General features: G+C 51.4%; 55 protein-coding genes, 2 pseudogenes and 1 riboswitch (1 of these 58 only partly in view). Of the genes and pseudogenes, 17 read left to right on the top strand and 40 right to left on the bottom strand.

Features of this window, described 5'->3' with window-relative positions; genetic code table 11:
• From BLQ82_RS03745 to BLQ82_RS03730, 4 genes are all read right to left on the bottom strand, one after another.
• On the bottom strand, positions 1–807 hold the 5' portion of the coding sequence (locus BLQ82_RS03745) for a LacI family DNA-binding transcriptional regulator (protein ID WP_062521671.1). 186 nt of this gene lie to the left of the window's left edge; only the first 807 of its 993 coding nucleotides appear in the window; its start codon is at positions 805–807; its stop codon lies off the left edge, out of view.
• Positions 808–850: 43 nt separating this feature from the next.
• Positions 851–1675 carry a carbohydrate ABC transporter permease gene (locus BLQ82_RS03740; RefSeq protein WP_062521669.1) on the bottom strand — a complete coding sequence of 275 codons (825 nt, stop codon included), beginning with the start codon at positions 1673–1675 and terminating at the stop codon, positions 851–853.
• A 42-nt stretch (positions 1676–1717) separates the two neighbouring features.
• A complete protein-coding gene (locus tag BLQ82_RS03735) occupies positions 1718–2572 on the bottom strand; it encodes a carbohydrate ABC transporter permease (protein ID WP_062521718.1) in 855 nt (284 codons plus the stop codon).
• A gap of 170 nt (positions 2573–2742) precedes the next feature.
• Entirely contained in the window at positions 2743–3987 is a 1245-nt protein-coding gene (locus BLQ82_RS03730; protein ID WP_062521668.1) for a sugar ABC transporter substrate-binding protein, read from the bottom strand.
• 702 nt (positions 3988–4689) lie between these two features.
• On the opposite strand from BLQ82_RS03730, the gene BLQ82_RS03725 reads away from it, so the two are divergent.
• Positions 4690–5244, top strand: a complete 555-nt coding sequence (locus BLQ82_RS03725; RefSeq protein ID WP_062521666.1) for a GNAT family N-acetyltransferase — start codon at positions 4690–4692, stop codon at positions 5242–5244.
• 63 nt (positions 5245–5307) lie between these two features.
• Here the strand turns inward: BLQ82_RS03725 and BLQ82_RS03720 are convergent, their stop codons facing one another.
• Both BLQ82_RS03720 and BLQ82_RS03715 read right to left on the bottom strand, forming a co-directional pair.
• Positions 5308–6444 carry a DUF4179 domain-containing protein gene (locus BLQ82_RS03720; protein ID WP_062521664.1) on the bottom strand — a complete coding sequence of 379 codons (1137 nt, stop codon included), beginning with the start codon at positions 6442–6444 and terminating at the stop codon, positions 5308–5310.
• Complete coding sequence (locus BLQ82_RS03715; protein ID WP_062521662.1) at positions 6434–6970, bottom strand: sigma-70 family RNA polymerase sigma factor; 537 nt, start codon at positions 6968–6970, stop codon at positions 6434–6436. Before BLQ82_RS03715 ends, BLQ82_RS03720 begins: the two co-directional genes overlap by 11 nt.
• A 219-nt stretch (positions 6971–7189) precedes the next feature.
• Between BLQ82_RS03715 and BLQ82_RS03710 the strand changes: the two genes are divergently transcribed.
• Positions 7190–8227 (top strand): helix-turn-helix transcriptional regulator, encoded by a 1038-nt coding sequence (locus BLQ82_RS03710; RefSeq protein WP_062521660.1) that lies wholly within the window; start codon positions 7190–7192, stop codon positions 8225–8227.
• 191 nt (positions 8228–8418) lie between these two features.
• Here BLQ82_RS03710 and BLQ82_RS03705 read toward each other — a convergent pair whose 3' ends face one another.
• From BLQ82_RS03705 to BLQ82_RS03690, 4 genes are all read right to left on the bottom strand, one after another.
• Positions 8419–9651, bottom strand: a complete 1233-nt coding sequence (locus BLQ82_RS03705; protein ID WP_062521658.1) for an aminopeptidase — start codon at positions 9649–9651, stop codon at positions 8419–8421.
• A 136-nt stretch (positions 9652–9787) separates the two neighbouring features.
• A complete protein-coding gene (locus tag BLQ82_RS03700) occupies positions 9788–10006 on the bottom strand; it encodes a sensor histidine kinase (protein WP_280117278.1) in 219 nt (72 codons plus the stop codon).
• Positions 10002–10274 carry a hypothetical protein gene (locus tag BLQ82_RS32940; protein ID WP_062521656.1) on the bottom strand — a complete coding sequence of 91 codons (273 nt, stop codon included), beginning with the start codon at positions 10272–10274 and terminating at the stop codon, positions 10002–10004. The genes BLQ82_RS03700 and BLQ82_RS32940 overlap by 5 nt, the downstream gene beginning before the upstream one ends.
• Positions 10275–10390: 116 nt before the next feature.
• Positions 10391–10738 carry a hypothetical protein gene (locus BLQ82_RS03690; protein WP_062521654.1) on the bottom strand — a complete coding sequence of 116 codons (348 nt, stop codon included), beginning with the start codon at positions 10736–10738 and terminating at the stop codon, positions 10391–10393.
• A gap of 218 nt (positions 10739–10956) precedes the next feature.
• On the opposite strand from BLQ82_RS03690, the gene BLQ82_RS03685 reads away from it, so the two are divergent.
• Together BLQ82_RS03685 and BLQ82_RS03680 are read left to right on the top strand one after the other, a co-directional pair.
• Entirely contained in the window at positions 10957–12090 is a 1134-nt protein-coding gene (locus tag BLQ82_RS03685) for a VanZ family protein (protein ID WP_062521652.1), read from the top strand.
• A gap of 100 nt (positions 12091–12190) precedes the next feature.
• Positions 12191–13657: a serine hydrolase domain-containing protein gene (locus BLQ82_RS03680; protein WP_244280683.1), complete on the top strand. Its 1467-nt coding sequence runs from the start codon at positions 12191–12193 to the stop codon at positions 13655–13657.
• A gap of 89 nt (positions 13658–13746) precedes the next feature.
• Here BLQ82_RS03680 and BLQ82_RS03675 read toward each other — a convergent pair whose 3' ends face one another.
• Positions 13747–14505 carry an exodeoxyribonuclease III gene (locus BLQ82_RS03675; RefSeq protein WP_062521648.1) on the bottom strand — a complete coding sequence of 253 codons (759 nt, stop codon included), beginning with the start codon at positions 14503–14505 and terminating at the stop codon, positions 13747–13749.
• A 168-nt stretch (positions 14506–14673) separates the two neighbouring features.
• Here BLQ82_RS03675 and BLQ82_RS03670 point away from each other — a divergent pair, with 168 nt between their 5' ends.
• A complete protein-coding gene (locus tag BLQ82_RS03670; RefSeq protein WP_062521646.1) occupies positions 14674–14961 on the top strand; it encodes a hypothetical protein in 288 nt (95 codons plus the stop codon).
• A gap of 108 nt (positions 14962–15069) precedes the next feature.
• Here the strand turns inward: BLQ82_RS03670 and BLQ82_RS03665 are convergent, their stop codons facing one another.
• Both BLQ82_RS03665 and BLQ82_RS03660 read right to left on the bottom strand, forming a co-directional pair.
• On the bottom strand, positions 15070–16173 hold the full coding sequence (locus tag BLQ82_RS03665) for a citrate synthase/methylcitrate synthase (protein ID WP_082722578.1): 1104 nt from the start codon (positions 16171–16173) through the stop codon (positions 15070–15072).
• A gap of 119 nt (positions 16174–16292) precedes the next feature.
• Positions 16293–17141: a helix-turn-helix transcriptional regulator gene (locus BLQ82_RS03660; RefSeq protein ID WP_062521642.1), complete on the bottom strand. Its 849-nt coding sequence runs from the start codon at positions 17139–17141 to the stop codon at positions 16293–16295.
• A gap of 163 nt (positions 17142–17304) precedes the next feature.
• Here BLQ82_RS03660 and fabF point away from each other — a divergent pair, with 163 nt between their 5' ends.
• Complete coding sequence (gene fabF / locus BLQ82_RS03655; protein ID WP_062521641.1) at positions 17305–18546, top strand: beta-ketoacyl-ACP synthase II; 1242 nt, start codon at positions 17305–17307, stop codon at positions 18544–18546.
• A gap of 212 nt (positions 18547–18758) precedes the next feature.
• On the opposite strand, the pseudogene BLQ82_RS33135 reads toward fabF, so the two are convergent.
• The 8 genes and pseudogenes from BLQ82_RS33135 to BLQ82_RS03615 all read right to left on the bottom strand — a co-directional run.
• Positions 18759–18905, bottom strand: a pseudogene (locus BLQ82_RS33135) (endo-alpha-(1->5)-L-arabinanase); the annotation flags it as partial.
• A gap of 81 nt (positions 18906–18986) precedes the next feature.
• Complete coding sequence (locus tag BLQ82_RS03645; protein WP_062521637.1) at positions 18987–20057, bottom strand: ABC transporter ATP-binding protein; 1071 nt, start codon at positions 20055–20057, stop codon at positions 18987–18989.
• 142 nt (positions 20058–20199) lie between these two features.
• Positions 20200–20739, bottom strand: a complete 540-nt coding sequence (locus tag BLQ82_RS03640) for an HXXEE domain-containing protein (RefSeq protein ID WP_062521635.1) — start codon at positions 20737–20739, stop codon at positions 20200–20202.
• A gap of 108 nt (positions 20740–20847) precedes the next feature.
• Positions 20848–21834, bottom strand: a complete 987-nt coding sequence (locus tag BLQ82_RS03635; RefSeq protein WP_062521633.1) for a phosphotransferase family protein — start codon at positions 21832–21834, stop codon at positions 20848–20850.
• A gap of 5 nt (positions 21835–21839) precedes the next feature.
• Positions 21840–22808: a sugar phosphate isomerase/epimerase family protein gene (locus BLQ82_RS03630; RefSeq protein WP_062521631.1), complete on the bottom strand. Its 969-nt coding sequence runs from the start codon at positions 22806–22808 to the stop codon at positions 21840–21842.
• Positions 22809–22845: 37 nt separating this feature from the next.
• On the bottom strand, positions 22846–23910 hold the full coding sequence (locus BLQ82_RS03625; protein ID WP_062521629.1) for a Gfo/Idh/MocA family protein: 1065 nt from the start codon (positions 23908–23910) through the stop codon (positions 22846–22848).
• 87 nt (positions 23911–23997) lie between these two features.
• The gene (locus BLQ82_RS03620; protein WP_062521627.1) at positions 23998–25095 is read right to left on the bottom strand and encodes a Gfo/Idh/MocA family protein; all 1098 of its coding nucleotides are present in this window, start codon (positions 25093–25095) and stop codon (positions 23998–24000) included.
• Positions 25088–25855 (bottom strand): sugar phosphate isomerase/epimerase family protein, encoded by a 768-nt coding sequence (locus BLQ82_RS03615; protein WP_062521625.1) that lies wholly within the window; start codon positions 25853–25855, stop codon positions 25088–25090. The genes BLQ82_RS03620 and BLQ82_RS03615 overlap by 8 nt, the downstream gene beginning before the upstream one ends.
• 329 nt (positions 25856–26184) lie before the next feature.
• On the opposite strand from BLQ82_RS03615, the gene BLQ82_RS03610 reads away from it, so the two are divergent.
• Positions 26185–27018, top strand: a complete 834-nt coding sequence (locus tag BLQ82_RS03610; RefSeq protein WP_062521622.1) for an AraC family transcriptional regulator — start codon at positions 26185–26187, stop codon at positions 27016–27018.
• Positions 27019–27160: 142 nt separating this feature from the next.
• On the opposite strand, the gene BLQ82_RS03605 is transcribed toward BLQ82_RS03610, so the two are convergent.
• Positions 27161–27388, bottom strand: coding sequence for a hypothetical protein (locus BLQ82_RS03605; RefSeq protein ID WP_062521620.1), 228 nt, complete (start codon positions 27386–27388; stop codon positions 27161–27163).
• Between the two features lie 407 nt (positions 27389–27795).
• Between BLQ82_RS03605 and BLQ82_RS03600 the strand changes: the two genes are divergently transcribed.
• Positions 27796–28476, top strand: a complete 681-nt coding sequence (locus BLQ82_RS03600) for a TIGR00266 family protein (protein WP_025703298.1) — start codon at positions 27796–27798, stop codon at positions 28474–28476.
• A gap of 121 nt (positions 28477–28597) precedes the next feature.
• Here BLQ82_RS03600 and BLQ82_RS03595 read toward each other — a convergent pair whose 3' ends face one another.
• Positions 28598–29071 carry a Fur family transcriptional regulator gene (locus BLQ82_RS03595; protein WP_062521618.1) on the bottom strand — a complete coding sequence of 158 codons (474 nt, stop codon included), beginning with the start codon at positions 29069–29071 and terminating at the stop codon, positions 28598–28600.
• A gap of 318 nt (positions 29072–29389) precedes the next feature.
• On the opposite strand from BLQ82_RS03595, the gene BLQ82_RS03590 reads away from it, so the two are divergent.
• Positions 29390–30064 carry an S-layer homology domain-containing protein gene (locus BLQ82_RS03590; RefSeq protein ID WP_062521616.1) on the top strand — a complete coding sequence of 225 codons (675 nt, stop codon included), beginning with the start codon at positions 29390–29392 and terminating at the stop codon, positions 30062–30064.
• Positions 30065–30180: 116 nt separating this feature from the next.
• On the opposite strand, the gene BLQ82_RS03585 is transcribed toward BLQ82_RS03590, so the two are convergent.
• The 3 genes from BLQ82_RS03585 to BLQ82_RS03575 are packed head-to-tail and all read right to left on the bottom strand — an operon-like array spanning position 30181 to position 32525.
• A complete protein-coding gene (locus BLQ82_RS03585; protein ID WP_062521614.1) occupies positions 30181–30933 on the bottom strand; it encodes an amino acid ABC transporter ATP-binding protein in 753 nt (250 codons plus the stop codon).
• Positions 30934–30945: 12 nt separating this feature from the next.
• Positions 30946–31614 (bottom strand): amino acid ABC transporter permease, encoded by a 669-nt coding sequence (locus BLQ82_RS03580; RefSeq protein WP_062521612.1) that lies wholly within the window; start codon positions 31612–31614, stop codon positions 30946–30948.
• Positions 31615–31673: 59 nt separating this feature from the next.
• On the bottom strand, positions 31674–32525 hold the full coding sequence (locus BLQ82_RS03575) for an amino acid ABC transporter substrate-binding protein (protein ID WP_062521610.1): 852 nt from the start codon (positions 32523–32525) through the stop codon (positions 31674–31676).
• A gap of 248 nt (positions 32526–32773) precedes the next feature.
• A riboswitch (TPP riboswitch) is annotated at positions 32774–32877 on the top strand.
• 92 nt (positions 32878–32969) lie between these two features.
• On the opposite strand from BLQ82_RS03575, the gene BLQ82_RS03570 reads away from it, so the two are divergent.
• The 8 genes from BLQ82_RS03570 (at position 32970) to BLQ82_RS03535 (ending at position 40484) form a co-directional block, all read left to right on the top strand.
• The gene (locus tag BLQ82_RS03570) at positions 32970–33764 is read left to right on the top strand and encodes an ABC transporter ATP-binding protein (protein WP_244280682.1); all 795 of its coding nucleotides are present in this window, start codon (positions 32970–32972) and stop codon (positions 33762–33764) included.
• Positions 33745–34521, top strand: a complete 777-nt coding sequence (locus BLQ82_RS03565) for an ABC transporter permease (RefSeq protein ID WP_062521605.1) — start codon at positions 33745–33747, stop codon at positions 34519–34521. Before BLQ82_RS03570 ends, BLQ82_RS03565 begins: the two co-directional genes overlap by 20 nt.
• Positions 34518–35570, top strand: a complete 1053-nt coding sequence (locus tag BLQ82_RS03560; protein WP_062521603.1) for an ABC transporter substrate-binding protein — start codon at positions 34518–34520, stop codon at positions 35568–35570. The genes BLQ82_RS03565 and BLQ82_RS03560 overlap by 4 nt, the downstream gene beginning before the upstream one ends.
• Before the next feature lie 128 nt (positions 35571–35698).
• Positions 35699–36496: a hydroxyethylthiazole kinase gene (thiM, locus tag BLQ82_RS03555; RefSeq protein ID WP_062521601.1), complete on the top strand. Its 798-nt coding sequence runs from the start codon at positions 35699–35701 to the stop codon at positions 36494–36496.
• 31 nt (positions 36497–36527) lie between these two features.
• Positions 36528–37358 (top strand): bifunctional hydroxymethylpyrimidine kinase/phosphomethylpyrimidine kinase, encoded by an 831-nt coding sequence (gene thiD, locus BLQ82_RS03550; RefSeq protein WP_062521600.1) that lies wholly within the window; start codon positions 36528–36530, stop codon positions 37356–37358.
• Positions 37358–38014, top strand: coding sequence for a thiamine phosphate synthase (gene thiE / locus BLQ82_RS03545; protein WP_062521597.1), 657 nt, complete (start codon positions 37358–37360; stop codon positions 38012–38014). The genes thiD and thiE overlap by 1 nt, the downstream gene beginning before the upstream one ends.
• Positions 38015–38230: 216 nt before the next feature.
• Positions 38231–38668: a MarR family winged helix-turn-helix transcriptional regulator gene (locus tag BLQ82_RS03540; protein WP_062521595.1), complete on the top strand. Its 438-nt coding sequence runs from the start codon at positions 38231–38233 to the stop codon at positions 38666–38668.
• Positions 38669–38705: 37 nt separating this feature from the next.
• Positions 38706–40484, top strand: a complete 1779-nt coding sequence (locus BLQ82_RS03535; protein WP_244280681.1) for an ABC transporter ATP-binding protein — start codon at positions 38706–38708, stop codon at positions 40482–40484.
• A 338-nt stretch (positions 40485–40822) separates the two neighbouring features.
• On the opposite strand, the gene BLQ82_RS03530 is transcribed toward BLQ82_RS03535, so the two are convergent.
• The 14 genes and pseudogenes from BLQ82_RS03530 to BLQ82_RS32330 all read right to left on the bottom strand — a co-directional run.
• A complete protein-coding gene (locus tag BLQ82_RS03530; RefSeq protein WP_062521592.1) occupies positions 40823–41782 on the bottom strand; it encodes a hypothetical protein in 960 nt (319 codons plus the stop codon).
• A 31-nt stretch (positions 41783–41813) separates the two neighbouring features.
• Positions 41814–42521 carry a pseudouridine synthase gene (locus BLQ82_RS03525; protein ID WP_062521590.1) on the bottom strand — a complete coding sequence of 236 codons (708 nt, stop codon included), beginning with the start codon at positions 42519–42521 and terminating at the stop codon, positions 41814–41816.
• Between the two features lie 108 nt (positions 42522–42629).
• Positions 42630–42848: a DUF3934 family protein gene (locus BLQ82_RS03520; protein WP_062521716.1), complete on the bottom strand. Its 219-nt coding sequence runs from the start codon at positions 42846–42848 to the stop codon at positions 42630–42632.
• A gap of 101 nt (positions 42849–42949) precedes the next feature.
• Entirely contained in the window at positions 42950–44035 is a 1086-nt protein-coding gene (gene asd / locus BLQ82_RS03515; protein ID WP_074647715.1) for an aspartate-semialdehyde dehydrogenase, read from the bottom strand.
• Between the two features lie 127 nt (positions 44036–44162).
• Complete coding sequence (locus BLQ82_RS03510; protein WP_425281067.1) at positions 44163–45374, bottom strand: VWA domain-containing protein; 1212 nt, start codon at positions 45372–45374, stop codon at positions 44163–44165.
• The gene (locus BLQ82_RS03505) at positions 45375–47723 is read right to left on the bottom strand and encodes a DUF5682 family protein (protein ID WP_074647712.1); all 2349 of its coding nucleotides are present in this window, start codon (positions 47721–47723) and stop codon (positions 45375–45377) included.
• A complete protein-coding gene (locus tag BLQ82_RS03500) occupies positions 47720–48823 on the bottom strand; it encodes an AAA family ATPase (protein ID WP_062521712.1) in 1104 nt (367 codons plus the stop codon). Before BLQ82_RS03500 ends, BLQ82_RS03505 begins: the two co-directional genes overlap by 4 nt.
• A gap of 39 nt (positions 48824–48862) precedes the next feature.
• Positions 48863–50716, bottom strand: coding sequence for a HEAT repeat domain-containing protein (locus tag BLQ82_RS03495; protein ID WP_062521586.1), 1854 nt, complete (start codon positions 50714–50716; stop codon positions 48863–48865).
• A gap of 48 nt (positions 50717–50764) precedes the next feature.
• Positions 50765–52204 carry an SWIM zinc finger family protein gene (locus tag BLQ82_RS03490; RefSeq protein WP_062521585.1) on the bottom strand — a complete coding sequence of 480 codons (1440 nt, stop codon included), beginning with the start codon at positions 52202–52204 and terminating at the stop codon, positions 50765–50767.
• A gap of 258 nt (positions 52205–52462) precedes the next feature.
• Positions 52463–53065 (bottom strand): response regulator transcription factor, encoded by a 603-nt coding sequence (locus tag BLQ82_RS03485; RefSeq protein ID WP_062521583.1) that lies wholly within the window; start codon positions 53063–53065, stop codon positions 52463–52465.
• Positions 53062–54210 (bottom strand): sensor histidine kinase, encoded by a 1149-nt coding sequence (locus BLQ82_RS03480; RefSeq protein WP_062521710.1) that lies wholly within the window; start codon positions 54208–54210, stop codon positions 53062–53064. The genes BLQ82_RS03485 and BLQ82_RS03480 overlap by 4 nt, the downstream gene beginning before the upstream one ends.
• A gap of 139 nt (positions 54211–54349) precedes the next feature.
• Complete coding sequence (desA, locus tag BLQ82_RS03475; RefSeq protein ID WP_062521581.1) at positions 54350–55414, bottom strand: Delta(5) desaturase DesA; 1065 nt, start codon at positions 55412–55414, stop codon at positions 54350–54352.
• Positions 55415–55536: 122 nt separating this feature from the next.
• Positions 55537–56748 carry an MFS transporter gene (locus tag BLQ82_RS03470; RefSeq protein ID WP_074647709.1) on the bottom strand — a complete coding sequence of 404 codons (1212 nt, stop codon included), beginning with the start codon at positions 56746–56748 and terminating at the stop codon, positions 55537–55539.
• A gap of 717 nt (positions 56749–57465) precedes the next feature.
• Positions 57466–57671, bottom strand: a pseudogene (locus BLQ82_RS32330) (hypothetical protein); the annotation flags it as partial.

The following is a 57671-nucleotide window of genomic DNA, read 5'->3' as shown; positions in this document are numbered from 1 at the left end:
ACCGATCACCGAAATATCATCCGGCACGGAAATTCCGCCTTCCTCCAGGGCTTTCATTCCTCCCACAGCCATTTCATCATTTGCATAAAAGACGGCTGAAGGCAGTTCCCCTTGCATCAGCATCATCTTAGTGGACTTATATCCGCCTTCACGGATAAATCCGCCGTTCAGCTTCCACTTGGTTTTCTCCTCAAGGCCGGCTTCGCGCATCGCACGCACGAACCCCTTGTACCGCAGCGCATTGTCATAGGAATTGGCCGGACCGCTGATATAGGCGATATGCTGATGGCCTTTATCGATCAGATAACGGGTAGCACTATAACCGCCCAGCTCTCCGTCGACCACCACATTGATAAGCCCTTCACCGGCAATCAGCCTGTCCATCACAACAATCGGAAACCTAGAGCTTCCAGCAGCCTGAAGAATTTCATCGGTAATATTATGAGCCAGCACTATAGCTCCATCCACTCTTTTTTCCAGAAGGAACCTTACTGCCGTAGAGTCTTTACCGCCCATAGAGCTGCAAGCTATAAGATCATAGGAATTAGATAGAGCCACATCCTGAATGCTGCGGATAAGTTCTGAATAATACGGCCCGGATAAATCTGTCAATATGAGGGCAATGGTATTCGTGCGGCTTCTTTTCAAATCCATGGCAAAGCCATTTTTCTGATAATTCAGCTGCCTTGCGGCCTCAAGCACCTTTTCTCTTGTCTTGGCACTCACCTTGCTGTCGCCGCTCATAGCATATGAAGCGGTTGACAAGGCCACCCCTGCCAGCTTGGCCACATCCTTGATCGTTGCCATTTCATTCAATCCTTCCCTAGACATGCAAATATGCTTCTCTATATTATTTTATGCCGGAGATGGTATATCCTTCTATGATATGCTTCTGGAAGAAGATAAATATAATAATAATCGGCACGACCATGAACGCGGCTCCGGCCATCTGCAGTCCGAACTCGGTTCCGTATTGGCCTTTGAGCAGCGACAGCCCTACGGATAAGGTATACAGTCTCTCATCATTGGCAATAATCAGCGGCCAGAGGAAACTGTTCCATGCCCCAATAAAGGTCAGGATACCCTGTACGGCAAAAACCGGCTTCACGATCGGCACCATCAGCTGGAAGAAAATCCGCAGCTCGCCCGCCCCGTCCAATCTTGCCGCCTCCAATAAATCGATAGGAATCGTCGTCATGAACTGACGGAACAGGAAAATTGCGAACGCCCCCACCAGACCAGGCAATACGATCCCCGCCATCGTATTCACCAAATGCAGCTGGTTAATGATCAGATAGGTTGGAATCATCGTCACCTGTCCAGGGATCATCATCGTCGCCAGAATGATATAGAAAAACTTGTTTTTACCGGGAAAATCAAATTTAGCAAAAGCATAACCGGCCATCGCGTTCAGAAACAGCCCCACAAAAGAGCAGAGCACGATAATCAGTGTATTTTTCAAATAGATCATAAAATCCATTTTCAAGAACAAATCCCGGTAGTTGGAGAATGTCGGGTGGCTCGGAAAAAGTGTTGGCGGAATTACAGTAAATTCATTCTCAGGTTTAAAGGACGAGCCGATCATCCAGATGAACGGCACCATCATCAGCAGTCCTCCGATAATGAGCAGCGCGATCATCAGGCCCTTTTCGATATGTTTCATTTTTAATGCCATGCCTGTTCCCTCCTTATAAGCTGGCAGCCCGCAAGCTGATGCTTAATATTCCACTTCTTTCTTTTTGACCGCGAATTGAATGAGCGTCACAATAATGATGATGATGAACAGCACAAACGATCCGGCAGCCGCATAACCAAACTTGCTGAGCTGGAAGCCGTTGTTGTAAATGAAAAGTGCCATCGACATCGTTGCATTCAGCGGTCCGCCCTTGGTCATAACCAGCGGTTCTTCGAAGAACTGAATCCAGCCAATCAAGGTCGTAATAGTCACAAAGAAAGTAGCAAATCCCAGCAGAGGAACGGTGATATAGCGCAGCTTCTTCCAGCCGGTCGCTCCGTCAATCTCAGCCGCTTCATAGTATGAGCGGGGAATGCCCTGCAGTGCCGCCAGGAAAATAATCATATTAAGCCCGATGGATTTCCAGAACGCCAGCAGGATCAATGATAATTTCGCCAGTGTCGGGTCTTGAAGCCATTGCTGAGCAGGAAGTCCAAATATCGACAGAATATAGTTGAAAAGCCCATAACTGCCGTTATACAGGTATCCCCAAACCACGGCCACGGCCACAATGTTGGTGATGGACGGCATGTAGTAGATGACACGGAAGCTTTTGAACAACCAGCTCGTTCCGTAATTGAGCAGCAGGGCAACCCCCATGGAGGCGAGCACCACGAGCGGTACCCCAATAACTACATAAATCAACGTATTGTACATGGACTTCAAGAAAATCGGGTCTTTGAAAATATTGATATAATTCGCAAAACCCGCACTGCTGATATTCGAATAATCCGCAAGTCCGACCAGATCCATATCGGTAAAGCTGATGACCAGCGCGATAATGATCGGAATAATGGAAAATAAGGTCAGCAGGATTACGGCAGGTGCGATAAACATATACGGGTATTTATTTTTATGCCATTGCTTTACAAATGAACTCACAATTGCTCACATCCCTTCGCTTTCTTGCATTTCTTCCCCGGATAAGTATGAACACACACACTGCCGGGACCTCTTATCGGGAGATTCCGGCAGTATGCCTGGCAAGGTTAATGCTATACGGTCACTTACTTGTTGCCGAGTAGTTCATTAGCCTTAGCGTTCAACTTATCGAGTTCCGTCTGCGTATCGGCACCGCCCACCGTGATCTGTTCGAATGAAGCCATAGCAGCCTTTGCAATTTCTTCATATTCAGTAACCATTGGAGCAGGACGGCTATTCTCAAGCTGTTTCCCGAAAGCTTGGATCATTGGGTCCTTCAGAGCATCGTTAGTCCAAGCTGCCTTAAGTGCAGGCATGGAGTTGGAGGTTTCATAGAATTTCAGCTGTGCATCCTGTTCAGCCATGAAGGCAATGAACTTTGCAGCTTCATCCGGATTCTTGCTGTAGTTGAAAATGGACAGGTCCGCACCGCCAATAGAGGAGGTGTTGGTTTTCTTCGCAGGCAATGTGGTTACAGCCCATTTGCCGTCAATTTCCGGCGCTTTTTCTTTTACAGTCTGAATCATCCAAGGACCGCTGATGAACATCCCCATGGTGCCATCCTTAAATGCGGCAACGGTATCCAGGTCCGTACCTTTAGGGGACAGCCCTTCATCGTAGAAGCTCTTCAGAAAATTAATAGTTTCCACATATGCCGGCTGATTGAACTGCGGCTTACGGTTGCTGTCAATCAGTTCGCTTCCGTTCTGCCAGGCAAAGATTGCGGTGTAGATCGAATCCTTCGCTTCGATTGGAAGTGCATAATGTCCGGCTCCGCCTTTGGCTACCAGCTTCTTGCTCGCATCCTTCAGCTCATCCCAAGTCTTAGGACCTTCAGGATAGCCAACGTCACCCAGCAAATCTGTGCGGTAGAACATTGCCCGAGTTTCAACATAGAAAGGAATAGCTACCGTCTTGTCTTGATATTTGGTCGTTTGAACAGCACCGTCGAAAAAGTTTTCCGCTTTCATGCTTGGGTATTTATCGATATAAGGTGCCATATCCTTCAGCGCACCGGCAGCCGCAAATTCAGGAATCCAGGTTGTACCCATTTGAACTACGTCCGGACCGTTCTTGGAAGCTACGGCGGTCAGCAATTTGTCATGTGCATTATCCCAAGGAATTGCTTGTACTTCCACTTTGATGCCGGGATTTTTTTCTTCATACATCTTGGCAATCGGTGTCACGGTGTCCGCAGTACCCATGAACCAAACCTTCAATGTTTTGTTGTCGCTTGATGCTGATTCATTTTTGGAGTTCCCGCAGCCTGCAGCAACCAACGAGAATCCCAATAATGCGGAAGTAATCACTAAACCTGTTTTTTTCTTCATTCTCTTTCACCCCTGTTTTAGTGTGTGCATCATTTCAAAAACTATGAATTAAGCCCTTACATCGAAACGTTTCGATTAATTTCGAAAAAAAATTCGAGTTCAGCTGTGAAATTATGGATGGATTACAGAGCCTACAGTCTTAAATTACCCAATTTAGGAGACCCGAAACCACTTTTTCTACAATTTTCCTCGAAAAGGAATAACTTTTCTAAAAATAATCGGATGTTCGTGAAATTTGTTGTCGAATCGTTTCGATAGCCCTATTATATGACTTGTTGTTAGCGATTTCAAGTAGGCCGCCAAAAAAATTTATTTCGTACACGCAGAAATGCGTACGGGCTTCGTCCAGGTTCCACAGCGTATTATTTTGAAACCGTTTCACGTTCCACCCGCTAAGGGATGCGGACGGGAGATCCCTTATTGCTGTGCATTAGACCATTCTTCCGGTCAAACGGACACAGATCCCGTTATTCGAACCCTGACCTCTTCGTTCTCTTTCCCCTTCTTATTGACCATTACGCTGATATCGATCAACCCTTCCATTTCATCTAAAGGTCCGGGGGTGCTAAAGCGTTCAACGACTTTTTCACTATCAATGATAGAGCAAACTCTTTTTATACCGGAATTCTCTATTGTGCAGCAATACATGCAGCTATAAAGTTGTAATATTGATCTCAGACAGAAAAAGAAAGTTGGAATGAGATGAACATTGAAACAGCACTCACCACACTGGAAGATGCGTATATCATCAAGAATATGTATCCGTTATATTTGCATGACTTATCCGGGCATTACGGGCTTGCCGGCGGGCCTCTTCTTAATGGGCATGGCATTTTTGAGGACAGCCCTGAAGTGCGGACGTTGGCTGAACAATATGATATACAGAACATATGGTGGGAGAAGCCGGGATGCCTGTATCCGTTTCTGATCCGGGCTGACGGTCAGCCTGCGGGCTTCGCCCTGGTGGCTACGCCGCCCCACTGCGCCAAGGGTGTTGATTATTTTATGAATGATTTCTTTGTGCTGCAGCCTTATAGGGGCCAAGGTTATGCGCAGCAGGCCGCAATCCAGGTCTTCGGACGTTTCGCAGGCGTATGGGAACTGTTCACCAACCCGGCGGACAAGAATGTTATCGGCCAGAAATTCTGGCGCAAAACAGTTTCTGGTTATACAAACGGAATCTATAAGGAAAAAGCCGGCGATACCTTCGACGGGTATAAGCTGTCATTCCGGTTTGATAGTGCAAACATTAAATAAACAGCCGCCATTTCTGGCGGCAGAGCATTAACCCGGTCTGGACGGAGCGGCTGCCGTCAGCCCTTACTTTTTATTGTACATTTCAAGCTGAATAGCCGGTTTGTTAATGGACTCACGCTCTTTGATCTTTAGCACAAGCGACTCCGGATCATTCAGCCAATTGCTGGCGAACACATATTCAAAACCGTCCTCCGTACCATTGCCTGAAACCGGACTGAGCTGTACGGATTCCCCCTGAACCTTCGACGTTATTCCCTGAAAAAGAGCATTCTCCATGATGCCTTCCCTGGTTTTCCAATCGTTCTCTCCCGGATTCTTCAAGGCTACTCTTGCCCGTATAAGGAGTGGAGACATTTCCAGCTGACTGAGCACCACCTCATGCCCGTTCAAGGTGAACGGCAGGTTAGGCTTCTCGATCTGAGTCTTGTATTCCTGAAATTTGGGATCAAGCGCAAAGCGGACCTTCAAAACCGGAGAATAATGCATGTCTGCCATGATTGTCCCTGTTCTCCGGTCGGCCAGCTTGCCGGGATTCACTGAAGCGATCCTGAATTCTGCCTCCAGCTGCTGCGGAAAAGGCTCCGTTCGATCCAGCTCCACAACGCCGCGCCCGTAATATACATGGTTTTTCTCCGGTTCCGGGATCGTCACATTGCCTCCCGTCTGAGTCGTCGTGTTCAGATAGCTGTTAGTCATACGGTCTTTCATTTTGGCACTGTTAATGCTGTAAATCTCCTGCTTGTCATCGGTAGCTGCCGTGTATAAGAACATAATCTTGTTTTCGTCTGCCGTAATGGCATTTAATGTAATCGCATATCCATTTGCTTCTGCCTTTTGATTCACCATCTGAATGTACCCGTTTCGAATTGCCGAATCTAGCGTAGGCTCATCCAAACTGGATACGGCGTTCCCTTTGAACACTTCAAGCTCACCCCAGTTCACAGACTGACGGGTGCTGACAGGCTGCGGAGCGGAATGCAAATAAGGAAGGATAAAAAGTACTGCTGCGGCAACCACGGCTGCGGCGGCACTTAGTCCCATTCCTCTGGAGAATACACGTTTTTTCATTCTCTGCTGCCCCCGCTCCATCCCCGTTTGGACTGCCAGCCTTAAGGCGGAATTGCTAACATCCTTATCCGGCTCTGCCTGCATACGCACTGCATCGGCCTGCAAGGCATGCTCTTCGCTGCTACTGATCATTCCATTCACCCCGGTTCTTCATAATCGTTCTAAGCTGCTTCAGTCCTTTATGCTGCCAGGTTTTGATTGTTCCTTCCGGCTTCCCGAGCAAGTCCGCGATTTCTGTCAGGGTCATATCGTTGTAGTATTTCAGCAGCAGCACATGACGGTACTTCGGCTTCACCTGCTCCACAGCCCACAGCATTTCCAGCTTGCTGCTGCTGTCCTGCATGACGGGTTCCCGCATCGCTTCCTCCGGTGTCGGGACAGTTCTTTTCCGCCTTCTTTGCTCGTCGATGCAGACATAGATCAGAATCCGGATTATCCACGATTTGAACGCCCGCGGGTCCTTCAGCGTAGCCCGCTTAATCCAGGCCCGGCAGGTTGTCTCCTGCACCGCCTCCAGCGCATCACTCCGGTTCCGCAAATAACTGTAGGCGATGCGGTACAGCTGATCGCTGTGCTCCATTACCGCATCATAAAAGGAGTCATCCTCCCGCGTTACAGCGCCGGTGAGCTTTTTCATTTCAGCGTTGGGACTGACCATTCATTCCCCTCCTTGCTTCTCTGTATATGTTTAAGACGGGGAACTGGGCCAAACCGTTTTTGCAAAACCTAATTTATGTTTGTTTCAAGTACACACATTAAGACTACAAATGTAACTGGTAAGTTAATTCGTTTAACTAAGCGGTCATTGAGGATGTTTTATACAAAAAGTTATAATGCAATTGACTAGTCGAAATGATAAAAATTGGAGGTTGTCCAAATGAATATTGAGATAGGAAAAAAAATCAAAGCACTACGTTTACAAAAGGGAAAGACTCAGGAAGAACTTGCAGCAAAACTGAATATGTCATCCCAAGCAGTATCCAAATGGGAAAACAATGTAACAATGCCTGATATTCAAATTCTTCCTGATTTATCTGTGATTTTGGGTGTTACCATTGATGAGCTGTTTGCATTAACCGATGATACTCATCTGGAGCGAATTGGTAATATGATTAGTAATGAACATTTTATATCCGAAGAAGATTTTAACTATGCTGAACAATTTTTAAAAGAAAAACTATATGATGACCAAAAAAAGTCACAATGCATCACCTTACTGGCGCAGTTACACATTCATCGTTCAGATGAGCACCGTGAATTGGCATCCCATTATGCCAAGGAAGCACTGTTATTGGCTCCAGATAAAAAAAGTAATCATAACGTTTTGCGGGATGCAGAGAATGGAGTCTTTTTTGACTGGAACTACTCAAATCACCATAAGCTCATAGATTATTATAAAAATTTTGTGCCGGAGCATCCGGATTACTGGCGTGGTTATGTATGGCTTATGAACTACTTAATTGCTGATGGCAGATGTATTGAAGCAAGAGAAATTCTAGAAAGATTAAACGAAATCCATCCAGGTTATTTATATCAATTATATGGAGGTCTGATATGCAAGGAAGAAAGTAACCTTCCCCAGGCATTGGTTCTTTGGGAGCAGATGACTCAACTGTATCCTCACGAATGGCTTGCATGGTCTTCAAGAGGAGACTGCATGGCAAAACTTTGCAGATATGACGAAGCAATAGAATATTACACCAAAGGTTACGAACTACAACCAAATCCAAAATATATAGATTCATTGATTGCAATTTATCATATATATGAAATTCAAGGAAAATATGATAAAGCCATTGAAAAGCTCCAGGAAATAATTGCACGCTTGGAAAGAGATTGGCAGATTACAGAAGGCAAGACCGTTGATTTTTATGTAGGAGAAGTCGAAAATTTAAAGATGATGCTGAATGAATAAACATAAAATTTTTAAATACCAACTCCTTTGAAAGATGCCAAGCCGCTAGCCGGGTACCATCAGAGATGTAATAAAACTGTTGTTGAACTGAATTAGATGCGATTCTAGCATATCCCCCAAAAAAGGCTGCAAAGCCCACCCTCAGGTGAACTTTGCAGCCTTGGCCCCGTACAAAAAATATTACATTTACTCTACAGCACCCAGTTCCCTTTGCGGAAGACCGGCTCGATGGTGCCATCGGCCAATTCGCCGTCGATATCGAGCTCAGCGGAACCGACCATAAAGTCAACATGCGTAAGGCTTACATTGGCTCCCCGTTCCAGCAGCTCTTCGCTGCTGAGTGACGTTCCGCCTTCGATGTTGGAAGGATACGCGCTGCCGAGCGCAAAGTGGCAGGAAGCATTTTCGTCGATTCCGGTGTTATAAAATACTGTATTCAGACGTGAAATAGGAGAATCATGCGGCACCAGCGCCACTTCACCCAGATAAGAGGCTCCTTCATCCGTTTCCAGCAGCGAAGTCAGATGCTCCCGCCCGGATTCAGCATCATAGGCCGTGACTTTGCCATCCGTAAACGTAATTGTAATGCCATCCACAAGCCGTCCGTTCAAATTAAGCGGAAGTGTACTGCTGACAGTACCGTTAACTCCCTTGCGGTGCGGCATCGTATAGATTTCTTCTGTCGGCATATTGGCTACAAAATACACACCGCTTGCATTCTCGCCGCCACCGCCGCGCCAGAGATGTCCTTCCGGAAGCTCCACATGCAGATCTGTTCCCGGAGCGCGGTAGTGCAGACTTTTATAGCGTTTGGCATTCATCCGGTCCTGGGATTTCTTGAGGTCGGCTATATGTTCGCGCCAGGCGGCTACGGGGTCCCCACTGCCTACACGGTTCATCTGGAATACAGCTTTCCACATCGCAGCTACCCGCTCCTCCTCCGGAAGATCGGCAAAAACCTTATCCGCCCAGGCTTTTGTCGGTGCCTTGATCAGCGACCAGCTGATTTTGTTATTGCGGGTATAGTTCTGGTACTTCTTGCGGGCAACGGCTGCAGCTTTTACTGCAGTGGACACCTTGGCGGAATCAATGCCCCGGAACAGTTCCGGATCAGGCACCTTAATATGTAAAATGGCCCCGCCCTCTTCTGCGAAGCCCTCCAGCATATCGGCATGCCACTGCGGGTAATATCCAAAAGAGTCCTCCGCTGCCTTCTCATAGCGAATTCTTGTGACTTTTTCGTCGTCCCAATCCACAAGCACATATTTGGCTCCTGCGTCATAGGCTTTGCCTACAATCAGGCGCGTAAGCTCTGCCGTCTCCAGCGGCGCATGAATCATCAGCACTTGGCCCGGCTGCACATTCACTCCGACCCTGACAACCAGGTCCGCATATTTCTCAAGCATCACATCAAAATCCATCATCGCTTCATTTCCTCCGTATCTATAATTGCTGTTGCCCCATGCGAAACATCCCCGTTGTCCGAAGCAGCCGGGGATGTATATCCATTGCCATTTTAACGTAAAATTCACGGGGTTGCGAGTCCAATCCGGAACTTCTCTATCCTCCCGGACCGGATAACCGTCCGGCATGCTTAATCAGACTGAACCGGGTGCCGCCGAGCGGGGAGCTTGAATAGGTTAATTCACCATCCAAATTGGCGGCAATCTGCCGGCAAATCGCCAGGCCGAGGCCTGTAACTCCGTTGGGTCCGGTGTAAAACCGCTGGAATACCGCTTCCCGCTCCGCTTCACTTAATCCATTGCCGTCATCGTCAATTCTTCTTGGATTTCACAGCCGGAGCGGCGGCTGTTGTCTTAACCGCTGGTTTGGCTGTTGTCTTTGCCGGGGTGCCGGCGGCAACGGCAGGTGCGGAGTGCTTCAGGGCAGGTACAGCAGCTTTTGCAGCAGTGAGAGTTTTGGCAGCAGGTGCAGCCGCCATCGTTGACTTGACTGGTGCCGATGCCGCGAATGCACTGGCTGAGCCGCCCGCCACACTCATCACAGCCAGTAATGCGATTGCTTTTCTTGTCCATTTGTTATTCATCTTGAACCACCTCTTCCTTTGAAGTGATTTTAGAATAACAACTGGATACGGATATTCTGTGAGATAAATATGAAAAAAGTATATGATTGCACACACCTGCTCAGCACTGATCCTTCCTACTTCTTATCCACCTGCAGAAGAGTAACTGTCTTAAGTGCATACGTATGGGCGATTTTGTCTTCATCGATAATGTTCAGCTTGGCCAGGCTGGCGATCTTGGCCGGGTCAGCTTTGGAGAGCAGCCGCCAGACCTCCGGATCGGCTAATGTCTGAAACAGTTTTTCGTCATCGTATTCTTTGCGGTTTTGCGTAATCAGCTTCACCCTGTAGCCGCCGATTTCACTGTCCGCCTCCCCTTTTTCCGTGCAATAGGCCAGGATGTCTTGCCGAAGTTCGCTGAGCTCTTTTTCCATTTCCTTCTGCTTGGCTTTTAGTTTGTAATATTGCTGAACCTTCTTTTCCATACTGCTTCACGCTCCTCTCCAGACATATGTATGCCGGATAGGTCCAATTCATTAGTTGCGCTTCTCTTCAATGAACATTATAATATCAGAATTGTGCTGTTTTGCAGTGATTACGAGTATATGCATCGTCTAACTCCCAGAAGGGGTCTGCAGCGCGAAGTAAGGATCACCCGAAGCTCAACATTTGCAACAATTATCTCATTCACGGCAGGTGGACCATGTTTCAATCCTATCTTTTCCCAATCTCATATGCATTCATGTCTTTTCCGGTGGCGGCGCTGGTGTTCACGCTTCCCTTCCTTGTAGTTCAGTACAGGCGGCATGGCTATATCAACAAGGTCCGGGCGGTTGTCCTGTATCTGCTGCTGCTCTATTTGCTGAACGCCTTCTATCTGATTATGCTTCCAATGCCAGCTTCAAGGCACAATGCAGCGCCTGCCGGCAGTATTATTCAGCATGTCCCGCTGCAATTCATCCAGGAAATCAGACGGAATTCCAATATCGATCCGGGGAATTTCCTTTCCTATTTCAGTATTTTCCGTCAGCCTGATTTCCTTCTGGCTGCGTTCAACGTGGTGCTGACTGTCCCGTTCGGCTTGTTCCTGGGCTATTATTTCCGGACACGGTGGGTGATGTGCATCCTGCTCTCATTTGGGCTCTCCCTGCTCTTCGAGGTGACACAGATTACAGGAATCTACGGCTTTTTTGATCATCCTTACCGGATCTTCGATGTCGACGATTTAATCACCAACACCCTTGGGGGAATTTTAGGTTACCGGATCGCACTCTGGATATCCGCACTGCTGCCGCATATCGATCAGCTTGATTCCAAGGTGGATTACTCTGCCAAAAGAGTCACATATACACGCAGAGGCATTGCCTGGATGCTGGACCTGCCGATCTGGATGATACCATTCCTGACGCTTCATTCCTGGCAGCTGCAAGGGGCTTACTGGATTACGACAGCTGTGTATTTTGTTCTGCTGCCCTATTGTACGGGCGGGCGGACCTTTGGCAAATGGGTTGTGCGCATCCGCATCAGCAGCCAGGACGGCCGCAGCCGCTTATGGGGCCTAATTGTAAGATATGTTCTTCAGTACGGGGTTCTCATCGGAGCAAATGTCTTTCTGACTACACCTTCCCCGCTGACCAGCCTGCCCAGTCCATGGACAGGAATACCGTACAGCCTGGTAATGCTTCTGGACTTCATGTTCCTCATTCACCTCATCATCCGCGTCTTCAAGCGAAATCCGCTGCTGGTGTATGAACAGTGGAGCAAGACACTTAACCGGATTACCTGGCCCGATAAACAGCAGCCATCAGCAGAGAACCTTGCGGATAATTCCATATAAGCTGAAAGGGAGCCTCATGAAGGCTCCCTTTTCCATGTCCTGCACTGGTATAATATAGTAGTTCCAGTTCTTATTCTTATCTTTTAAGGGAGAAATGATTATGGAAAATGTGCAAATCACCAGACCGTTGCCAAGAAGTCTGCCGGAAGCGCAAGGAATTACGTCAGCAGCAATCTCTGCTTTTCTCCAACACATGGAGGAACAGCAATCGGGTCTGCACAGCTTCATGCTGCTGCGTCATGGGGCTGTCGTAGCGGAAGGCTGGTGGTCGCCTTATCGGCCGGAGCTGCCGCATTCATTATTTTCACTCAGCAAAAGCTTCACCTCGACAGCTATAGGGCTGGCGGTGGCAGAGGGGCTTTTGAAGGTAGAGGATAAGGTGGTGTCCTTTTTTCCTGAAGATGCGCCAGCCGTCATCAGTCCCAATCTGGCAATAATGGATATTAGCCACCTGTTGATAATGGGAACCGGCCATACGGAGGACACCACTCCATATATGGTGGATAGCAAGGACGGCAACTGGGTCAAAGCGTTCCTGCAGCTTCCGGTCGGAAAGGCTCCAGGGACCCATTTCCTTTACAACACCGGTGCCACGTACATGCTGTCTGCTATTCTGCAAAAAGTAAGCGGTCTCACTTTGCTCGAATACCTTGAGCCCCGCTTGTTTGTGCCGCTGGGCATCCGCAACCCCACCTGGGAATCCTGTCCTCGCGGAATCAATAAAGGCGGATTTGGATTAAGTGTCTCTACCGAAGATATTGCAGCATTCGGACAGCTCTATTTGCAGCAAGGTGTGTGGAATAACCAGCGGCTGCTGCCCAAAGAATGGATCGCCGCCGCAACCTCCAAGCAAATCGGCAATAATGACGGCAGTCCGGGTGCAGTCAGCAGCGACTGGTCTCAGGGTTATGGCTACCAGTTCTGGAGATGCCGCCATAACGCGTACCGTGGGGACGGAGCTTTTGGCCAGTTCTGTATCGTCATGCCGGAGCAGGATGCTGTAGTAGCCATAACAAGCGGGAACAGCGACATGCAGAGTATTATAAACGGGGTATGGAATATTCTCCTTCCTGCCATGAGCATGGAAGCGAAGGTTATAGAGAGTGATCCTGCTGCTCATGCAGAGCTTTCCCTGATCCTTGAACAATTAAGCATACAACCCGAGCTTGTGCAGAAGACTTCAGCACTTGAGGCAGTTTTGAACGGAAAAGTATACCGGCTGGGAGAAAATTCGCATAAGCTGGAAGCCTTTATGGTTTCATTTGATGCTGAAAAAGCTGTATTAACCTTACAAGGCATGTACGGTGAACAGACAGTCATGCTCGGCCGGGGTGAATGGGCAGAAAGCTCGGCTAACATATTGGATCACAAAAAGAATCTGATCATGTCCTGCTTCACCTGGACTGCGGAGAACAAACTTAAGATCACAATGTTATGCGTGGAAACTCCCTTTTGTCTCACCCTGGAAGTTGAAGTTCACGAATCCTCCATTGCCGTCAAACAGCAATTTAATGTATCCATGTCCGCTGACGATTTGGAAGCAGAATTCGTTGGCCACTTGGCTTGAGACTGGACAGCAGCGGAATTGAAAAAGGACCATGCTCTGTTTTACGGGGGCACGGTCCTCTTTTTTATCCATTTATACAGATTATTCCGTTAATCCTCAAGCTGCAAAACCACCGGACAATGATCGCTGCCCATTACATTGCACTCGATTCCCGCCAGCTTAAGCTGCGGTGCAAGACGCGATGAAGCCAGGAAGTAGTCGATGCGCCAGCCCACGTTCCGCTCCCTGATCTTGGGCATATAGGACCACCAGGTGTAAGCTCCTTCCTCATCGGGATGCAAGTGTCTGAACGTATCCATGAAGCCTGACGCCAAGAGTTCGGTCATCTTCCCCCGCTCTTCATCTGTGAAGCCTGAATTTCCACGGTTCGCCTTGGCATTCTTCAGATCGATCTCCTGATGGGCCACATTCAAATCTCCGCATACCAGCACGGGCTTACGTTTGTCCAGTTCCTTCAGATAGCTGCGGAAGCGGTCTTCCCATTCCATTCTATATTCCAGTCTTGTCAGATCGCGTTTTGCATTCGGCGTATAGACATTGACCAGATAAAAGTCACTGAATTCCAAGGTAATCATCCGTCCCTCTGGCTCCGAATCCTCTTCCATTCCGTATCTTACGGAGAGCGGCTTAATTCTGGTGAACACCGCCGTTCCCGAATAACCTTTTTTCACTGCATAGTTCCAGTACTGTTCATACTCTTCTCCCAGATCCAGAAGAATCTGCCCCTCCTGAAGCTTAGTCTCCTGCACACAGAAAATATCTGCCGCAGCCTCTTTGAAATAATTCATAAAGCCTTTGCTAACGCAGGCTCTCAGCCCATTCACATTCCAGGACACCAGCTTAGTCATCTTGATTCTCCTTACTATTCACAGAATTACTACCAGTGTAACATATTACAAGCATCTGGATGCCTGCCTGTATGCTATTAAATTGTGCTAATCTCCTATGACATTCGTCAAAGCAATCATAGAGTAGCCGAATAGAATATTCTATCAAATGAAAAGGAGGTCGTTACCATGTCTATCTTGTTACCGCAACAATTCTTCAACCTGGCACCCTCTGTAGGGAAATCCTACTACGAGAATCTGGATGGCATCCTTAACGGGTCTGTAACTGTTAACAATGCATCGGCATTCCCTGTGAATCTTGTTATTTACCGGGTCAATGCTCCAACCGTAACTTATGTTATTCCTGGATTGAACAGTCTCACAATTACCGTTAACGCTTTGCAGGTTGCCGCTCTTCTGAGCACAGCTGCCGGTGCAGTCTTCGGCACTATTGAAATTGCAACATCCGATTTCTAAGATAACGCCAGAGTATCCCCCTCATACTCTCTCATTATCATTCCTCCGCTCAAGCATCCCCGTCCGCATGCCGGACGGGGATGTTTTTATGAATAAATATAAAGATTCCTAGAATTCATTCTGGGGCATAGGTCCCGTGTAGATCGATTGCGGACGAAAAATCCGGTTGTTGGCGGCCTGCTCCATAATATGAGCGGTCCAGCCGACGATTCTGCCGGCAGTGAATGTAGGTGTGAAAATATCCGGCGAAAGCTCCAGTGCCTTCAGAATAGCGGCGGCATAAAATTCCACATTGGTGAACAGCCGGCGTCCAGGCTTATATTCTTCAAGGAGACGGATAGCCGCAGCCTCCACATGCAGTGCCAGATCAAAAGAAGGATCTGTACCGGTCATTTCCTGCGTTGCGATCTGAAGCGCTTCTGCACGCGGGTCTTTGGTTTTGTAGATCCGGTGGCCGAAGCCCATGAGCTTATTTCCGTTCTCCAGAGCATTGCGCAGCCACGGCTCCGCCCGGTCCTTGGTTCCAATAGCTTCAAGCATGGAAATCACCTCATACGGCGCTCCTCCGTGCAGCGGGCCTTTCATTGCGCCGATCGCTCCGGCGACTGATGCATACATATCCGATTCGGTAGACAGCACCACGCGGGCAGCGAAGGTTGAAGCATTCATGCCATGCTCCATGCACAATATCTGATAAGCACTGAGTGCCTTCACATGGGCCTCCGTTGGTTTTTGTCCGGTCAGCATGTATAAGTAATTGGCGGCATGACCTAGTTCCGGCAACGGTTCCAGAGGTGTCAAGCCGTTCAGCGTACGGTATCTGTAAGCAATAATAGTCGGCAGGATAGCTGCAAGTCTTACCGCCTCCCCTTGTGCCGGCGGCCAAGCAGCATTCCCCTGTTCTCCCAGGGCGGCGACCGTACTCTGCAGCACAAGCATCATCGGAACGGTAGCGGGCAGCAGTTCAATGATCCGCCGGACATACTCAGGCAGCTTACGGGAGGCGGCCATCTCGTTCTTCAACTGCTCCAGCTCCTCCGCTGATGGCAAGTACCCGTTCCACAGTAAAAAGGCGACTTCTTCGTAGCAACGTGTCACGGCAAGCTCTTTGGCCCAATACCCGCGGTATACCAGATACCCCCTTTCCCCATCTACCAAACCGATATCGGTTTCCCCTGCAACTACGCCTTCTAATCCGGTCACTTTTGCCATTATGTTATGCTCCTTTTCCGGTTCCATAAAAATTTATCATCATATTAGGAGTATAAACGTCAAACCCAATATTGCATATTTATAGTTTTTTATGAATTCATAAATAATTTTTATTGGCGTTAAACCTGTTGTTCCATCAGCTGCCTGAGCTTGGCTTCGGTATTGGAATCCCCTGCCGGAGTATAGATGCTGCAACGCAGATCCGTACTGCCGTGAACCTGAAGCGAGGTCAGATGGAACAGCATTTTCCCTGCTTTGGCGTGACGGAATTCAAGGACAACATCCGGGGCCGAGCTGACCCGGCTCTCCTCCCACAGCGGGTGGAACTCCGGATGCCGCTCCTTCATCTCTGCGATGAAGTCATCATACCAGCGGTCCTCCACATATTGGCCGTAATACGCCCGGAATATGGATAGAAACCCTCTGACGAACTCCTGCCAGTTCACGGCCAGGCGCTTGAACTCCTTCCGCACGAACAATAGAGAGATCATATTCCGCTCCTCCGGCGGCAGCTTGGCAAAGTCCAAAAACACATGCGCCGCCGCATCATTCCAACCGACAATGTTGCAGCGGCGGTCCGAGATAATGGTCGGGCAGGTGGTCAGCTCGTGGAGAATCTTCTGCAGGGAAGGGTTGATTACGGAGAGCTCCTCCTGCGGCGGATAAGGGGCCGCCCCGGACCCGTTCTCCAGCGCAAGGGCAAATAAATAGCTGCGCTCATCTTTGGTCAGCTGCAAAGCGCCAGCAATACAATCCAGTACAGATGGCGATACCTTGATATCCCGGCCTTGCTCCAGCCAGGTATACCAGGTATTGCTCACTCCGGCCAGCTGGGCCACCTCTTCCCTCCGCAAGCCGGGAGTCCGTCTGCGCGTGCCCTGGGGCAATCCGGCAGCAGCCGGTGATATCGCTGCACGCCGGGCTTTTAGAAAATCCGATAACGCCTGAAGCCTGGTCTGGGTAGACATGATCTATACGCCTCTTTCTGCTCCGATGTTTAGAATAGTAGTAATTATACTATGATAAACGACAACTTGTAATAGGATAAATAAAGTGGAAAAATAAACATGTAAACCAAACCGCAATAGGAGTCAGGTAGGCTGGCTTCATGTATATTTAAGGAGGATTATTATGGAACGGGTTGTGATTACCGGTATGGGCTTGACCTCGCCGCTTGGCAATACAGTAGATCAATTCTGGAACCGTTTGGCTGCAGGTGAATCGGGGATTTCTCCCATTACCTCATTTGATACGGCACATTTCAAGACCAAAATCGCCGGAACTGTACAGGATTTCGATCCTGAGGGCCGGTTCGGCCGCAAGGAGGCCCGGCGGATGGACCGGTTCAGCCAGTTTGCATTAGCCGCTGCAGAAGATGCATGGGCCCAATCGGGGCTCCAGTTGGATAAGGTCGACCGCGAGCGTCTGGGCGTGTATGTAGGCTCCGGGGTCGGAGGGATTCAGACCTTGATGGAGCAAGGCGATGTGCTGCGTTCCCGCGGGCCGGAAAGGGTCAGTCCCACGCTGATCCCGATGCTCATCTCCAATATGGCAGCAGCGATGATCAGCATCAAGCTGGGAGCGCTCGGCCCTACGCTCTCACCAGTGACTGCCTGTTCCATTGGCAATACAGCCATAGGTGAAGCATTCCGGCTGATCCGCTACGGCGGTGCCGATGTGGTGATAGCCGGAGGGGCTGAAGCGGCCATTAACGAAATATCGCTGGCCAGCTTCGGAAATGCAACAGCACTGTCCACGCTTAATGATGAGCCGCACAAAGCAAGCCGCCCTTTTGATATGAACCGTGACGGGTTTGTTATGGGGGAAGGCAGCGGCATAGTTATTCTGGAGGCCTTGTCCCATGCATTGCGGCGGAATGCCGTAATTTATGGAGAGGTAATCGGCTATGGCGCAAGCTCGGATGCCTATCACATGGTAGCTACCCATCCGGAAGGAATCGGAGCCTATCAGGCGATGAAACTGGCGTTGAATGAGGCTGGAGTCACGCCGGGAGAAGTGGATGTGATCAGCGCCCATGCCACGAGCACGCTTGTCGGTGACCGGTCCGAGACACTGGCGATCAAAAAACTGTTCGGAGATCTGGCCTACCGGATTCCCGTAACAGCCAATAAATCTATGACCGGGCATGCCCTGGGTGGAGCAGGGGGCTTGGAAGCCATTGCCTTGGTTAAGAGTATTCAGGAAGGCATCATCCCTCCTACTATTAATCTGGAAAATCCGGATGAAGTCTGTGACCTGGATTATGTGCCGAACACCGCCCGCCAGGCTGACGTTAACATCGGGATCAGCAATTCCTTTGGCTTTGGCGGCCATAATGCCGTAATTGTGCTGCGGAAGTATACAGAGGAATAACAGAATTTTATAGCACAAGCATATACAGTTTTATATTGAACAAAACAGGTACACCGTCCTCCACTGGACAGCGTACCCGTTTTTGATTGCCCTTTAAAGCTGATTTTGCCTGAATTAAATAAACTTTCCCCTGCTATTCCCTGTTCTTGCTTATTTCTTCACCACAGCCGCATGACTTCCCCACAGGGAGACCCCTGCCGCCGAAATTGCCGAAAACGGGTATGGAAAATTAGATAATATTGTCCGCTCTTGTCATCGTAATAGGCTGAATTGTGGCCTGGGGAGACATACACTGTACCGCTGGCCTCCAGGTCATCCAGTGTATTCATGAATTGGAAGCTGCCCATCAGCCTCGGACCCTCTTCCGAAAAAAATATTAAAAAAGCGCCAAGCCAGTAAACGGCTTGACGCTGATTCCTCTATTATGCACCAGCAGCGTATTAATACTCGCTGGGGTTGTTCACCAGTACTGGCTCAGAATATACATTGCTCAGCACACGATGTCTCTTTTTGACCACTTCCGGCGGCTCCACTGCAGGTGCCATCGGGTGCATCAGCCAGGATTTCACCATATGCGTATCCGATACCTTGTACATTGGAGGCTCTTTCTCCATATCGATTTGCATTGCATAAGTACTGCGGAGTGCAAAAGCATCGCCCTTCGGCGGCTTGATCAGATCTGGCGGCGTTCCCGGAATGGCAGTCAGCAGAGAGCCTTTGCTCTCCAGACTTGGCATTGAAGCCAGCAAACCCCAGGTATACGGATGTCTCGGATCATAGAAAATTTCTTCAGCTGTTCCCATTTCAACAATTTGGCCGGCGTACATAACAGCTACACGGTCTGCCATTCGGGCCACAACCCCAAGGTCATGGGTAATGAAGATAATCGCGGTGTCGATTTTCTTCTGAATATCCTTCATCAGATCCAGGATTTGCGCCTGAATGGTCACGTCGAGCGCGGTAGTCGGCTCATCGGCAATCAGCAGCTTGGGGTTGGCTGCCAGCGCCATGGCAATAACCACACGTTGGCGCATCCCGCCGCTGAACTCATGCGGATACTGCTGGAAGCGCCGCTCCGGTGAAGGAATACCCACCAGATTGAGCAGCTCGATGGCACGTTTGTACGCCGCATCTTTGGAGATTTTTTCATGCTTGAACAGCACTTCAGTAATTTGCTTGCCGACCTTCATCATCGGATTCAGCGAGGTCATCGGGTCCTGGAAAATCATCCCGATCTCTTTCCCGCGGATCTTCTGCATTTGCTTCTCATTTTTACCGATCAGATCCTGCCCTTCGAACAGAATCTGTCCGCGCTTATATTCACCCATGGGCTGGGGAACCAGCTTCATCACGGCCTGCGAAGTTACGCTCTTACCGGAACCGGATTCGCCCACGATGGCCAGTGTTTCTCCTTTATTGACATGAAAGCTTACACCACGGATCGCTTGAACCTCGCCTCCGCGTGTTCTGAATGATATAGCCAGATCTTTTACCTCTAAAAGGCGCTCCATCCTGTCACCCTCTCAATTTCTTTTCAAATTCCGATAACAATTCTCAATACTTAAAAAAACACGCAATAAGTATTATTTTATCTATCTTTGTATCCATACGTCAAGAATTTTCTGAAAGCTGGCGCTTCCGCAGCAAACGTTATCATTCCGGCTTACGGCGTTGCCTGCTCTTCACCAACCCCCAGACGATCGGTGGGGCCAGCAGGGCCATCATCAGCAGAGACCAGTAGACATCCACCCAGCTCACAGTATTTTCTTTTAGCAGACGGTAGAAAGCATACGATGAGTAAGGGAGTGCGATCAGCACCGCCGTAACCACACCTGGTGTGTATATTTTCAAAATTATACTTTGTCCCAAATGCGTAAACACATGCAGCAAAAAAACGGCTAGCACAGCCAGATACAGCCAGTAAAAAGAAAAAAAGACTGCGGTACAGGTGGCCGCAACCACCACAATATACACAAACAGCACGTCTGCCGCAAAATTTCTGGTTGTCATACGCAGCATAGAACGATATGGGTTCCACTTTCCAGGAGGAAGAGCAGCCTTCACTTTCGGGCCATACTTGATCCCCCAGGACTCTACCGTAAGGATTTCTTCGAAGTCATGAAACATGAACAAAATGGGCAGCAGCCATAATAAGCTAACTTGATCGATATGCAGATTCAACCAGTGGATCACCGTTGCACCACGTCTCCTTTCACCATTGCAGCCTGCTAAACGGCAGATTCACTGCTGCAAAGTACAGGCAAGAAGACCGGCGTCTCCACGGAGAACCGGCCTTCGACTCTAATCATTATAATTTATGTTATCGTTGCCCACAAACTCCTTCAATGTCTCCTGCAGGTTCTCAAAGGCCCAGCGTACATGATTCTCATCTTTGTATTGCCGGGAGTAGCACTCAATAACCAGAATCAGGTCAAGATACAAGTCATACAGTTTGATGCGAAGCCGCTCATTCGGACTGTCAAACGTGGCCCCGTATCCCTCAAAGAACGCCGGAGAATTCTCAAAGTGCCGGAAGTAGTACTCCATCAGCACATCCCCCCACAGCGCACGTTCCCAGTCAATGATTGAAACGATCACACCATCCTTGACAAAAATATTTCCGTTCCACAGATCCCAATGAATCAGACGCGGTTCGGTCACTTCGTCGAGAGCCGGAAAATATTTCTCAAGGCCCTGCTTGATCTCGTCATAAGAAGCCGGCAGTACTGCCCCCAGTCTTTGTCCATCATCCAGCACATTATGAATCATCGCGGTGAAGGTCTCGCGCCATGTTCTACCAGCGGTATCCGGCGGCTGTCCAAAAAGACCAAAGCGCTCTCCCTTAATCCCGTTGATCAGGCGCTGGTAACGTCCCAGTTCCCGTTCAATGGAGATTTTCACTTCGTCCGGGAGATTATCTTTAACTTCAATGTAAGGATATCCTTCAACCTTTTCCATGAAAAAATACGGGCTTGGAATCAATTCCAGACTCTCATCAAAGCCGTAAACCGCCGGAACGGGCACAGTGCCCGCAGCGAGAACCAGGCGCAGTGCCTCTACCTCGGCGCGCATAATGTCTTTTTCGTAGCTCAGCGTCTCCGTCTCTGCTGCGGGCGCAATCTTCAATATTACAGATCTGCCGTCTGATAGTTCAAGATCATAAGCTGAATTAAAAAAACCGCCCGTCAGCTCCTTGCTGCTGATAATGGCTGTGTCTGTTCCAAATGTACTTGCTGCTAAGGCTCTAAGCTGCTGATCATCCAATTTGACCTTAGTGAAGCTCTCCATTGGCTCTAAACCCACCACATATCGGCGAGCGGTTCTTCAATCAGCACCTGGCGAAGATTATTCACTGCTTTGGAGAATCCTTCTTCGATTGACATCAGCCCGTCCTCATGCTCAATGCTGACCACATAGTCATAACCGACAAGCCGCAGGGCGCTGATAATATCTGCCCACACCTTCACCTCATGGCCGTAGCCTACCGAACGGAACTGCCAGGCACGGTCCAGCATATTGGTGTAGGACTGCATGTCGGTCAATCCGTACATATTCACATTTACCGGATCAATCACCGTATCCTTGGCGTGGAAGTGATGAATTGCGCCTTGGCGTCCAAGGATATGAATCGCCTGCACCGGATCAATCCCCTGCCACCACATATGGCTCGGGTCCAGATTTGCACCGATCACCTCACCTGCAGCCTCTCTCAGGCGGAGCAGAGTAGCCGGTGTATGCACCGAGAAGCCTCCATGCAGCTCAAGGCCAATCTTCACGTCATGCTGTGCTGCGAATGCGCCCCACTCCGTCCAGTATGGAATCACTTTGTTCTCCCATTGCCATGCCAGAATTTCCTGGTAGTCGTTAGGCCAGGGAGCTACCGGCCAGTTCGGGTATTTGGCATCTTCATGGTCGCCAGGGCAGCCGGAGAATGTGTTAACTACCGGAACACCAAGCTTCTGCGCCAATTTTACCGAGTTTACAAAATCCTCGTGATCCTTGCGGGCAAGCTCTTTCTGCGGGTGCAGCGCATTGCCGTGGCAGCTCAGGGCACTGATCATCAACCCGCGTGACTCTACAGCGTGCTTGAACTCCTTCAGTGCTGCCTCATTCTCCAGCAGCAGCTTAGGATCGCAATGGCTGTTGCCGGGGTTGCCCCCCGTGCCGATCTCCACTGCCTTTAGTCCTTTGGAAGCTACATAATCCAGCGCGTCCTCCAGCTTGCGACCGCCGAAAAGCACCATAAATACGCCAAGTTTCATTGATCTGCCGCCTCTCGTTCATGATAATGGGTCCATTTCAATACAAATCGAAATCCTTAATGGTCTGATTGGTTTCCGCTGCCGCAAATATCGCTTCGATCAGCTTCAGCACGCGCAGCACCTCGGGATTTTTGACAATGGGCTCAGCCGTACCTTCAATGACATCGGCAAAATTGGTATAGAAGCTGGAGGCCAGCTCTGCCGCTGGCGGCAAAGCTTCAGTTATCGTTGCTCCCTCTGACGGAGGCGCCATGGTTTTGGTCAGACCCACACCGGCACGGATTGGAGTAGGCTCCAGCTTTTCGCTTTCCTGGTTGCGGGTGACGATCCGTCCCGTTAAAGACCAATCCTCAATAACTCCTGTGCCTTCCGTCCCCTTGACATACCATCTAGGCAGGGTAATGAAATTCGTCGTACCTACTTCAACGATAGCTTTGACGCCATTCTCAAACTGCAGGATGGCCTCGAAGCCGTCGTCCACTTCATTCCCCAGAATGAAGCTTAAATTGCTGCTCACACTGGCCACCTTGCTGTCAATCATGAACAGCAGCTGATCCAGAAGATGAACGCCCCAATCCAGCAGCATGCCGCCGCCCTGCGCTTTCACATGGCGCCAGTCGCCGGGTATGCCATTGGCCCCGTGGACACGGGATTCAAGCTGGAACAATGAACCAATCGTCCCGTGGTCGTACATTTCCTTGATAACCCTGAAGTCCTCATCCCACCGCCGGTTCTGATGGACCATCAGCACACGTCCCGCTGATTCGGCCGCCTGAGTCATTTCAATGAACTCTTCCGAGGACATCGCGACCGGCTTCTCGCAAATCACATGCTTGCCTGCTCTGAACGCAGCGAGAGCGATTTCCTTGTGCACATCGTTAGGCGTTGCAATCAGTATGGTCCCAACCTTCGGATCTGCCAGAACATCTTCATAGCTGGCATATGCTGTATACCCCGCTGCTTCGGAAGCACTGCGCCGTTCCTCCAGCAGGTCGAATGTTCCGGCCACCTCCAGACGGCCGTTCTCCTCAATCAAATGTGTGTGATAGCTTCCCATTCCGCCATAACCAACGATGACGATCGTATGCTTGTGTGAACTCATGGTCTCCACTCCTGTTTCGATAGATCTATACAACCGAACTGAAGATGAATCAGGTTCTCCAGTTCAGTTGTATAACTTTGTCACTTGTTATTTGTCTGAGCTTCCGTCGAAGTACACCGCACGGCCCGTGCGCGCGGATTCATAGATTGCTTCAAGAATTTGTGTAACTACTAATGCCTGCTCCGGCTTAACGACCGGTTCCTTGTCTTCGCTTACGGCTTCCAGCCAAAGGCGGGCTTCACGATCAGATTCACTCTCCGTCCCTCCGCTGTAGAAGGCAACGCCGCCGGAGGATAGATCTACTTTGGTTTCGTACAGACGGCCGGCACGTTCTCCGTTCAGACGCAATCCGTCCTTCATATCCGCACCGCCCTCAGTACCGGCGAGGAGGGTTTGGGCTTCACGAAACTCCGATACATTCAGCGCCCAGCTGGATTCCAGGGAGATTGTAGCCCCATTTTCCATCGTAATGAAGCCAAAGGCAGAGTCTTCCACCTTGAATTGCTCCGGGTCCCATGGACCGAAGGCATTTGCTGCGTTTTTCTTTTGTCCCAGCTTGTGGAATGTGGAACCGACAACCATACGCGGTTTATAGTTGTCCATCAGCCACAGCGTAAGATCAAGCGCGTGTGTCCCGATATCAATCAGCGGGCCGCCGCCCTGTTTCTCTTCATCCAGAAATACCCCCCATGTCGGAACTGCACGGCGGCGCAGCGCAATCGCCTTGCCGTAATAGATATCACCTAGCTCGCCACTTTCGCAGAGCCCCTTCAGATATTCACTGTCCGAACGGTAACGGTTCTGGTAAGCTATCGAGAGTTTTTTGCCTGTACGGCGGGCAGCGTCGAGCATTTCCTGAGCCTGTGCCGTTGTTTTGGCCATTGGCTTCTCGCACATTACGTGATTGCCGGCTTCCAGTGCAGCTATTGAAATTACGGAATGGCTGTCGTTAGGTGTACATACATGAACAATATCGAATCCGCCAGCGGCCAGCATCTCACGGAAATCTGTGTATACGACTGCATCCTCCGTACCATAAGTTTTCGCCGCTTCCTGTGCCCGTTCCTCTATGATGTCGCAAAAAGCGACCATTTCCGCATTGTTCTGACGGGACAGGCTTGGCATATGTTTGCCGTTTGCGATACCACCGCAACCGATAATAGCAATTTTGAGTTTGTTAGACATGAACTTTTCCTCCTTGATTGGCATATGCTGTAATCCATTTCATACTGTCTGCTACACTTTCAAGCGGTGAACGGCTGCAAAAATCCTGCTCCACTACAGCCCACTCCGCTCCTGCTGCATCCGCCGCCTCCAGAATGGCTTCGAGCTTTACTTCCCCTTCACCCAGGACAACGGTCTCAGCCGAGCCGTCTTCCCGTTTTCTCATATCCTTCAGATGGATAATCGGGAGTCGCCCGGCGTATTTGTGAATATACTCTACCGGATCATACCCCGCATAATACACCCAGCAGGTATCCATTTCCACTTGCAGCAGATCTGCAGGCACTTCCTCGAAAATGCCGTCAAACGCGGTACGTCCGCCAAATTGCTCTTTGAATTCAAAATCATGATTATGATAAGAAAGCACGGCGCCGCGGGCGCTGCATTGCTCCCCGATCTTCCGCAGATTAGCGGCAACCTCTTCCCAATTCCGCTGCTCTTCAGTCAAGTAAGGCACGATCAGGTTACGGTTGCCAATAGACAGATTGAAGCTGATTTCCTGCTCCGTGTCATTCAGCATGGCATCATATGGACGGTGCGCGCCGAGCGCGATGAGTCCTGTTTCCTGCAGCAGCGCATTCACTTGCTCTGCTGTCCGGCCAAAATAGTGAAAAAACTCCACGCCGGCATATCCAAGCTCCGCGACCTTGCGGATCGTCCCTTCGAAATCCTGTTCCAGTTCTTCTCTCAGCGTATACAGCTGCAAGCCGATCTTAAGCATGTTCGTCTCACTCCTAGTAGGTCTGGATTTAGTTACACTTCGAATTACGCTTCATATCGTCCCTGAAGGACCCACATGATGTACCTCACATGAACAAAAGGGCTGCAAGTATCTGGCTGTCCAATATCTGTATTTTTATCCCTCTGCTTCCACTGAGATTGCCTATGTAGCTTCCAGAGCCGTTATAAAGCCCCCTTTACTTCATTTATACGTTTTTTGCTCAGGTACATAGTAATATGAAAGCGTATATAATAAAATGAAGAATATGATTAAAACATGAACAATCTGCTTATCATTTTAAATTCACATTATGATGCCCTGGAGGATCTATGACACAAACTGCACCCTGCCATGTACTATCCGCCGGATTTTCTGTCCACCGCAAACCGTTTCATATGACGGGCGGAGACAGTGTCTATTATTATCTTCTGCGCCTGCAGACCGAAGGCCGCAGCCGGACCATGGTCAACGGTGTTCTGACCACAGTGGAGAGCGGCGACCTGATGCTGTTCGCTCCGAGCGATCCCTATTACCTTAGTATCGACAAAGAGAGCTATCCTGTAGGCAAACCGCGGATTGAAAGCGGTGATTATCATATCTTTTGCGGAGGACCCTGGATTGAGGAATGGTGGACGCGCAAGCAGCGGCCGCTGGTACTTCCTATGCCGCTGAGCGACTATTTTCTTGGCCTCTTCCGGCAAATCGTGCTGGAGCAGCGCCGCCTGGCCAACTCCTCGCCGGAAATTTCAGCCTGTTATCTGCAGATATTATGCCTGGAAATTGACCGGCTGATGTCTGAACAGCCCGCAGTTTCACCCAAAGGCTATCTGGCTTACCGTATGAAGCAATATGTAGAGGAGCATGCCGCGTATCCGTTCCGTCTGGAGGATGTGGCCGGGCATGTGGATATCAGTGTCTCCCGGGCGGTTCATCTGTTCAAGGAGGCTTTTGGCACCACCATTGTCAAATATGTCAACGACGTCAGGCTGGATATGGCGCGGGAGCGGATTACCTTCAGCCCAATGCCGCTGGAGCATGTCTCCGAGACCTGCGGCTTCGCCAACTACACTTATTTTCACCGCTTGTTCCGGAGCCGGTTCGGAATGTCCCCCAAGCAGTACCGCGCGTACAGCCGGCAAGCAGAAACGGCCTCGCTGCCTTAATATAACCCTCTGCGCTTAGACTGCCCAATCAAAGGTATTTTTACCTTTGATTTTGCTTTTCTGCGCCTACACTAACCAATCAAAGGTATTTTTACCTTTGATTTCGCTCTTCTGCGCCTACACTGCCCAATCAAAGGTATTTTTACCTTAAAGCCGGCACCCGCTCCCCCGGATATGCAAAAGGAGCGCCATCCTGGAAGATCCGCTCCTTGTGTTTGATCTTATTCAGTTTTTGCTGCTTGCTCGGGGTAACCCGGACATGCTGGGAAATGGCTCCGTAATGATCATTGAGTCTGCGGTTTCGTTCCGCGCACCAGGTGCCGGAGCGTTCTGCCTTAAGCAGGGTTTTTTGTGTTTTTGTGCGTGCCATGGGGCTACACTCCTCTTCTTTTGTGAATTAGATCAGCATGCCCTTTTCTGAACGTGCTGACAGTTCAATTTTAACATAACCTCATGTGAATGGCCCGGTAAAGTTGACTATAATCTTCTCGCCTGACGGTGTACGCTTGCACAAGCAGCTGCGGGTACAGTATTCTTGATGGATACAAGCATCCCTTTCAATAGGAAGGTTCCATGGAACATTGCGATCATCCGGGAAATATTACCTTATGCGGCTCCACCCGTTCAAGCAACAATTCGAACCAACCTGCCAATGCAGAGAGTGATCGTGTTTTGCACATCCTAGGAGATCGAATACGCCCGGCTGGCGGGCAAAACAGTGGAATACCGGGAGAGCCTGTAACTGTAACTGTAACTTATGGATGCGGAGGGAAATCAATGAAATACGACGTTTTATACGAAGGTGCTTTTGCCATGCTTAAGGTGCATTTGAATCCGGGTGAAAGTGTTAAAGCAGAGATGGGGGCCATGGTCGCCATGTCACCGGGTGTGGAGCTACGGGGAACCGTGGACGGCGGCCTGATGCGGGGGCTGGGCAGAATGCTCAGCGGCGAGAAATTTTTCTTCCAGGAGCTGACGGCAACGCGGGGACAAAGTGAAGTGCTGCTCTCTCCCGGAGCCATCGGTGACATCCAGGCCATTGAGCTCGACGGATCGTACAAGCTGTATGTGCAGAAGGACGGCTTCCTCGCCGGAACCCACGGCATTCAGGTCAACACGAAGATGCAAAACCTGACGCGGGGACTGTTCTCCGGGGAAGGATTTTTCATTATTGAAATCAGCGGCAGCGGCACCGTGTTCCTCTCATCGTTCGGGGCAATTCATGCCATCAATCTGGAGCCGGGCGAAGAAATGATCATCGATAACGGGCATCTGGTGGCCTGGCCGGATTATATGGACTACAAGGTGGAAAAAGCCGCCTCCGGCTGGCTGAACAGCTTGACGAGCGGCGAAGCGCTGGTCTGCCGGTTCCGCGGCGAAGGCGTAGTGCTGGTGCAATCCCGCAATCCGGGCAGCTTCGGAACATGGATCAAATCTTTTGTGCCTTCCAGACCCTAGACCTAATAAAAACGGCATTCCAGAGCATAGTATGCTGCTCTTGAAATGCCGTTTTGTGGTGTGTACATGCTGCTGTCTACATTCTCCGCTTTCATCCGCCGGCGTCAAACCTTCAGTTGCTCTAGGAGACAGCCTGGCATGACTTTTCCCCTTTGCAGCCGCTCCGTTTGCATGAATTGTAGGTGCCTTTGAAATCCAGCCGGTGATCGGTGACGTTGAAGCCGTATTCACGTTCCAGCCGCAGCTCCAGCTCAAGGAGCCAATCGTCCTTGATTTCCTCCAGCCTGCCGCATACATTGCATATCAGGTGATGGTGCATATGGGCATGATCATCCCCCCGCAAATCATAGCGGGCCACGCCATCCCCAAAAATCATCTTCTCTACAATATGAAGCTCACACAGCAGCTCCAGGGTACGGTATACCGTTGCAAGCCCAAGATGCGGATAGCTGTTCTTCACCAGCATGTAGACCTCTTCCACACTTAAATGATCCTTCTCATTATCAAGCAGAACTCTGACGATGGCCTCGCGCTGTGGCGTTAATTTATAATGATGCGCAGCAAACTGCTGACTGATATTAGCAATCGGGTTCACTTGTAGTCTCCCACCTTTCCGGAAGCGCAAACTGAGTTATAATTAGTAATCGTTACGATATAAGCATAACAAAAATATCCACCAAAGAAAAGAGCCTGACACCATTATAACATTCCCCATCAAAAATCAGCACAAACCATCAAAAAAACATATCGGGCTAGCAACCGTGCCGCAAAGTGCTGTTTCAAAAATCAAGGTAAGGGTTAAACTTTCTTAGATCTAAAATTTAATTGCCTGCAACCTTTCCATATTCTGAGCCGTCTGAGGTGTTGAACAAGGCTAAGCAGCCTGAATCCTACAGACAAAGGTGGAAATACTATGAACTTCAAAAAGAGCGCTTTTGCAGCGATTACCAGCGTATCGCTTCTTACTTTTTCACTTGCCGGTCCCATCTTTGCCGCAGACAGCAGCTTCAAGGATATCAACAACGTAACCGGCAAAGACAAAATTAATTCCCTGAAGGAGCAAGGTTTGATCAAAGGCATCTCCGACACCCAGTTCCTCCCCGGCTCCAAAGTAACAACCGCTCAGGGAGTCCAGTTTATCGCCGGAGGCCTTCAACTGAGCCTGGCGGCTATCGACTTCAACAAGGCTCCACTCGCCAGCGGCACCTTTAGCAAGGTGAAAGACAATGCCTGGTACGCGGAAGCTTTTGTCAACGCCCATTACAACGGGATCGAAATCGCTGCGGATATTGATCCCTCGAAGCCAATGACCAAGGAATTATTCACCAACCTGCTGGTCCAGGGCATTGAAAAGGTTGGCAATCTGCCGATGATCAATATTGTTCCTGCAGATATAGCCGACGCTGACACCTTAGAGCCTTCTTTCCAGGGCAGCATCCAGCGCTCGCTGAAATACAACATCAACACACTGGATGCTAACGGCAAATTCAATCCGAAAAAAGAAATCACCCGCGCCGAAGCGGCCGTTATGCTCTACAACGCACTGGATTACCTGAACTCCAAAACAAATACCGCGCCACAGAGCTAGACGAGGCTCGTCATTCCACACTCCCTCCCCTGAGTATGGAATGGCGGATTGGCAATTCAAAAAGGCAGTCCGGAATTCCCCCCGGACTGCCTTTTTGGTGTTTCTATAGATTAAAGTTATATTTCCTCACCGCTAATCCGGTTCAGGAACTGCAGCGCGCGCGGATTGGTTGTATGCTCCAGCACCTGCTCCGGTCTGCCCTGCTCCAGAATCACACCGCCATCCATCAAAATGATCTGATCCGCCACATCCGCAGCGAATTTCATCTCATGGGTGACGATGACCATCGTCATGCCTTCCGAGGCAAGCTGCTTGATTACCTTCAGCACCTCACCCACCAGCTCTGGATCAAGCGCCGAGGTGGGCTCGTCAAACAGCAGCACTTCCGGCTCCACGGCCATCGCCCGCGCTATGGCTACGCGTTGCTGCTGGCCGCCGGATAATTGATGCGGATAGGCATCCGCCTTGTCCGCAAGGCCAACCTTCGCCAGCAGCCCGATAGCCCGCTGGCGCGCCTCCTCCTTGGAGCGTTTTTGTACGGTAATCTGGCCCTCCATCACGTTGCCCAGAGCCGTCATATGCGGGAAAAGGTTGTACGACTGGAAGACCATCCCGGTCCGCTGGCGCAGGGCCAGCACAGAACGCTGCGGAATTTTCCCTCCCGCTGTGAATTCCAGCTTCATATCGCCCAGTGTCAGGCTCCCCCTGTCAGGCTGTTCCAGAAGATTGAAGCAGCGCAGCAGGGTTGTTTTTCCGGAGCCTGAAGGACCGATAATAACCAGTACCTTGCCGGGCTCCACGGTAAGATCGACACCCTTCAGCACCTGGAGGGGACCAAAGGATTTATGCAAGTCACGAATTTCAATCACAGGTACTCCTCCTTATCTTGCCGAGTAACGGTCAAGCCGCTTCTCCAGGTAATTTTGCAGAACCGACAGCACGGAACAGAACAGCAGGTAGAACAAAGCGGCTTCACTATAGAGCAGCAGCGGTTCATAGGAGGTAGCCGTAATCTGTTGGGCTGTTTTGAAAATTTCCACATAAGTGATAGTCGCGGCAAGCGAGGTGTCTTTGACCAGGCTGATAAAAGAGTTCGACAGAGGCGGAACCGAAACACGTGCTGCCTGGGGGAGAATGACTCTCCGCAGCGCTTGTGCCCGGGTCATCCCTACGGAGAATGCGGCTTCCCACTGGCCTTTATGTATGGACAGAATTGCAGCCCGCACAATCTCGGAGGAATAAGCTCCTACACTGAGCGTGAACCCGATGGTCGCAGCAATAAACGGATCAAGGATAATCCCCACCGCCGGCAGGCCGTAGAAAATAATAAACAGCTGTACAAGCAAAGGCGTTCCACGGATAATCCAGACGTAGAAGCGGGCGATCAGCTTCGGCAAAGTCCAAGGCGAGAGCCGGATAAGTGCGGTAAAAATAGCCAGCAGCAGGCCCAGAATAAAGGAGACTACTGCCAGCGGAATGGTAAAAGCCACCCCGGCTTTGAGCAGGGGCAGCAAGGAATCGAGGAAAATTTGTATTTTACGGTCATCCATTGCGATCAGACATCCTTCTTCGGACTTCGGGCGGCCGCAGCCGCCTGGTCCATCCGTTATTATTTGGAAACGTCAGCACCGAAATATTTCTCGGAAATCTTCAGGTACGTGCCGTCGCTTTTCATAGCTGTCAATGCTTCACTCACTGCAGCTACCAGCTCATCGTTGCCCTTAAGGAAGACAGCGGCGCTCTGGGAACCCTCGGCGATTTCGTCGACAACCTTAATTTTAACATCCGGCTTCTGCTTCTTCAGATCCAGGTAGGACAGTCCGTCATTCACAGTTGCATCAATCCGGCCGGAGGTCAACAGGTCAATCGCCTGGTTGAAGCCGTCGGTGACCACAAGCTCCGCACCGTTCTCACGGGCGATATCGGACAGATTGCTGGTAAGAGACTGGCCGGCTTTCTTGCCTTTCAGATCCGCAAAAGTCTTGATGTCTTCATTCTTCTCGCCAACGATCAATACCGCCTTGGAGACAATGTACGGATCGGAGAAATCATATTTCACCTTACGCTCATCCGTAATCGAAACTTCATTGAAAATAACATCAAAGCGCTTGGCATCCATCCCGGCAAAAATCCCGTCCCATTGGGTTTCGAAAAATTCCGCTTTCACTCCCAGCCGCTTGGCCACCTCTTCAGCGATCTCCACATCAAATCCGGTAAGTTTGCCTGAGGCATCATGGAAAGTAAACGGCGCATAGGTACCCTCGGTTCCGATACGGAGCTTGCCGCTTGCTTTGATCGCATCCAGACTGTTCTGTTCCGCAGGAGCTGAAGCTTCTGCTGTCGGAGCCGCGGAGGACTCGGCTGTTGTATTATTTCCTGCTGCATTCTTGGTATTATTGCCACATGCCGCTACCAGTACCACCGTAAGCAGCATCAGGATTGTCAGACTTAGTTTTTTCATTAATAGTTAACCCCTCTCATCATCTCTGTATATTCCGGCTGTCCCGGCAAGTTGAATAGTAACACCGTCATGTCAGCGGAGTCAAGAACTTTTCCGATTATAAACATCGGAATTATAATGTAACCGTTTTAACGCGCTTGAGTCCGAATCATGCAAACAGCGAACCCGGCCTTCCTGAGGTTAGATGCTTTGACAACACGCCTGAATATGCTATATTAATTAGCAATTGCAAATTCAATATTGACCTGCTATTTCACTAGGGGAGTCTGCCGACTGAGACGAAGCGTGAAGCTTCGGACCCTTGGAACCTGATCTGGATCATACCAGCGGAGGGAAGTGGAACAGAAACGATCAGCGGTGCCGCTATACGTCTACTGCCTGAACCTTTCAGACCCATTTGTCTCCACTCGGAGACGGATGGGTCTTTATTGTGTTGCCGTGCATATGAAAGGAGGCTTAGCACATACGAATATGATCTCAATGACGAACCTGTCCTATTCTTTCAGCACATCTCCAGAGGCTCCGGTATTCAGCGGACTGTCAATGAATGTGCGCCAAGGGGAATTCGTTTCTCTGGTTGGTGCCAGCGGCTGCGGCAAAAGCACACTATTTAAAATCATCGCCGGATTGCTTCAGCACACCGGCGGTGACCTTAATGTTCTCGGAACGATATCCTCCGATCCATCCCTACGCCTGGGCCGGATTGCCTATATGCCACAGCAGGATCTGCTGCTTCCCTGGAGAACTGTGCTGGACAACTGCCTGCTGCCCTGGGAGCTGAACAGAACAGGCAGCAAAACGGAAGCGGTAAGGAATATCCGCAATATGCTGGAGCGTTTTGGCCTGGAAGGTACAGAGCAGCGTTATCCGCACGAGCTGTCCGGCGGAATGCGCCAGCGGACCGCTATGCTGCGGACGCTGGCTGCCGGCCATAAGCTTATGCTTTTGGATGAACCCTTCGGAGCACTGGATGCCATCACCAAACGCGGGCTCCACCGCTGGCTGCTGGAGCTGTGGGGCAGTCTGGAACAGACTGTGCTGTTCATCACCCACGATCTGGAGGAGGCACTCCTGCTCAGTGACCGGATCTATCTAATGTCCGGCGGTGCTGGCGGCGGTGTACAGGAATTCCTGGTGGATCTTCCGCGACCCAGGCATTACCGCATGAACTATGAACCGCATTTTGCTGCTTTACGGGCGGATTTGGAGCGGAGGCTGTATGACACGTACATATCTTAAAAAGTTTTTGCACGAATATGGCCCCTTTGCCCTGCTGGTACTGCTGACTCTTGCCGTCTGGGAAAGCGCCGCCCGGCTGAAGCTTGTCCCTGCCTTCATTCTTCCGGCCCCTACGGCCATATGGACGGCAATGTTGGAGCAGAGACTGCTGCTCTTTAGAGAACATTTGCCCGCTACGCTGCAGGAGGTGCTGCTGGGGTTTGTGCTGTCCGTGTGCTGCGGTGTGCTGCTGGGTACCGGAATGCATATGTTCTCTCCGCTGGAGAAGGCGCTGTACCCTATACTGGTCATCAGCCAGACGATTCCGCTGATCGCGCTCTCCCCCATTTTTATAATGTGGTTTGGTTATACGCTGTGGAGCAAGGTGGCGGTGGTCTTTCTGACTGCTTTTTTTCCGGTCGTCATCGGCACTTATGACGGTTTGCACAAGAGCGGAGCGGTGTACAAAGAGCTGCTGCTCACACTTGGTGCGAACCGCTGGCAGATTCTGCGGAAAACCCAGATTCCTCCGGCACTGCCCTCGCTCTTTTCGGGACTCAAGCTCTCTATGGTCTACTGTGTGATTGGCGCAACGATTGGGGAATGGCTGGGCGGCAGCCGGGGGCTCGGGTATTTCAGCCGCCGGATGGCGGGCAATCTGCAAAGTGCAGAGATGTTCGCCGCTGTATTTCTTTTATCCGCACTCGGTATCATTCTGTTCTTAAGTATTAAGCTGCTCGAAAACATTATATTGCAGAAAAGAGGCATTCACCGATGAACATCTTTCCCTCAGGACATTCTGTTAGTAAAACGAAGCTCTCCTTGCTCTCCCTATCGCTGCTTCTATGCCTTACCCTTGCTGTAAGCGGCTGTGGAGGCGGCAGCAATGCTGCTCCAGCCAGCTCCGCTTCAGCAGATCACGCCCAGCAGCCCCACAAGCTGACGATTATGCTCGACTGGTATCCGAACGCCGTTCACTCCTTCCTGTACGCTGCACAGCAGAAGGGCTATTTCGAAGAGGAAGGCCTGGATGTTGATATCCAGATGCCCGCAGACAGCAATGATGCCCTGAAGCTGGTAGCTGCCGGCAAAGCCGATCTGGCCTTAAGCTACCAGCCGCAGGTGCTGATGGCCCGTGGAGAACAGATCCCGGTGAAGGCTGTCGCCGCAATCGTCCGGCATCCGCTGAACCATCTGATGGTACCGGCGGACAGCGGGATCAAAAGCCCGAAAGAGCTGGCAGGGAAAAATGCCGGATATTCTTCGATCCCCTTGTACGAAGCTATGCTGAAAACAATGGTCAAAAGCGATGGCGGCGATCCGTCCGCAGTGAAGCTGACCGATGTGGGTTTTGACCTGATTCCGGCCCTTTCGACCGGACGGGTGGACGGAATTATCGGCGGATTTATTAACCATGAGCAGCTGATTCTGGAAAAGGAAGGGCATCCGGTCATTTCGCTGGACCCTACGGATTACGGCGTTCCCGACTACTACGAACTGGTTCTGGTTGCAAGCGATCTGGGCTTGCAAAATTCTGAAGGATACATCGGGAAGTTCATAGCAGCGGCACGCAAAGGACAGCAATTTGTTGCCGAGCACCCGCAGGAGGCGCTGGACCTTCTGATGGCTCATGAGGATGCTACTGCTCCCCTGGACAAAGACATCGAAACCAAAAGCCTTGAGCTGCTGCTTCCCCTGATGGATGCCGGCGATGAACCGTTTGGCTATCAGGACCCTGCATCATGGGAGAAGGTTAAGACCTGGCTGAATGAGAACGGACTGCTGAATGGCGATTTCAAGGCGCAGGAGGCTTTTATTAATTTGTGAAGTGTGTTGCATTTTATACATTTGATTGCTTAAAGTTAGGCAAAAAAAGCCGTATGCTTGCGAAGCCATCTTTATACGAAGTGTAATCGAAGAAGTCTGCAATCACATAACTTTTAGGAGGAATCTTCATGTCTTTCTTATCCAAAGTGCGGGCCAGCAATCCGCTGGTGCACAACATTACTAATATTGTAGTCGCGAATTTCAGCGCCAACGGGCTGCTGGCGCTGGGGGCTTCACCTTTTATGGCTGACGCGCATGAAGAAGTCGCGGATATCGCCGCCATGTCGGGCGCGGTTGTGCTGAACATCGGCACATTGAATGATTATGCCATTGAATCCATGCTGCTGGCAGGCAAGGCTGCGAACCGCCATAACGTGCCGGTCGTGCTTGACCCCGTGGGTGCAGGAGCCACTGCTTACCGCACCGACGTTACCCATAAGCTGGTCAACCATATGCAGATTACCGCGCTGCGCGGCAATGTCGCGGAAGTGGCCCATGTCGTCGGCGAGAGCTGGAGCATCAAAGGCGTGGATGCCGGAGCCGGTGACGGCGATGTGGCCGCTTTGGCTGTACAAGCCGCGCTGAAGCTGAAGTGCGTGGTGATTGTCACCGGCAAGGAAGATGTTATCACGGATGGCAGCACCACCTATGTGGTCAGCAACGGCCATCCGGTTCTGACAAAGGTTACCGGCACCGGCTGCCTGCTCAGTGCAGTCGTGGGCGCGTTCCTCGCAGCCAGCGAAGGGGCCTGGCTGGAAGCTGCTGCCGAAGCTCTCTCCTTCTATGGTGTAGCTGCGGAAATCGCCGAAGAACGGAGCCGCATGCAGGGGCCGGGCAGCTTCCAGGTTGAATTCCTGAATCAATTAGCCCTTGTTACTCCAGAAGTATATGCTGCACGCTCCCGTATTCAGCGGCTGGAACATTAATCACCACAGCTTCACCAAAGGAGACTTCGCGATGACAGACTCAAATAGAACTAAAGTTATTAAGGCTTTGACGGTCGCCGGCTCTGACAGCGGAGGCGGCGCCGGTATCCAGGCGGATCTCAAAACCTTTCAGGAGCTGGGTGTATATGGCATGTCTGCGCTCACCGCAGTGACCGCCCAGAACACCCTGGGGGTCCAAGGCGTGTATCCGCTGGAAGCGGAAGCCGTTGCCGCACAGCTCGATTCCATCGGGGCGGATCTTACACCCGATGCCGTTAAAACCGGCATGCTGTTCAGCAGCGGGCTCATCCGCACCGTTGCCCAAAAATTCCGGCAATATGGCTGGACTAAGCTGGTAGTCGATCCGGTCATGGTTGCCAAAGGAGGTTCTCCCCTGCTTCAGCAGGAAGCCGTTCAGGCTTTGATTGCCCATCTGCTGCCGTTATCCTTAGTTATCACTCCCAATATCCCTGAAGCAGAAATTCTGACCGGGATGAAGATCTCCGGCATGGCTGACCGGGAAGCCGCAGCCAGGCTTGTCCACGCCATGGGACCGCGGTATGTGATCCTCAAGGGCGGTCACGATGAGGAAGGAGCACAGGTGACTGACCTTCTATATGATGGTGAACAGTTCATTTATTTACAGAGTCCCCGGATTGCTACCAGGCACACGCATGGAACCGGCTGCACCTTTTCCGCAGCTCTCGCGGCCGGATTGGCACTAGGCCATTTAGTTCCGCAGGCGGTTCATACCGCCAAGGCTTTTATCCAGGCAGCTATTGAAGACGGACTCAATATAGGTGCCGGACACGGTCCGACGAATCACTTTGCCTATCAGAACAGACTAAGGGGGCAGCGCTAATGCAGCGTATGGATAGCGAGCATGTGCGCAGACTGCTAAAGCTGTACTTCATCATGGGCAGTGTGAACTGCAAGAGAACTCCACTGGAGACACTCGCTGAAGCGATGGACGGCGGGATCACTTTGTTCCAGTACCGTGAAAAAGGCAGCGCAGCATTCTCCGGGCAGGCATATGTTGAGCTTGCCCAGCAGCTCCAGCAGAAGTGCCGGGAGCGCAAGATACCTTTTATCGTAAACGATGACATCGAACTGGCCGTTGCCCTGGATGCAGACGGTGTGCATATGGGACAGAATGATGCCCCGGCACGTTCCCTCCGGGAGCGGATGGGAGCGCACAAAATCATCGGTGTCTCCGCCCATAACCTGAAGGAAGCACAGCAGGCCATTGCCGACGGGGCGGACTACTTGGGAGTCGGGCCGGTGTATCCTACTTCCTCCAAGGACGATGCTGAAGCAGTTCAAGGAACAGGAGTGATTGAGGAGCTGCGCCGCAGCGGACTTACCATTCCACTCGTTGGCATCGGCGGAATCACGGTGGACAATGCGCGGCCAGTAATCCAGGCGGGTGCTGACGGAATCTCTGTGATCTCCGCAATCGCCGGAGCCGCCGACATTAGGGAAGCTGCCCGGAATTTTCTGCGGGTAATTCAGCAGTAGCAGCGAAGTCGGGTTCCCATAACAAAAAAGCACAGCTGCCGCTTACGGTACGGCGCTGTGCTTTTTTTCTAACATCCAAATCCCCTCAGCGCCATCTGCCCATCACAACGGTATTATAGTACTTTCCGTCAGATACAGCCTTGACATTGCAGCCTGATTAGTTTACTTTATAAACAGTTTACAGCGGTAACTTTTTTTAGTAAAGGAAGGTGCAGCATGGCGGATCGGGAACACACCATAGAAGTGTATCAATCGTTTTTTGCGGTAGCCCGCCAGCTAAAGCGGCTCGCCCATCAAAGTGCGGCCAACCTTGGGCTGACTGTTCATCAGATCGGCATTCTGAATTTCCTGAGGCAGCATCCGGGCCAGACCCAAAAAGAGGTTACGGAACGTCTTGTGTACAACAAAAGCCGGGTCAGTCTGCAAATCGACGCCCTCGCGCTTAAGGGGCTGGTTACCCGCGCAGTTTCCGAGCTGGACCGCAGGGAGACAAGACTGTATCTCACGGATGAAGGCGAGGCGTTATGCCTGCGGTATAACGAGGAAGCTTGGTCCCATAAGGTGCTGGGCGAAGCCCTGGAGCAATTTTCGGCGCAGGAGCTGAACCAGCTGATCCACATGAACAAGCTGCTGCTGCTGCATCTGAACCCCTAAATCTATAGAAGCTGGTGATAGGATGTCCCGAGGTCGCATGAAATTCGACGACGACAACAAAAAAGCTAATCTGAGCAAAGCGCTATTGCTGCGCATAGCGGGATATTTCATCCCCTATTGGAAGCAGACCCTGCTCGTGATGGCGGTGCTGATTATGACTGCAGTCCTTGGCCTTCTGCCCCCCTTGTTCATTCAGCAGATTATTGACCAGGCGCTGCCGGATAAAAATATGCGGCTCCTCGTTCTGCTTGTTCTTGCATCACTGGGGACGACGGTCATTTCCGGCCTGTTAGGTGTGCTGCAGAATTATTTGAATTCTTTCATCTCACTGCATATTGTCTATGATATGAAAAACCAAATGTACCGCCATCTGCAAAAGATGCCGCTGCAGTTCTACTCCGGGGTCCAGCAGGGAGAAGTGATCACGCGGATGACCAGCGATATTTCAGGTGTCCAGGGCGTATTCAGCAACACGGTGGTCAATTTTGCCAGCAATCTGTTCATTCTCGTCTCCACTACTGTAACGCTGTTCATTATGAACTGGAAGCTGGCCCTGCTCGGAATTCTTGTGATCCCTTTGTTCGTTGTCCCTACCCGCAAAATGGGCAATATCAGCTGGAAGCTGGCTAAGCAGACCCAGGAAAAAATCTCCGAACAGAATCAGATCATCCAGGAAACTCTCAGCATCAGCGGATATCTGTTAATGAAGCTGTTCACTAAAGAATCTGCAGAGTACACCAAATTCCAAACGGTCAACTCGGAGGCCACCAGCCTGCAAATCCGGCAATCCATGGCCGGCCGCTGGTTCATGATGGTTCTGTCCACGTTTACCAGCATCGGTCCGCTTCTGATCTACTTGTATGGCGGGTATCTGTTCATCCGGGGAGAGCTTTCTATAGGGGCTATCGTAGCATTTGTCGCTCTGCTGGGCAGACTTTACGGACCTGTGCTGCAGATGACAAATCTCTATGTGGATATTAAGCGCTCCGCCGCGCTGTTTGAACGGATCTTTGACTATTTTGACATGAAGCCGTTGATTGTTGACAAGCCGGAAGCCCGGCACATCAGCGCTGCGGGCAGAGATATCGCCTTTCACGGGGTTTCTTTTGCCTATCAGCCGGATAAAACAGCGCTGCACGGAATCTCGTTCACCGCCGCTGCCGGCACTCTCACCGCACTGGTCGGCCCCAGCGGAGCAGGCAAAACGACTATTACCAATCTCATCCCGCGCCTCTATGAAACAGATTCAGGTATCATCACGATTGGAGACAGTAATATCCGGGACTTTACACTGGAATCGCTTCGTGCGCAGATCGGCCTGGTGACGCAGGACACGTATCTGTTCAACGGGACGATCCGGGAGAATCTGCTGTACGCAGACCCCGGAGCCAGCGAAGCCCGGATTATTGCCGCCTGCCAGGCTGCATATATCCATGATTTTATTATGAGTCTGCCTGAAGGGTACGATACCGTGGTGGGCAACCGGGGCGTCAAGCTGTCCGGAGGCGAGAAGCAGCGGATCTCCATCGCCCGTGTGCTGCTGAAGAATCCGCCGGTCATCATTATGGATGAAGCGACCTCTTCCCTCGATACCGCCTCGGAATATTATATCCAGCAAGCTATGCATTCCCTGCTGCAGGGGAAGACCAGCATCGTGATCGCCCATCGGCTCTCCACCATCATGGCGGCGGATCAGATTCTCGTCGTGCAGGCCGGGACCATTGTCGAGGAAGGGACGCATCAGTCGCTCCTGGAGCAGCACGGAGTATACCGGGATTTATACGATAAGCAGTACGAGCCCAAGGTGCTGACTTAGCAGTAAGGAAGGCTAAACCGTTCGGTTTATTTCCCTATCTACATTTTCAAGTGGAAAAAGGTACACTAATTTCATCGAGCACCCTGTGCACCGGTAGTTTAGGTGGAAAAAGTTGCACTAATTCAGCTTATAACGCCTGCGTCGAAGTAATTTGGCCCAATTAAGTTTCCTTTCCACTTAATTCTCAAGATTCTTGATTTTGTGGAGAAATAAGTTTCCTTATTCCAACTTGTGCTTGCTCACCGGCTTTATTGCAACAGCTAATTGATAAAATATTCATTTCCTGAAAAAAATCCGTATTGCGCCAATGCAGGGAGCGGCACAATACGGATTTTCTTTTACTTTGGCATTTGGGCGAGGCCATGTTCCAGGGGTTTGAGTTTATCCATCCATCCGTTAACCGGTTCGTATGAACCATTTTGGATTAGCTGGCTGTAGGTGTCCACAAAGCCGCCGTCTCCGGCCGTTTGTCCCGCCCACTTATAGAACTCGGGGAATTTCGCCTTAGCTTCATCCAGCCGGTCCAGGAGCAGATAAACATCGATCAATGCCTCAAAATTATTTTCTGTGGGAGCTGACTTATATTCCTGTTCCTTCAGCGGCAGCTGGTCTTTATAATATTGCAATGTTCCGGCAGTGTTCGGGACATATTGGTTATCCTTGAGTTCATAAACCGCAAACAAAGCAGGACCCAGCGGCATCTGGCCGGAATAAGGGCTGGCTAACAGCTCCAGCTTGCCGTCCTGATCGGCATCCTCATATTTCAGGAGAACATTATCGTGTACAGTAACCTGCAGCGCACCGTTTATTTCCTCAAGAACAATATACGCCGATTCCGGCCGGTTGTCCGCCAGGCTGAACAGCAGCGTCGGCCGGTCATTTTGCAGGAGCGCTTCTGCCCAAACCTTCTTGGCCTCATCAAAGCTGTACCCTCCTTCAAAAACCAATCCCTTCTTTTTACTGTCAAAAAGGATCTCACCGTTCTTGGCAACCACAAACTGCGTGTAATTGAATTCACCGCTGTTCCAGTAGTAAATCTCGTAGTTGTCACTGTTAAGCACTATAGAGTCTTTGTGAACAAAACCTGTATATTGATCCTCAATCCGGGATGATGCCGCAGCAGAACCTTCCGGCGAGGGAATTGGCGTTACAGCCGGTGAAGCCGGCGGCGATGGTGATGTCAATACAGCAGCCGCAGTAGCCTCGCTCGTGTCTTTATTGCTGGAATCCCCTGTACCCCCATTTGATGAACAACCGGCAAGAACCAATAAGATGATCAAAATACTGACAATCCGCATGAGCGTAGTCCTCCTCCAACATTCTCTATTTCTACAAATCCTCAGAATGGCTTAGCTTTGCAAAAAGTTCCGCCAGTTCGGTCTGCTCCAGATGCCTCCACTGCCCTCTCTCCAGCCCGCTGAGTACAATATTCATAATCCTGATCCGCTCCAGCCGGAGCACCCGGTAACCCAGCTCCTTGCACATGCGGCGGATTTGCAGATTCAACCCTTGCTTGAGCACAATCCGAAATTCATTATCGCTGATTCTGCCTGTCTCGCATGGCAGAGTCCGGGTGCCCAGGATATCCATGCCAGCAGCCATTCTGTGCAAAAACTCATCGGTCACGGGTTTGTCTACAGCAACCGAATATTCCTTCTCATGCCCGTTCTCTGCACGCATCATCCGGTTTACGATGGAGCCGTCATTGGTAAGAAGGATTAAGCCTTCCGAATATTTATCGAGCCTGCCCACCGCAAATATCCGGGACGGGTATCCCACAAAATCAATGATATTCCCTTCTACCTCACGGGAGGATGTGCAGGTAATGCCTGCAGGCTTGTTAAGTGCCAGGTAAACCAGCTTCTTGGTGACCGTTGTGACCGGCTCTCCGTCGACAGCTACAAGGTCGCCCGGCTCCACTTGCGCACCTTTGTCACAAGGCTGCCCATTGATCGTAATCCGCCCGGCAGCAATTAATCTGTCGGTCTCCCGGCGCGGATAAAGCCCGCTCCCGCTTATGTATTTGTTGATTCTCATGTCTGGCTCCGCTCTCTTACTTAATGGACAACATCTGACCGGCGCGTGTTATCCCTACAGGTCCAAGTCAGATGCTATTTAATGATGATTTATGAGCAACCGGCTATTTTACTTGCTGCTCCCGGTTTGTTTTGCACTGCCGCCCTTTGCCGCGGACGCGCTTTTGCCGCCAGTTCCCCCGGCAGTTCTTCCTTTGACCGCCTTCACAGGCTTAGCCGTTTTGTTCCAGCGGGTCCAGCCTTTGCTCCCTGTGCCTCTGCCTGTGCCGCCGCCTTTACTTTTTGCCACTCTATCACTCCACCCGGTATTTAGTTTTCGTCCTGCCATCATCTATCTTACCATTTCATGTACAATATGTCAGGTTCATACGCCAACAGCCTGCCGGAGATCCTCCGGCAGGCTGTTGTTCGCCAAATCATTATAAGGAATTATTTCGGCTGGATATAGCCTTCGGCTTTGAGCAGCTCGGCGATCAGCACCGCTCCGCCGGCGGCGCCTCTTACCGTATTATGGGACAGGCTGACAAATTTATAATCGTACAGCGAATCCTCGCGGAGTCTTCCCGCCGAGATGCCCATGCCGTTCTCGATGTCACGGTCCAGCTGCGTCTGCGGACGGTTTTCCTCTGCGAAATAGGTAATGAACTGCTTAGGTGCGCTTGGCAGGCCGAGCGCCTGCGGACGGCCTTGAAAGCTGTTCCAGCGTTCCAGAATCTCTTCCTTGGAAGGCTTTTGCTCAAAGGAGGCGAATACGGCGGCCATATGGCCGTCTGCAACCGGAACACGGATACACTGGGTCGTAATGACAGGCTGCTCGCTTTTTACGATGCCTTCATCGGTCACATTGCCCCAGATCCGCAGCGGCTCCTGCTCGCTCTTCTCTTCTTCGCCGCCAATATAAGGGATGACGTTATCGACCATTTCCGGCCAATCGGCAAACGTCTTGCCTGCTCCGGAAATCGCCTGGTAGGTTGTAACTACAACCTTCGAAGGCTTGAAATCCTGAAGCGCATGCAGTGTAGGCATATAGCTCTGAATCGAGCAGTTGGGCTTCACGGCGATAAAGCCGGTTTCCGTACCCAGACGTTTACGCTGCTGGGCAATCACTTCCAGATGCTCCGGGTTGATCTCAGGGATCACCATAGGAACATCCGGCGTCCAGCGGTGCGCGGAGTTATTGGAAATGACCGGAGTTCCTGTGCGCGCATAGGCCTCTTCCAGTGCCTTAATTTCTTCTTTTTTCATATCAACGGCACAGAAAATCAGATCGACATCCTTAGCCACTTCCTCAACCTTGGAGGCATCCTGCACCATGATACTTTTGACAGCTTCAGGCATAGGAGTGGACAGCTTCCATCTGTTTTTGACCGATTCTTCATAAGTCTTGCCTGCCGAGTTTGCACTTGCAGCAATAGCCGTTACCTGAAACCATGGATGATTCTCAAGCAGTGCAATAAAACGCTGGCCCACCATACCGGTACCCCCGACGATACCCGCTCTCAACTTACTTGACATAAGAATTCATTTCCTTTCAAGCCGCGCCCATCGATAGGTGCTTTTTAATAACCGATTATAAATGATATATGCAGCTTACACAATATGTGATTGTAAAGAAGCGGCATTTGGAAAAAAATATCGGCTGTCATGAAGCCCCGAGACGTTTGGCCAGCCCGCCGAGATCCTGGCCTTTGAGCGCCCCTTCTACAAGCACGGGCAGCAGGGCCGGCGTACAGGCGAAGCATGGTGTGCCGTCACGGGACAGCTGTCCGGCCAGACGCTCATCATAGGAGGGCTTCCCTTCATCCGACAGCGCCAGCAGCGTCATCGTGCGGACACCCGATTCGCGCAGTTCGCGCATCCGCCGGACCAGCCCGGCCTGGTTGCCGTTCTCATACAGATCCGAGACGATAATGAACAACGTCTTCTTCGGTTCTTCAATGAACTGCTCGCAGTATTTCACCGATTTGTGGATGTCCGTTCCCCCGCCAAGCTGAATCCCGAAAAGCATATCCACCGGATCATTCGCACACTGTTCAGTCAAATCCACTACTTCGGTATCGAAGACCACTACACGGGTATTCAGCGCCGGAATGCTGGCGAAGATGGACCCGATGACCGAAGCCCAGATAATCGAGCTGGCCATCGAACCGCTCTGGTCAATATCGACAATAACGGTCCATTCCTTGCTGCGGCGCGCCCGGTCAAAATAATAAAAGCGTTCGGGGATAATCTTCCGCCGCTCCTGATTGTAATGCTTGAGATTCCGCTGGATGGTCAGCTTCCAGTCCAGCCCGCTGAGCGAGGGCAGCGGAGAATGCTGCCGCTTGTTCAGCGCTCCGGTAACAGCACGGCGGATATCGGTCTCCAGCAGCTTGACCAGGTCATCCACCAGCGCCTTGACCAGCATTCTTGCGGTGTCTTTGGTCTTCTCCGGGATTTTGCCCTTGAGTGACAAAAGTGTGCCTACCAGCTGGATATCCGGCTTCACCGCCGCCAGCAGCTCCGGCTCGAACAGCAGCTGCTTCCAGCCCCGGCGTTCCATGGCATCGCTCTGGATGATCGAGACCACATCTTCAGGGAAATAACTGCGCACATCGCCCAGCCATTTGGAGAGATGCAGGGCAGCATGGCCGGTCCCTGCCCCTTTGCCTCTGCCGCCGGGAGAATTGCCGGAGCTGCTTCCCCCGCCTGTCTCATCATAGATGGCGGCAAGCGCTGAATCCATGATCATTTCCTCTTCAGTCAGATGGAGCTGGCCGCCTTCACCATAACCTGCTAGTGAAGCTTCGGCTTCCTGGCCCAGAATCAGCCGCCAACGGGTCACTGTGCTTTCTTGCTTGTTGTCGTTCATCATCTATAAATCCCCGAAGTCAAAATCATTCAAATCATCCAGCATTTTGGCTTCATCCTCCTTCAGTTCTCCGGTAAGGATCTCTGCCGCCTGCTCACTATCTACACCCCACAGCTCACCGAGCAGCTCGGAGATCATCGTTTTCTCTCTTGGCGAGAAGGTGCTGAACGCCCGGCGCAGAAACACCAGCGCCCGCTTGAATTCATCATCCTCAAGCGCATTGATATAATCGTTAAGCTGCTCCCAGAGGCTCATTCTGGACAGCAGTCCATACCGGTTGCGCATCGACAGGCCTTCAAACCAGCCCGCCCCGAGATCGGCCGGGATGCCGGGAGACAAACGGCGCGAAACTTCGGATGCAACCTCCTCAGCAGAGACCGCTCCACGCTCCATCAGAATGGCACAGGCGAAGCCGGACAACCGCGGATTGCGGTCATCCCGCTCTGACAAATGCAGCAGTTCCTGCAGCCACAGTGCTTCGTCTACCGTTTCGCTGTGGTCCAGCGAAATGGCGTTCAGCTCATTCATCGCCACAATCATCTGGCCTGCGGCCTCGTCATTGCAGCCGCTGGCATCCGGCAGGAACAGGCAGCCGCGCCGGAACAGCTCTTCCAGCAGCGGCGTGAGCGGCACGGTGTCCACCTTGCGGATGTCACCGAAGCCGATGATGGTTGCCAGCTCACGGGCAGCAGCGGCAATGCCGACTACATCGCGGCTGTCCACCGCCAGCCCCTGCAGCACCCGGCTGGCCTCCTCCATCTGTGCCGTCATTCCGCACTCGCAGGCGACCCGGATGAGCAGCGAGGCCTCTGCGATGGAACGGCAGGCCTGCAGCTTCTCACGCAGCATATATGCAGCCGCTACTTCAATCGTCTCCCCGAGCAGGGTCGATTCGACGACCTGGATTTCCACCTCCGGCGACCACTGGATGATCCAGTATTCCGCCCAGGTCGCCGCGTCTTGTCCACTGGGCCTGTTCTTGGCAAAAGTAATGCCCAGCAGCTTCAGCCTGTGGAACAATATCGACCGGTGCAGATCCAGATAGGCAGCTTCCTCGCTGGACACTCTGCGGTTCTCGCGAAGATCGAGCGGCAGCTCGCTGGCTACGGTCGATTTATACTTCTCCAGCTTATACCGCTTGAGCAGCCGGTTCAGATCATCCTGTATGGGTGTCTGGCTGACGCCATCGGCCAGATGGCCGATGGCCGTCCCCACATCCACCCGCACCAGGGCGTCGGCGATCACGGACAAATCGCCGTGGCCCAGCAGCGTCTGCGCGGCATCCCGCAAATCGCGCAGGGTAGGCGCGCTTCCACCATGCAGTGCAGCCAGCGACTCCGCCAGCCGCACCGCCTCGATCACCTCGGCGGTAGAGCGGTGTGTCCCGCTGCTGCGCAGATAGCCCGCCACTGTAGACAGATAGAGATGTGCCAGCTCCTCCGGCCTTCCGGAGGCCATCGTCTCCCACATCATCTCAAAGTAGTGCGGGGCTCCATTCCCCGCCCCATAACCTGACATGGTAGAGAGCTTGTAGTAGGAATACGGCATCAGCGTCAGCTTGGTGCTGCGCGAGGGCAGACCCGCCAGCTCCTTGTCAGCCAGGACATCCGACAGATCGGCAAGCGCTGAGGCATGGTACGCGCCACAGATAACCACGATTTTGTCCGGTGCGTGTCCGGCTGCGATTGTCTTCCGGATCTGCCGCCGCATATACGCCTCGCGCAGGGTGTTGTACGCATGCTCCTTCGGCTGCTCCAGCTGCTCCCTGCTCTCGGAGAGCAGGCGCATTTCGGCGGAGAACGAAAGAATGGCCGCACGGTACGCTCCGGCATTTGCGTTATGCTCGTAATTGCGTTCCCAATACATATCATAGTCATGCTCACCGGCAAGCCGGGCAATCCGGCTGTACACCGATTCCTGCTGCTCTGCCTCTTCTGTGGACGGCTCGCCCGCCTCATCCGCTTCCGGCTTCACTTCCCCCCTGCCGGAGGTGCCTTCCCGGCGCATAACATCCTGCAGGCTTAAAATGACCGAGGAGGGAAGATCAATAAACGCCGCCTCCGCCCCATTGTCCCTGGCCCATTTCATGCCCTGGTATTCCGGTGAATAGACCGCTAACGGCCACAGGGCAGTACGTACCGGCAAATCCTCCGTAAAAGCCAAGATGGCCACCGGAGGTTGCGTAGAGCGATGTGTCAAATGGCGGATTTCATCCGTGGCATCGCTTGGGCCTTCGATCAGCACCGCCGTCGGCTGAAGCTCATTCAGGTATTCCAGCAGATGCTTCGCGCCGCCCGGAGACAGGTGCCGCACTCCGAAAATATGTACCCCGGCTTCAGCAGTCGCGTTCACTCGTTCATCTCCTTACAGGCCTGGTAGAGACCGCGCCATTCCGCTCCTTTTTTCTTCATCACATTATCCAGATATTCCTTCCAGACCAGCTTATCCTTGTCATCATCCTTGACAACTGCCCCTTGAAGCCCGGCGGCAAGGTCACGGTCCGTCAGCTCGCCGTCCCCGAAGCTGGCCGCTAGCGCCATGCTGTTCGTCAGCAGCGAGATGGCCTCGGCGGTGGAGATAACCCCTGCAGGAGTTTTCACCTTCTCCTTCTTGTCCAGCGTCATGCCGCTGCGCAGCTCGCGGAAGATGGTCACAACCTTAAGCAGCGCTTCATCTGCCGGAACGGCTGCCCCCAGATTATAGGACGATGCAATCTCTGCCACCCGTTTTTTCACAATGGAGAGTTCCGTTTCGATATCGGTCGGCGCTGGCAGCACAATAATATTGAAGCGCCGCTTCAGCGCAGCCGACATTTCATTGACTCCGCGGTCTCTGGTATTGGCAGTGGCGATGATGGAGAAGCCCTTGCGCGCTCCCGCCTCCTTGCCAAGCTCCGGTACGGAGATGGTCTTCTCCGACAGGATGGAGATCAGCGCATCCTGCACTTCAGAGGCGCAGCGTGAAATCTCTTCAAACCGGGCGATTCCGCCGTCCTCCATGGCCCTCATAATCGGGCTTTTGACCAGCGCTTCAGGAGTCGGCCCGTTCGCCAGCAGCATGGCGTAATTCCAGGAATAACGCACATGCTCTTCACTGGTGCCCGCAGTTCCCTGGACGACCAGCCCCGAGTTGCCGTAAATCGCCGCAGCCAGATTCTCCGACAGCCAGGACTTGGCCGTCCCCGGCTCGCCGATCAGCAGCAGCGCCCGGTCCGTGACCAGCGTAGCAACCGCCATTTCGATCAGGCGCGTGTTGCCGATGTATTTAGGCGTAATCACCTTTTTGCCAGCCTTGCCGCCTGCGATAAATGTCAGCACCGCACGCGGAGACATCTGCCAGCCAGCCGGGATATTTCCTTTGTCCTCCTTGCGCAGCGCCTCCAGCTCTTCCTGATACAATACCTCTGCCGGCAGCCGCATATAATCCTTAAGCTGTTCTTGTTCCGTTGACATGGACATCTCTCCTTTGAACAGATCACTCTTCATTAATATTTATTCCTGACCCTTAAGATGATGGATCACATATTCCAGCTGAGCCCGGCTTTCGTAATATCTTTGATTAGGAACAAGGGCCTCCAGCCGGCTGTGGTAGCTTGCCGGAAAACCCAGCATAAGCTGGAACAGAAAATAATCAAATCTGTAGGGAAGATAGCTCTTTCCATTCTCCAGTACGGATATCAGCAGTTCATGCAGATCATGGTCCGGCATTCCCGACCGCGCAAGCCCCGTAAATAGGTTCGGAAGAACGTCATGATTCCGCAGCATCCGCTGCAATTCCTTCTGCCCGCTCAGCTTGTTCAGCAGATAGCGGCGGGATTCCGCGTGGTCCGGACGGGCAAAGGCGCATACCAGCTCCGGCACATCCCTGTGAATGAACAAATCCAGCCAGCGCGGGTCCCAGGCTGCTGCAATTTTATCAGGAGCAAGCATAGCCGTTTCACGATACTGCCGGTCCCTCTGCGGATCCCAGGCTGCGTCATACCATATCTCCTCTGCATTCATAACCTGCTCTTTGATCGTATCCATAAGCAGTTTATTACGCTGCGCAGAATCCTTGGTGACAACAGCTTTGAGCTTGTTAATCAGCGTACCGCCAAACTGCTTGTACAGCTCCTCCGCTGACATCAGCTGTTGTGCTGCCCGGAATAAGTGAGGAAAATAGCGGGAGTCGAGTTTTTCCAGGTGCTGCAGCTCTTCAAAGGCTGCTTCCGTACCTGCTCTCTGTTTGTACCAAGCCGCTTCATTCATTACAGTCGTGAAGCCCAGGGACGAAAAGCGCCCATGATCCTGGATCACATAGCTGTATAGCTCATCCAGCAGCGGATTCTGCTGCCCGGATAACACGGTCGTAAACGGCCGGATACTGTTCCACACCTGTTCCGTCTTTTTCTTGTCCTCATTTTTCTGCGGAGCTTCACGAAGCTCCTGCATATATAGAGCGGACAGCCTCTCCATAAGCGGTGCAGAAGAACTATATGCCAGAGCATCCGCCACCAGCTCCCGGTCCTTCTTCGCTGCAAAGGCTTCATACAGCCGGTCTTCGCCTTGTGATGATCCGCCTGTCGCCAGCGCTTTATATGCCGCTTCACGGATGACTTTTTTCTTGTCTTTGCTCCACTCCAGCAGGACAGGGAGGTACGCGTCATGCCCCCCGAGGCATTCGATCGCTGCTGCCCGGATATCGTCGCTGCCCTCTTCAGCAGCCTTGAAGATCTCTTCGAGCACTTCCGTTCCGCCTGCCTTGGCGATAACCTTCAGCTTGCGGACTTCGCTTTTACCGCCCGCCAGATTGAGTGTTTCGATCAAGTAACCGGTGATGGCAGGACCGTAGGACGGAAGAATGGCGGTCATGGCAAATTCGGCGATCTCCGAATAAGGATCATTCAAAGCTGCAATGGCCAGCGGAAGCAGGCGCAGGTCCTGAAACATGCCATCCTTAAAGGCTTCAATTACAATCTCATACCTGCCGCTGCCTGTTGTGGTCAAGGCCTGCCGCACAGCGGCCAGCTTCCGGTACGGGAGCCTGGTGTCGAGAGTGAAGTTTCGGCTGCGAAGTTCACCGGGAGCTTCATCAGGTGCGCTGACCCCTTGGGTATACAACACCGATTCCAATAGCAGCGTCAGCTCCTGCAGCCGCACTGCGGCAGGTGCTCCGTCACCTGCACCCGGTTCCACCAGAGAGGTGATGCCTTCTCCGAGCCGTTTGAAGACTGCCGCCCGCTCACCAAGCTGCTGAAACTGCGGCAGCAGCCGTTTCAGGCGGAAATCTCCTGCGGCCAGGTCACTGCCGGCGATATATAGTCTTCGGACTTCTTGATGAAGCTCTTGCAATAATGCTGTACTCATGGGCTGTCCCCCTATAGGTATATATAAGAACGTATTCGTATGTGCATGCTAGTACAGAAGCCGGGTAATGGCTCCGCCCTGGATAATTGTCAAAGGCTGGGCAACCAGCCGCCCCTGATCCAGAAGATGCTCGAACATCACCAGCACGCAGCAATCCTTCAGCACAGAGGCAGGCAGGAACGGCAGCAGCTCAAGCGTACCCTGAGGCAGCGAAGGAATGTCGCCCAGGACCAATTGGACTCCGGCATCATCAGTGATCACATACTGGCCGTTCTCCGTCACTCCCAGGCTGGCCGCATGCAGCAGCATGACAGGCGTTTTATCGCTGAGCGGATTTTTCAACTGATTTTTGACCTTCTTAAGCGCTTCTCCATATGAACGGCTTGCGCTTGCCGCAACCCGCTCCAGGTCTTTATCTTCAACAGCCCGGGATATCATTTCTTCATACCGCACCCGGACATTCATATCGCCGGGATAGGTGTACAGCAGCGGAATCTGTGCCAGCTCAAAAAAGCTGTCCTCCTCCCGCATCAGCTTCGCGGCCTTGTAAGGGCGGTAGCTTACGGTGCGGTGAACCTCGCCGCTTGCCAACTCCAGCCAATAGCCAAGATCCACGTACTCCTGACGGGCCGGATCATCGTAGCTGTAAAATGCCAGCTGCAGAAGTTCAACGGATTCTTTGACCAGGCTATATTCCTTCAGCTCAGACAGCTGCCAGGCATGCCCCAGCCATTCGTCGATAGTGGATTCATGATCGAGGGCAAGCTCGGGGTCCCCGGCTCTTGTGGTCAAATAGACCCGGGCTTTCTTAATAAAAGCATGAAGCCGTGTCAGCTGCTCCATGGCATATGTATAGCTTTCTTCCCGGTCTTCTCCCTTTCCCAGAAGCAGGGCGAAGCGGCGCAGCTCAGTCTGCGCTCCCGATAAATAGTAGTTGCCCAGCTGCTTCACATGCTCCTGAACGGTCTTAATCGTTTTGCTGTCGATGGTGGACAAGCCGCCGCGGATCAGAGACAGCACCAGCTTTTCCAGGAGGTCCAGACCTTCGAGCTGTGCGTTGATTTTTTTCTTCAAGGCAGATTTGTTGACCTTCTTGGGCTTGCTCTCCGTGCCTTCGGCAGCTTGCTTGGCTTTGTTTTCTTCCCGTTTCTCCGCCTTTTCACGCTTGGAGGAAATATCCTCCGGCACAGGGGCAGGCGTGAAAGGCTGTCCTTCCACGTAAGCATAGAGCAGGCCTAATGCGTGCTTGCAGGGAAATTGCCGGCTGGGGCAGGTGCAGCGGAACACAGGATTATCCGGTGTAATAAAATCTACGGAGCACTCGTAAGGGGTTTTCCCGCTCCCGGCGCATTGTCCAAAGAGCAGCTCTCCATTCTCAGAGGTATGCAGCTTGACAAAGCTCTTCTTACGCACCAGGCCCTGGCCATTCTTGATGGCAGCCGCATTGGGTGCGAGTGAATCTACATAAGATGTTGTAAGTTCAGGCAAATTAGGTTTCCTCCCGACTGTATTAGGTGGCCGCACAGCTGAAATAAAAGTATAGAAAAGCGCACATGCTTCTCATTACCCAAATCCGGGGATAAGATCACATGTTTGCATTTATCTTAGCAAAAATGCTCTCTGGTTCCAATCCGGCGGATGCCCAGGTGGGAAAAACAGGAATAAAGTCTTGTAAAGGGAATAGTCTTGACATTCATAAAAAAGAGACTCCCGCAGAGCCTCTTCATGTCCTCAATATACACATTTCTATTTAAACCAGCCCTTCTCCTTAAAGCGGGTGATGGCCTCTATCCGGTTGCCGACATCCAGCTTGTCAAGAATAACCGAAATATAGTTGCGTACGGTTCCGGTTGTGATATACAGCTGGCTGGCGATCTCTTTCGTATTTTTACCGTCGGCGATCAGCCCCAGCACTTCCTTCTCCCGCTGGGTCAGGGGGTTGGCTTCACCGCTGTAAGCCTCATCCATCAGCTCTGGAGCATAGAGCCGTTTGCCGGCCATCACACTGCGGATCGAGAGCGCAAGCTCCTCGCTCGGACTGTCTTTCAGCAGATAAGCACCGACTCCTGCTTTAACGGCGCGCTCAAAATAACCCGCCCGGGCGAAGGTGGTCAGAATCATGATTTTACAGTCTGAATCCTTCAGGGCTTCAGCCGCTTCGAGGCCGCTCATGGCCGGCATTTCAATATCCATGATGCAAATATCCGGCTGATGCTGCTGCACCAGCCTGACGGCCTCCTCCCCGTTCCCCGCCCGGCCCACAACCTTCATGTCATCCTCCAGGTCGAGCAGGGAGGCGAGAGCCCCCAGCAGCATGCGCTGATCCTCAGCGATTACAATATTAATCATAGCCCCTTTACCTCCTCCAGTTCCGGCTGCTTAAAAACATTTGGCACCCTAATAATGAGCGTTGTTCCTTGATCCTGCAAGACATCCATACTGCCGTTTACGAATTCGAGCCGTTCCCGCATCCCCTGCAGCCCGTGCCCCTTGTCATACAGGCTGCTTCCCTCAATCCCGGTACCATTATCTTTGACCTTGATCAGCAGATCCGTCCGCGATGGTTCAATCCGCACCTGGCAGAGTGTCGCTCCGCTGTGTTTCACTACATTGGTAACGGCCTCCTTCAGGCACATGCTCAGAACGTTCTCTGTGATTAACGAGGTATTGACAAGCTTCGGGCTGCCCTCCAGCTGGAACTCAATCTCTGCCGCCTCCAGCAATTGCCGGATCCGGATCAGCTCATCCTCCAGACGGATTCCGCGCATTTGCGTAACCATCTCTCTGACTTCCTTGAGCGCACTTCTGGCAGTCTGCCGGACATCGTTAATTTCAATCACAGCCTGCGCCGGATTTTTGTGGATCAATTTGCCGGCCAGATCGCTTTTGAGGCCAATGAGCGACAGCTTCTGTCCCAGCGTATCATGCAGATCCCGTGCTATCCGCTGCCGCTCCTCCATTATGACCAGCTCGGAGATCCGCTTGTTGGCATCCTCCAGCTGCCCCTGCAGCTTGTCCTGGTTATTGCGGTTGTAGGTGGTCGCGGGCAGCAGCACTACAGCGATCATGCTCACCAGCACGAATGGAAGCTGCGAAATGAAGACCCGGTTTCCGGTAATCATCTCATAGTTGATCGCAGCAATGGTCGTCAGCAGATGAATCGAATACAGAGTGAAAAAACCGGCTCTTTTCTGAATATTTCCGATAAAAAATGCAATAAACAACGCAAAATACATATACCCGAACAGCAGCGTCATTGTGATCGAGACAAGAATCTGTACACTGGTCCAGAAGTAAACCACCCAGCCTTTGGATTTGAACGAGAGGACATAACAGGTAAAAAACACTGCAACCATAACGATTCCATAGACCCACTGGTTTTGGTTGACCGAGGCGGAACGGAAGATGAAATAAAACGGCAAAATGTAAAAAACAACCCATACATAAGGGCTGAGACCCGTACTTTTGTGAAAAATATGATGCCACTTCTGCATGTCAGCCATCCTTTTAGCCAGCAAGATTGTACCCCCATTTTAGCATAAACCCTTCAGGTTCCCGCAATATCCCGCAAAAAAAGAGAAAGAGCAGCGCCGGCATTGACGTTCACCGGCTGCTTCTTTCTCCAACCCTATATTACTTGCTTTGGAATCCGGGTTTGATCACCTTCAGACCATCCGCTGCCGGCTTCGGCTGCTTCATTCTGGCCTTGATTTCCTTAAAGCCGACGAACCCCTTGTTCGCTTCATCCCATAAGCGGAAATGCAGCGCCTTCAGGCTGGTTCCGATGGTAATGGTCGTTGCATGCTGCAGCGGTTCAGATGCATTATGTGCCAGCTCCAGATTATAGTTCGGCACCTTCGGGCTCAAATGATGGACATGGTGGAAGCCGATGTTGCCGGTAATCCATTGCAGCAGCTTGGGCAGCTTGTAATACGAGCTTCCTTCTACCGCGGCTGAAACATAACTCCATTCCTCTTCATGCTCGAAGTAGGAATCCTCGAACTGATGCTGCACATAGAACAGCCAGATGCCGAGAAAGCCGGAGACGAATACGACCGGAAGCTGCACCAGCAGAAAAGCCTGCCAGCCCATCGCCCAGATCAGTGTACTGTAAAGTAACGCTATAGACACATTCGTCAAGTAAGTATTCATCCGTTCCTTGCGTCTTGCCCCTTTGGCATTGAACCGGTATTGAATCAGGAAAACGGCGATGGGACCGACTCCGAACATAATCAGCGGATTGCGGTATATGCGGTAGTACAGGCGTTTCAATGGTTTCGCGGCTATATATTCTTCTACGGTCATAATCCAGATATCGCCGATTCCCCGCTTGTCGAGATTGCTGCTCCCGGCATGATGGATAGAATGGCTGTGCTTCCACTGGCGGTATGGGACAAGCGTCAAGACTCCCGTGATAGTGCCGATGATATCATTGGCTTTGCGGTTTTTGAAGAACGAACCGTGGCAGCAGTCATGAAAAATAATAAACGTGCGGATCACAAACCCCGCCGCGGGGACCGCGAATAGAAGCGTAAGCCCATAGGATACCTGCAGGCTGAAATAAGCAGCCGTCCACAGAAGCACAAGCGGAACGAGGGTATTGATTAATTGTCTAATGCTTGCACGCTGGTTTGTTTTTTCAAAGGGAGCCATGCTTTTTTTCAGGCTGGAGAGCTGGGATGTCTGGTTGGTCGTCATCTTCTTGTTTCCTCCTTGGATGTGCCCCGTAACGGATACATTCATCTATCTTTATTATAGAGGAGGAAATGTCACCCTAGTAAGGCACAAACATCAACGATACAGTATGACATATGTCATACTCACGAGAGGGATGAGGGCTGAATGGTCTGCTTGTTCCTGTTTCTGAGGAGCGGCAGCAGAACGAGCGTGGCGATCAGAAACAGCACACCGCTTCCGGCAAATACGCCAAACAGCGAGAAGGCTTCTTTCAGATATCCGGCGAGGGTCATGCCAATGACCATAAACCCCATAAACATCGGCCCCATAATCCCGCCTACCCGTCCCATATAGGCTGTCTCGGTATTTTGCAGGATCAGCGTATTGATGCCAATGTGGATACAGGGGTAAAAGAATCCCGACAGCGTCTGAAGTGTGATCGTCAGCGCCGTATCATGTGACCAGCCGACCCCGATGGTACCGGCGGCACTCGCGAGCAGGCCTGCGGCCAGCAGCATTTGCGGCTTCACCTTCCGGCCAATCCCCATAATGACCGCTCCGCCAAGCAGCATCGCCGCTCCGTTCGCCATCATCACCCATTGCAGAAAACTTTTGTCTTTTCCCAGATTCTCAATAATCACGAATACCCCAAGCGGTTGAATCAATCCGGCAGCCAATCCGGCAAAAGCAAAAGCTGCCCCCAGATTCTTCAGTACTTTGCTTGCGCGCACATAGCCTAGACCTGCCTTGATTTCTGCATAGATCCCAGAGCGGATAAGTCCCGTTTCGCCTGCATCATCCTTAGGCAGCAGACTGAGAATAAGCGCCGAACCGGCAAACATTCCTGCCATGATGATAAGCGAAACCTCAATTCCGTAATGCTGATAGATGAACGCGCCCAGCACTGGTCCAATAACCATAAAAAACGCTGTAAGAGACTGGAACATCGCCATCACACCTTGCAGCTGTGCTTCCGGCACATGCTGCTTGAAAAGCTTCATGGCCGAAGGCTGGGAAAACTGCGACAGCACCGCAGATACAAAGGTTGCCAGCAGCAGGGCTTTCCATGAGCCACCCATAACGACCAGCAGCACAATCAATACAGATATCGCTGAGAGCGCATCACTTAGAATCATTGTTTTTTTCGGACGCCAGCGGTCAGCGAAGGTTCCCCCTACAATGGCAAACAGAAATATTGGCGCAAATTCTACGACCGAGATCAGCGATACATAAAAAGGGTCGTTATTTGTGATTTCCGTTACATACAGCAGAATGGCAAAGTTGCGTACCCACACTCCCAGCTGCAGTAAAACCCTGGACATCACAACCGTCCGTACATACTTGTTCCTAAACACTTTAATCCCTCCAAAAAATAAACAAATTATTATTACGTTTATTAATATATAGATTATTTATTATTTTGTCTATATTTAATTAGATAAATATCAAAGTTGTTTGTTTTTTGAACACAAAAAAAATCCTCTATCCCGAGTTCGCCCGGCCCAGAGGCCAAGCGCTTAAGATAAAGGATTATTGTGATCAACTCTTGTTGGCAAATTCAATTCACCAGCTTCATGCGGATGCCGAGAACCACTGCTTGTGTCCAGTCCTCCGCGTCAAACTTTTTGCAAAATGCTGTGCACATGGGTTTTGACAGTTCCTTCTGAAACGTTATGACTATAATGATTACCATTGTTTTTGTAATCTTTTTTATTACCCGCCAAATCAGCAAAAAACAGGTCACGCGGGCTGGATTTTTAATTCTGCCCCTCCTATTGGCTAAACAGACTATTCAAAAAGGCCCTGATTCCTTGACTCCGGCACACTAGCCGAATTACCGGCAACCGCGGTGTTACCGGCCGGAATCGGATTATGACAGGCATTCTTGACCGAAGTATTTACCGAAGGCTGTACAGTCTAATCCCAGGTTAGCTCCCACGCCGTGCAGTATTTGCTGGCTTGGGTGATTCTTGTGCTTGGCCGTTTCCTGATCCGGTGTGTATTCCAGGACGGACTCCCTGGCTCCATGTCCCAGGAATGGCTGATCTGGACGGGACTTGCTCTCACTTGGTTTACCCGGAGTACGGTCCTTTACCTGCGTTACCCGGTGATTGCTGAAACCTTGCAGCAAAATCGGGCACACAGATAAGTTTGGGGCAAACTGCCCCGCCAGAACCCAGCCACATCACCTCACCTTGGCTCAACAACGGCATTTCTGCCGTTGTTTCCAGCCACACCGCCTCACCCTGGCTCAACAACGGCATTTCTGCCGTTGTTT

Origin of the sequence: Paenibacillus jilunlii, assembly GCF_900102965.1 — a bacterium.
Classification (GTDB): Bacteria; Bacillota; Bacilli; order Paenibacillales; family Paenibacillaceae; genus Paenibacillus_AQ; species Paenibacillus_AQ jilunlii.
This window is presented reverse-complemented; position numbering and strand designations above follow the sequence as displayed.

Excerpts from the sequence above, each read along its gene's own strand:
- asd (WP_074647715.1), bottom strand. The coding sequence starts at position 44,035 with ATGTCAAGTAAGTTGAGAGCGGGTATCGTCGGGGGTACCGGTATGGTG.
- BLQ82_RS03540 (WP_062521595.1), top strand. The coding sequence starts at position 38,231 with ATGGCGGATCGGGAACACACCATAGAAGTGTATCAATCGTTTTTTGCG.
- thiE (WP_062521597.1), top strand. The coding sequence starts at position 37,358 with ATGCAGCGTATGGATAGCGAGCATGTGCGCAGACTGCTAAAGCTGTAC.
- BLQ82_RS03500 (WP_062521712.1), bottom strand. The coding sequence starts at position 48,823 with ATGTCAACGGAACAAGAACAGCTTAAGGATTATATGCGGCTGCCGGCA.
- BLQ82_RS03630 (WP_062521631.1), bottom strand. The coding sequence starts at position 22,808 with ATGAAACTTGGCGTATTTATGGTGCTTTTCGGCGGTCGCAAGCTGGAG.
- BLQ82_RS03735 (WP_062521718.1), bottom strand. The coding sequence starts at position 2,572 with ATGTTTATCGCACCTGCCGTAATCCTGCTGACCTTATTTTCCATTATT.
- BLQ82_RS03720 (WP_062521664.1), bottom strand. The coding sequence starts at position 6,444 with ATGATCAGTAGCAGCGAAGAGCATGCCTTGCAGGCCGATGCAGTGCGT.
- BLQ82_RS03685 (WP_062521652.1), top strand. The coding sequence starts at position 10,957 with ATGTTTCAATCCTATCTTTTCCCAATCTCATATGCATTCATGTCTTTT.
- BLQ82_RS03580 (WP_062521612.1), bottom strand. The coding sequence starts at position 31,614 with ATGGATGACCGTAAAATACAAATTTTCCTCGATTCCTTGCTGCCCCTG.
- BLQ82_RS03615 (WP_062521625.1), bottom strand. The coding sequence starts at position 25,855 with ATGCTTAAGATCGGCTTGCAGCTGTATACGCTGAGAGAAGAACTGGAA.
- BLQ82_RS03530 (WP_062521592.1), bottom strand. The coding sequence starts at position 41,782 with ATGCGGATTGTCAGTATTTTGATCATCTTATTGGTTCTTGCCGGTTGT.
- BLQ82_RS03480 (WP_062521710.1), bottom strand. The coding sequence starts at position 54,210 with ATGCAGAAGTGGCATCATATTTTTCACAAAAGTACGGGTCTCAGCCCT.
- BLQ82_RS03740 (WP_062521669.1), bottom strand. The coding sequence starts at position 1,675 with ATGGCATTAAAAATGAAACATATCGAAAAGGGCCTGATGATCGCGCTG.
- BLQ82_RS03560 (WP_062521603.1), top strand. The coding sequence starts at position 34,518 with ATGAACATCTTTCCCTCAGGACATTCTGTTAGTAAAACGAAGCTCTCC.
- BLQ82_RS03635 (WP_062521633.1), bottom strand. The coding sequence starts at position 21,834 with ATGGAGAGCTTCACTAAGGTCAAATTGGATGATCAGCAGCTTAGAGCC.
- BLQ82_RS03660 (WP_062521642.1), bottom strand. The coding sequence starts at position 17,141 with ATGTCTACCCAGACCAGGCTTCAGGCGTTATCGGATTTTCTAAAAGCC.
- BLQ82_RS03600 (WP_025703298.1), top strand. The coding sequence starts at position 27,796 with ATGAAATACGACGTTTTATACGAAGGTGCTTTTGCCATGCTTAAGGTG.
- BLQ82_RS03625 (WP_062521629.1), bottom strand. The coding sequence starts at position 23,910 with ATGAGTTCACACAAGCATACGATCGTCATCGTTGGTTATGGCGGAATG.
- BLQ82_RS03575 (WP_062521610.1), bottom strand. The coding sequence starts at position 32,525 with ATGAAAAAACTAAGTCTGACAATCCTGATGCTGCTTACGGTGGTACTG.
- thiD (WP_062521600.1), top strand. The coding sequence starts at position 36,528 with ATGACAGACTCAAATAGAACTAAAGTTATTAAGGCTTTGACGGTCGCC.
- BLQ82_RS03535 (WP_244280681.1), top strand. The coding sequence starts at position 38,706 with ATGAAATTCGACGACGACAACAAAAAAGCTAATCTGAGCAAAGCGCTA.
- BLQ82_RS03675 (WP_062521648.1), bottom strand. The coding sequence starts at position 14,505 with ATGACTAAGCTGGTGTCCTGGAATGTGAATGGGCTGAGAGCCTGCGTT.
- BLQ82_RS03565 (WP_062521605.1), top strand. The coding sequence starts at position 33,745 with ATGACACGTACATATCTTAAAAAGTTTTTGCACGAATATGGCCCCTTT.
- BLQ82_RS03495 (WP_062521586.1), bottom strand. The coding sequence starts at position 50,716 with ATGAGTACAGCATTATTGCAAGAGCTTCATCAAGAAGTCCGAAGACTA.
- BLQ82_RS03705 (WP_062521658.1), bottom strand. The coding sequence starts at position 9,651 with ATGATGGATTTTGATGTGATGCTTGAGAAATATGCGGACCTGGTTGTC.
- BLQ82_RS03690 (WP_062521654.1), bottom strand. The coding sequence starts at position 10,738 with ATGGAAAAGAAGGTTCAGCAATATTACAAACTAAAAGCCAAGCAGAAG.
- desA (WP_062521581.1), bottom strand. The coding sequence starts at position 55,414 with ATGACGACCAACCAGACATCCCAGCTCTCCAGCCTGAAAAAAAGCATG.
- BLQ82_RS03645 (WP_062521637.1), bottom strand. The coding sequence starts at position 20,057 with ATGGAGCGCCTTTTAGAGGTAAAAGATCTGGCTATATCATTCAGAACA.
- thiM (WP_062521601.1), top strand. The coding sequence starts at position 35,699 with ATGTCTTTCTTATCCAAAGTGCGGGCCAGCAATCCGCTGGTGCACAAC.
- BLQ82_RS03715 (WP_062521662.1), bottom strand. The coding sequence starts at position 6,970 with ATGGTCAGTCCCAACGCTGAAATGAAAAAGCTCACCGGCGCTGTAACG.
- BLQ82_RS03525 (WP_062521590.1), bottom strand. The coding sequence starts at position 42,521 with ATGAGAATCAACAAATACATAAGCGGGAGCGGGCTTTATCCGCGCCGG.
- BLQ82_RS03590 (WP_062521616.1), top strand. The coding sequence starts at position 29,390 with ATGAACTTCAAAAAGAGCGCTTTTGCAGCGATTACCAGCGTATCGCTT.
- BLQ82_RS03510 (WP_425281067.1), bottom strand. The coding sequence starts at position 45,374 with ATGATGAACGACAACAAGCAAGAAAGCACAGTGACCCGTTGGCGGCTG.
- BLQ82_RS03610 (WP_062521622.1), top strand. The coding sequence starts at position 26,185 with ATGACACAAACTGCACCCTGCCATGTACTATCCGCCGGATTTTCTGTC.
- BLQ82_RS03570 (WP_244280682.1), top strand. The coding sequence starts at position 32,970 with ATGAAAGGAGGCTTAGCACATACGAATATGATCTCAATGACGAACCTG.
- BLQ82_RS03485 (WP_062521583.1), bottom strand. The coding sequence starts at position 53,065 with ATGATTAATATTGTAATCGCTGAGGATCAGCGCATGCTGCTGGGGGCT.
- BLQ82_RS03710 (WP_062521660.1), top strand. The coding sequence starts at position 7,190 with ATGAATATTGAGATAGGAAAAAAAATCAAAGCACTACGTTTACAAAAG.
- BLQ82_RS03605 (WP_062521620.1), bottom strand. The coding sequence starts at position 27,388 with ATGGCACGCACAAAAACACAAAAAACCCTGCTTAAGGCAGAACGCTCC.
- BLQ82_RS32940 (WP_062521656.1), bottom strand. The coding sequence starts at position 10,274 with ATGAATAACAAATGGACAAGAAAAGCAATCGCATTACTGGCTGTGATG.
- BLQ82_RS03670 (WP_062521646.1), top strand. The coding sequence starts at position 14,674 with ATGTCTATCTTGTTACCGCAACAATTCTTCAACCTGGCACCCTCTGTA.
- BLQ82_RS03620 (WP_062521627.1), bottom strand. The coding sequence starts at position 25,095 with ATGTCTAACAAACTCAAAATTGCTATTATCGGTTGCGGTGGTATCGCA.
- BLQ82_RS03520 (WP_062521716.1), bottom strand. The coding sequence starts at position 42,848 with ATGGCAGGACGAAAACTAAATACCGGGTGGAGTGATAGAGTGGCAAAA.
- fabF (WP_062521641.1), top strand. The coding sequence starts at position 17,305 with ATGGAACGGGTTGTGATTACCGGTATGGGCTTGACCTCGCCGCTTGGC.
- BLQ82_RS03725 (WP_062521666.1), top strand. The coding sequence starts at position 4,690 with ATGAACATTGAAACAGCACTCACCACACTGGAAGATGCGTATATCATC.
- BLQ82_RS03730 (WP_062521668.1), bottom strand. The coding sequence starts at position 3,987 with ATGAAGAAAAAAACAGGTTTAGTGATTACTTCCGCATTATTGGGATTC.
- BLQ82_RS03680 (WP_244280683.1), top strand. The coding sequence starts at position 12,191 with ATGGAAAATGTGCAAATCACCAGACCGTTGCCAAGAAGTCTGCCGGAA.
- BLQ82_RS03665 (WP_082722578.1), bottom strand. The coding sequence starts at position 16,173 with ATGGCAAAAGTGACCGGATTAGAAGGCGTAGTTGCAGGGGAAACCGAT.